This window comes from Caulobacter sp. Root1455, assembly GCF_001426905.1.
In the GTDB taxonomy this organism is placed as follows: Bacteria; Pseudomonadota; Alphaproteobacteria; order Caulobacterales; family Caulobacteraceae; genus Caulobacter.
Map to the genome: position 1 here is coordinate 1 of NZ_LMFQ01000004.1, position 57,671 is coordinate 57,671.

The window sequence follows — 57,671 nt, forward strand, 5'->3', positions numbered from 1 at the left end:
GGATCGCGGATTTTTAACCCGCTCCGATGGAGGCCCCCGACGGGCGGAGAGTTGGCGCTCTCCGGACCGCCTGGGCGATTTCAGCCCAGGCCTGCCGCTCTCGCCGATCCTTCGCCGCCAGGGCTTCGTCCCGTGTTGCAGGGAACCTGCCGTGGACGCCCGAAGCGTCACTGAAGACCACCGACGAGCGCTTCCCGCTCGACCACCCCCGAAAGCCGCAGCGGTCGCCGTACGTGCGCCCTCCCCATGCCTTCAGGTGGGAGCATTATGCGGGTGGCCGAAAGGGGTGAGGACCAAATCGGGTCGAGAAAGTTCAGGACGTTGAAATCGCTTAACTTCGTCCGCTATCCGCCGGGCGTAGACGCCCGCCGACGGGGACGCGCACTCACGGCAAGCCCTTTGCAACCCGGTCGACGCAGCGGTGTGAGAGCACGTCCCCGTCGGGGCCCTGCGATTGATCCGCCAGCCAGGCACGAAAACGCCCGCTCCTCCGATCCGGAAGGGCGGGCGCAATCTTGAGCGGTGGCTTGACGCCTAGTCTTCGCTGTCGCTGGCCGGGGCCAGGCGCGGCGGGGCGCGCATCAGGAAGGCCGGGGTTTCGTTGCCGAAGCCCACGACGCGGCGGTCGTCGTCGTCCTCGCGGCCGCGGACCGGCTGGACGCCGCGCACGGGCAGCGGCGCGCCCCGGACGGGACGTTCTTGTTCAGCGCGGGCAGGCTCGGCGCGAGACGCGGGGGCGCGCTCGGCCTCGACGCGGGGCTGTTCGCCGCGCTCGGGACGACGATCGCGATCGCGGCCACGCTCGCGGCGGGCCGGGCGGTCGCCTTCGGCGCGTTCCGGACGCGGGGCGCGCTCGGCGATCGGGGCGGCTTCGACGGCCGGTTGCTCGGCGACGGCGTCCTGCTCGACGCGCGGCTGGCGCCCACGATCACGCGACGAGCCGCCACGGTCGCGACGACCGCGCTCGGCGGCGGGGGGCGCTTCGGCGACGACCGGCGCTTCGGCTTCGACCGTCGCGGTCACGGCCTGCTCGCCGCGCGGCTTGCGGACGCGGGCAGGGCGCTTGGAAGGCGCTTCGCCCGGAGCCGCCCCAGGGATCGAGGGGATCGGCTCGCCGGCGATGGCGGCTTCGAGATTGGCGGCGGCGACGGCCGAAGGCTCGGTCGGCGCGCGGTTGCGGTCGCGGTCACGGCCGCGTTCGCCGCCACGGGGGGAGCGGTCGCGGTCACGCCCGCCGCCGCGCTTGCTGTCGCCTTCGCGGCGCACGGTCACGGCGTTGGAATAGTCGAGGTCCAGCTTCTCTTCGGTCGGGGTCGAGCCGATCAGCTTGACGACCTTGTCGAAGCCCTTGTCGTCGCCCGGGGTCACCAGCATGTAGGTGATGCCCGAACGCCCGGCCCGGCCGGTGCGGCCGATGCGGTGAACGTAGTCGTCGGCGTGGTGCGGGACGTCGTAGTTGAACACGTGGCTGACGGCCGGGATGTCCAGGCCGCGCGCGGCGACGTCGGAGGCCACCAGGATCTTCAGCGAACCGTCGCGGAAGGCCGCCAGGGTCTTCATGCGCTGGCTCTGGTCCAGGTCGCCGTGGATGGCGGCGGCGTCGAAGCCATGGCTCTTCAGCGACTTGGCGACGACATCGACTTCGGTCTTGCGATTGCAGAACACGATGCCGGTCTCGATCTGGGCCTTCTCGATCAGGGCCCGCAGCGCCAGACGCTTGGCCTTCGGATCGGACGACGGCACCTTGATCATCAGCTGGGTGATGTTCTCGTTGGTGGTGGCCGGACGCGCCGCCTCGATCCGCACCGGATCCTTGAGGAACTGTTTGGTCAGGCGGGTGATTTCCGGCGGCATGGTCGCCGAGAAGAACAGCGTCTGCTTCTTGGGCGGCGTCATCTTGAAGATGCGCTCGATGTCCGGAATGAAGCCCATATCCAGCATGCGGTCGGCTTCGTCGACGACCAGGAACTGCACGCCGGTCATCAGCAGCTTGCCGCGCTCGAAGTGGTCGAGCAGGCGGCCCGGGGTGGCGATCAGCACGTCGACGCCGCGATCCAGCTTCTTCTCCTGGTCGCCGAACGACACGCCGCCGATCAGCAGCGCCCAGGACAGCTTGGTGCCCTTGGCGTACTTCTCGAAGCTGGAGGCGACCTGGTCGGCCAACTCGCGGGTCGGGGCGATGACCAGGGCGCGCGGCATGCGCGCCTTGGCGCGGCCGTTCATCAGCTTGTCGATCAGGGGCAGGGTGAAGGCGGCGGTCTTGCCGGTGCCGGTCTGGGCGATGCCCAGCACGTCCTGGCCGGCCAGGGCCACGGGAATGGCGGCGGCCTGGATGGGGGTGGCTGTCGTATAGCCGGTGTCGGCGACCGCTTGGAGGGTCGTGGGCGAAAGCCCGAGTTCGGAAAATTCTGTCATATCACGCTGGTCTGAAGTCCGGAGCCGCCCGTGTTTGGGCGAACGGGCGGCGCGGATTCGCCAAGCCTGCTCCGAAGGTGGCGATAAATAGGCTTTGGCGGGCCAAAGTCAATGTCCGCCGATTTCCGCCGCCAGGGCGGAGCTCAAGTCGCCGCTGGCCGCGACCGCGACGCCGGCGAGGCCCAGCCACGCGGCCATGAGCCGAAGCTCGGCGGCCAGCGCCGAAGGCGTGGCGGCGTCGGCCGTCGGCTCGCGATGGGCCGAGAGGACCCGCAGCAGGCCCGCCTTGCGGTCCGCCTTGAGATCGACGCGCGCGGTGATCGCCTCGCCTTGCAGAAAGGGCAGCACGTAATAGCCGTGGGTGCGCTTGTGGGCGGGGGTGTAGATTTCCAACCGTATGCGGACATCGAACAATTGCTCGGCCCGGTCGCGGAACCAGATCAGATTGTCGAACGGGGAGAGCAGGGCGTTGGCGGTGATCTTGCGCGGCCTGCGGGCGTCGGGCGCCAGATAGGCCGGCTGGCTCCAGCCCTCCACCTCGACCGGGACGAGATCACCGCTCTGGACCAGTTGCGCGACGCCGCGCCGGGCGTCGGCGACCCCCATGCGGAAATAGTCGCGCAGGTCGCGCTCGGTGGCGACGCCGAGGGCGCGGGCCGCGCGCCGCAGCAGGACCCGGTGCGCCTCCTCGCGAGAGGGCGTCGGCGCCGACCAGATCGCCTTGGGCAGCACGTTTTCAGGAAGATCGTAGACGCGCTCGAACGTCCCGCGCCGGGTGGCGGTGGTCAGCTCCCCGGCCCAGAACAGGCATTCGGTCGCGCGCTTGGCCTCGCTCCAGCCCCACCAGCCGCTTTGACCGCGCTCGCCCAGGCCCAGTTCGCCGGCCGACAGGGGGCCGCGCTCGTGGATCGCCGCCAGGGCCTTGTCGATGAACGGCCGGTGTCCGGCCAGGAACCCGGCGACGCCCTTCCAGACCCCGACCCCGTTGCGGGCGTCCTCCATCCGCCAGCGCAGCAGAGGCTGCAGGTCCAACGGCATCAGCGAGGCCTCGTGACCCCAATACTCGAACAGCGTCGGCTTCTTGCCCCAGGCCAGGTCTTCCAGCAGGGCGCGTGGATAGGCGCCCAGACGCGAGAACAGCGGCAGGTAGTGTGAACGCGAAACGACGTTGACGCTGTCGATCTGCAACAGGGCCAGCCGCTCGATGACGGCGGTCAGGTGGCGGCGGGTCGGCTGGGCGGGGCGGCCGTCGGCGAACCCCTGGGCGGCCAGGGCGATGCGGCGGGCTTGCTTGTGCGACAGGGTCTCGACCATGGCTCCGAGTGAGCATGGCCGGACGCCCGATGACAAGCTAGCGGGCCGCGCACTGCTGACGGATGAAGTCACCATGGGCGGGCAGGGCGGCCGCGCCGTCGGCGGTGATCTTGCGCAGGTCGGCCAGGAAGCCCAGCAGTTGGTCGTCGGTGAGCTGGCCGGTCATCGGGTGACAGCCGTCCGGCATTATGCCTTGGCCCACCAGCACCTGCAGCCAGCTGGCCTCGAGGAAAAGGTCGTCGGGCTCCTTGAACAGCCGGCCATGGGCGCGGAAGAGCTCGACCTTGCGGATCAGATCCGCGGGGACCGCCGTCTCGCGACAGGCTTTCCAGAACGGCTCCTGGCGCTGGTTGGCCCAGTAGTGCAGCACCAGGAAGTCGCGGATGCGCTCGTACTCCAGTCCGGCCTGGCGGTTGTACTCGTCGATGTCGCGCTGGGCGAAACCCTTGTCCGGGAACAGGTTGAGCAGGCGTGACAGGCCCGACTGGATCAGGTGGATGCTGGTCGACTCCAGCGGCTCCATGAAACCGCTGGCCAGGCCCAGGGCCAGGACGTTCTTGTTCCAGAACTTGTTGCGGCGGCCGGTGACGAATTTCAGCGTCCGAGGCTCGGCCAGCATTTCGCCTTCGAGATTGGCCGTCAGTTGGGCGACGGCTTCGTCCTCGCTGATGAACCGGCTGCAGAACACGTGGCCGTTGCCCGTGCGGTGCTGCAGCGGAATGCGCCACTGCCAGCCGGCGGGGCGGGCGATGGCCTGGGTGTAGGGGCGCGGCGGCTCGACATTGGCCGTGGGGACGGCGATGGCGCGGTCGCAGGGCAGCAGGTCGGACCAGTCTTCGTAGCCGGTCTTCAGAGCCTGCTCGATCAGCACGCCGCGAAAGCCCGAGCAGTCGATGAAGAAGTCGCCCTCGACGACCTCGCCGCTCTCCAGCGTCACCGAGCGCACGAAGCCGTCGGGCTCGCGCAGCGCCGTGCTCAGGATCTTGCCCTCGGTGCGGACCACGCCCAGGCGCTCGGCGTGGGCGCGCAGGAAGCGGGCATAGAGGGCGGCGTCGAATTGGAAGGCGTGGGTCAGCGGTTCGGCCGCGCCGCCGGCCTTGCGGACCGTCCGGTCGAAGCGCCCGGCGAAGGCGGCCCGCGCATTGAGCGAATAGTCCCAGAGCGAATGGTCGTCGCCCTTCGGTCGGCCCGCCAGCCAGTAGTGGTGGAACGGCACGGCGCCCAGCGGACGTCCGATGTCGCCGAAGGCGTGGAGGTAGCTTTGGCCGGGCGAGCGCCAGTCGACGAATTCGATGCCCAGCTTGATCGTGCCCTGGGTGGCCGCCAGGAAGGTGTTCTCGTCCAGGCCCAGGAAGGCGTTGAAGTGGCGGATCTGCGGGATCGTGGCCTCGCCGACCCCGACGGCTCCGATCTCCTCGGACTCCACCAGGCGGATGCGGACCGTGTCGCCCAGGGCCCGGGCCAACAACGCCGCGCTCATCCAGCCCGCCGTACCGCCGCCGACCACGACCACCGACCCGATCCTGTTGTCGGTCATTCCCGCGCCTCTTCCCTTTGAGCTCTTCTCTTTGGAAGAGTCCTGACGCACCCACCCCTAAAAGAAAATCCCCGCCGGACGGAGCCGGCGGGGAGGTCGCAGGGGAGATGTCTGCTTAGAACCGGTACGAAACGCCGACCATGTAGGTGGTGCCGTACTTCTGGTAGTCGATGGTCCGGCGAGGATCGCCGTTCTCGTAGGTCTTGAACGGCTCGTCGGTGATGTTGTTGGCCTGCAGCAGCAGCGACAGACCATCCAGCGGGCCTTGGCGGAACTCGTAGCCGATCTGGGCGTCGAGCACGGACTCGCTGTCGACGGTCCGGTAGATCCGCGCGGCGCTGAGGCCGGCCACTTCGCCCAGGAACTTGCTGCGATAGCGGTTGCTGATCCGGGCGTTGAAGCCGTTATTCTCGTAATAGAAGGTGGTGTTGACCACCTTTTCCGAGAGGCCGGGCATCGAGATCGGAGCCGAGTTCTCGTCCAGCTTGACCTCGCTGTCGGTGTACGAGCCGCTGACGATCAGGCCGAAGTTGCGCAGGGGTTCATAGAAGATGTCGCCCTGGATCGAGGCCGACAGTTCGATCCCGCGGATGAAGCCGCCCTTGCCGTTCTCGGGACCCTTGGCCAGGCCCTGGGTCGTGCCCAAAGCCGCTTGTTGCGCCGGGCTGAGCAGCGGCACGAAGGCCGAGAAGTCCTCGATGTGCGACGAGCTGGAATTCACGAAATTCGACAGGTGCTTATAGAAGCCGGCGGCCGAGATGTAGGCCGAGCGGCCGAAGTACTTCTCGAGCGCGATGTCGACGCCGTCGGCGATGTAGGGCCGCAGCTCGGGATTGCCGCCGTCGGTGCTGAAGAACGAGTTGTTCGGGTCGGTCGACGTGAGGTTGCCGTTGTTCATGTTGAACGACTGGCTGGCGCGCATCTCGTCCATGCGGGCTCGGGCCAGGGTGCGGGCCGCGCCGAACCGCAGGAAGGTCTCGTTGCTCAGGTCGAACGTCAGGTTCAGGCTGGGCAGCACATAGGTGTACTTGTCGCCGCCATCGTTGCTGGTCGGGTGGGCGGTGTCGGCCGGATTGACCTTCGTGCCGGTCGAGAACTGGTCGGTATAGACCACCTGCAGGCCGGTGTTGCCGGTGACCGGGATCGAACCGACCGTGCTGTCGATGTTGAACTTGGCGTAGGCGACCTGGACGTCTTCCTTCACCGCCCAGTTGCGGGTCTGGACGGCCGGGTTCTGGTCGGCGATCAGCGTGTAGTAGCCGTGGTCGAGCAGATAGGTCGGATCATAGGCCAGCATGGCCTTGATGCCGATCAGCTCCAGGCTGACCGTGCCCAGCAGCGCTTCCTTGGGGATCGGACGGCTGAGCGGCGCGCCGTCGGCGATGCGGCCGCCGAAGGTCAGGAAGCTTTCGTGCACTTCCTTGGACTTCTCGCGGCGGCTGGCGTTGTAGCCGAACTCGACCTTGTTGATCGGGCCCCAGGTCAGGTCGCGCTTGGCGCTCAGGCGGATGGCGTTGAGCTCGTCGTTGATCGAGGGGGTGTTGTAGAAGCCCGCCTGGGTCAAGGCCCCGCCGGCCGCCCCGCCGCCCCAGCCTTGGGGGTCGGTCAGCACGAACAGGGTCGAGTCGGTGTAGTCCAGCGTCGAGCCGAAGGTGGTGCCCGCGCCCGGCGTGGTGTTGAAGGTCATGGTGTCGGTGGCGCCGACGCCGGCGGGACCCGTGCCCGAATAGGACTCGAAGATCACGTCGGTGCGCTTGGCTTCCGAGTGGCTGAGGTCCGCCATCAGCGTCCAGCCGTTGTCGGTGTCGTAGGCGGTGTTCCAGCCGACCGACTTCAGGGTGGTGTCGCGGGTGTTGAGGTCGTTGCGCATGACCCCCTTCACGCCGGTGTAGGTCCCTTGGGTGATCAGGCCGCCCTCGGCGGTGTAGCCGGGCTGGAGCATGGCGGAGCTCCAGAACAGCGGCAGCTCGATGCCGCGCAGGATCTGCTTCTCGCGGAACTCCGAATAGTAGAGGTCGAGCGAGGTGCGGAACTTGTCGGTCGGAGCGTATTCCAGCACGCCGATCACGCCGGTGCGCTTGAGATTGTTGGATTGCACGTACGGCTTGGCGCCGCCGATAACCAGATCGCCGGAGGCGGTGGTCGGATAGCCCCAGGCGTTGAAGCGGCGGCTCTGGGTCGGGGTCGAGATGTCCGAGACCGCGACGGCGACGCCCAGCGTGTCGTTCAGGAACTGGTCGACGAAGGTGGCGCTGAGGCGGTGGCCGCTGTCCTTGGCGTCCGGGTTCAGCTTGTCTTCGCTGTTGAACTCGTAGCGGGCGTTGGCCGACAGGACGCGCTTGCCGTACTTCAGCGGGCGGATGGTCTGCAGGTCGGCGGTGCCGGCCAGGCCTTGGCCGATCAGGGCCGCGTCAGGGGTCTTGTAGACCAGCACGCCGCTGAGGATTTCCGACGGATACTGGTCGAACTCCACGCCGCGGTTGTCGCCGGTCGAGACCTGCTCGCGGCCGTTCAGCAGCACGGTGTTGTAGTCGGGGCCCAGGCCGCGGATCGAGATCGACTGGGCGCGTCCGTCCAGGCGTTGGGCGGTCAGGCCGGGCAGGCGGGCCAGGGATTCGGCGATCGAGATGTCGGGCAGCTTGCCGATGTCTTCGGCCGACACGGCCTCGACGATCGAGCTGGAGGACTTTTTCAGCGCGATGGCGTTTTCGATGCCGGCGCGGATCCCGGTGACGGTGATCTCCTCGACGGTGTCGGTGCTCGGCGTGGATGCTTGTTGAGCGTGCGCGGCGCCGGTGGCCGTCAAAAGCAGCGCGAGGCCGGTGGCGGCTCCGCTCATCAGCCGCGTTCGGCGCGGCATGGAATTGGTCGTCATCTGATGCTCCCTCCCAATCGGTTCTCGCGGTTCCGCCGCGATGATCCAAGCTTCGTTGTGAAAATTACTGCAAATAAACACATTCGATTGCAACTGGAAAAATGGACAAAATGTCATGTGTGGCTTTTTGGTCGAGGTCGTCGCGCCGCATTTGCCGAAATACGGGAGAAATTCTCGCTTTTGGAGTGATGAGAGGTCGATTGACAGGGTTGCGTGGTTTCTGCAAAAGATTGCAAACAATGGATCGGCGCTTTACCGACCGATCCGCGTGAAGAGGGAAGGGGGCTAGAGGCGTGGGAATCCCGGGGGCATGGGTGAGTCGATCGGCGCTCTTCGCGTTCGCCGCCGCCGCGATCACGACCGTCAGTTTCGCGCAGGCCGCGACGCCCGTTCGCCAGGCCTATCTGGATCGCGCGCCGCAGGACGAGGTGATCTATTTCGTCTTGCCCGACCGCTTCGCCAACGGCGACGCGACCAATGATCGCGGCGGCCCCGCTGGAGATCTGGTCGGCGATCGGCTGAAGACGGGCTTCGATCCCGCCGACAAGGGCTTCTATCACGGCGGCGACATCGCCGGCCTGACCGCCAGGCTCGACTATATCCAGGGCCTTGGCGCGACGACGATCTGGCTGGGGCCGATCTTCAGGAACAAGGTGGTGCAGGGGCCGCCCGGCCAGGAGTCCGCCGGCTATCATGGCTACTGGATCACCGACTTCACGGACGTGGATCCTCACCTCGGCACGCGGGCCGAGCTGAAGACCTTCGTCGACGCCGCCCATGCGCGCGGCCTCAAGGTCTATCTGGACATCGTCGCCAACCACACCGCCGACGTGATCCAGTACCGCGACTGCCCGGCCACCGGTTGCGACTACCGGTCCAAGGCCGACTATCCGTTCGTGCGGAAGGGCGGGCCGCGAGGCCCCGCGATCAACGACGGCTTCCTGGGCGACGCCTTCTTGGGCGATGGGCGGCGGACGGCCGAGAACTTCGCGCGGCTGACCCGGCCCGATTTCGCCTACCAGCCCTACGTCCCGAAGGGCGAGGCGACGGTCAAGGCGCCGGCCTGGCTGAACGACCCGATCTGGTACCACAACCGCGGCAACAGCCGGTTCGTGGGCGAGAGCTCGACCTATGGCGACTTCTCGGGCCTGGACGACCTGGCCACCGAGAACCCGCGCGTCGTGCAGGGCTTCATCGACATCTACGGCCAGTGGATCGACGATTTCGGGATCGACGGCTACCGGATCGACACCGCCCGCCACGTGAACCCGGAATTCTGGCAGGCCTTCGTGCCGGCCATGCTGGCTCGGGCCAGGGCGCGAGGCATCCCGAACTTCCACATCTTCGGCGAGGTCGCTGAAACCGAGCCGGGAATGCTGGCCAGGTTCACGCGGGTGGACGGCTATCCCGCCGTGCTCGACTTCGCCTTCCAGGGCGCGGTGGCCGACGTCGTCAACGGCAAGACCGGGACCGACGTCCTGGCGCACCTGTTCGCGCAGGACGCGCTCTACGAGGGCGGCGCCCAGGCGGCGCTGCAGCTGCCGACCTTCCTGGGCAATCACGACATGGGCCGGATCGGCCACTTCGTGCGCGCCGCCCATCCCGAGGCCTCGGACGCGGAGATCGCCCGGCGGGTGGTCCTGGCCCACGCCTTCCTGATGTTCACCCGCGGCGCGCCGGTCCTCTATTATGGCGACGAGCAGGGGCTGGTCGGGACGGGCGGCGACAAGGACGCCCGCCAGGACATGTTCGCGACCCGGGTCGACGAATACGCCTCCGCCCGGCTGGTCGACGGCGCTTCGGCGGCGGGCGATCACTTCAAGACCGACGGGGCGCTCTACAAGACGATCTCGGCCATGGCGCGGCTGCGCGCCGCCGAGCCGGCCCTGCGCGGCGGCCGCCAGGTCGTGCGGGCCGCCGGCGACAAGCCGGGCCTGTTCGCGGTGTCGCGGATGACGCCGGCCGGCGAGACCCTGGTGGCGTTCAATACCGGGCTGACGCCGATCACCGTCCAGGTCGAGGTCGACGCGACCTCGCGGACCTGGCGTTCGGCCCACGGTTCCTGCGCGGCCGCCGTCACGGCGCCGGGCAGCTATCGGGTCGAGATCGGCCCGCTCGATTACATGATTTGCGTTTCGGAGGTTGGCCAGTGACGGTCGAGACCCTTTCAAAGCCGTCTACCGATCTGGCCCACGACCGCGACTGGTGGCGCGGCGCGGTGATCTACCAAGTCTATCCGCGCAGCTTCGCCGACACCAACGGCGACGGCGTGGGCGACCTGCCGGGCGTCACCGCGCACCTGGAGCACGTCGCCTCGCTGGGCGTGGACGCCATCTGGCTGTCGCCGTTCTTCACCTCGCCGATGAAGGACTTCGGCTACGACGTTTCGAACTACGAGGACGTGGATCCCATCTTCGGGACCCTGGCCGACTTCGACCGGCTGATCGAGAAGGCCCACGCCCTGGGCCTGAAGGTGATCATCGACCAGGTGTTCTCGCACACCTCCGACGAGCACCCCTGGTTCAAGGCCAGCCGCCAGGACCGCACCAACCCCAAGGCCGACTGGTACGTCTGGGCCGACGCCAAGCCGGACGGCTCGCCGCCCAGCAACTGGCAGTCGGTGTTCGGCGGTCCGTCCTGGACCTGGGACGCGCGCCGTCGTCAGTACTATCTGCACAACTTCCTGTCGGCCCAGCCCGACCTCAACGTCCACAGCCCGCAGGTGCAGGACGCCCTGGTCGCCACGGCGCGATTCTGGCTGGACCGCGGGGTCGACGGCTTCCGCTTCGACGCGATCAATTTCGCGATGCACGACAAGGCCCTGACCGACAATCCGCCGATCCTGAACGGCGAGGGCAAGCGCACCCGGCCGTTCGACTTCCAGCACCACCTGTACAACCAGTCGCACGACGACATCCCGGCCTTCCTGACGCGGCTGCGCCAGCTGGGCGAGTCGTACGGCGGCCGGTTCATGGTCGCCGAGGTCGGGGGCGAGCGGGCCGACAGCGAGATGAAGCTGTACACCCAGGGCCCCGACCGCCTGCACAGCGCCTACGGCTTCCTCTACCTCTATGCCGACACCCTGGCTGCGGACCTGATCCGGCAGGGCGCGGCCATGTGGCCGGGCGGGGAAGGGCAGGGCTGGCCGTCCTGGACGTTCTCGAACCATGACGCGCCGAGGGCGGTGTCGCGCTGGGCCCGGGGACGCGATCCCAAGGCCTTCGCCGAAATGTCGCTGCTGCTGCTGGTGTCCTTGCGCGGCAATGTCTTCATCTACCAGGGCGAGGAACTGGGCCTGCCCCAGGCCGAGGTGCCCTACGACCGGCTGCGCGATCCCGAGGCGATCGCCAACTGGCCCGAGACCCTGGGCCGCGACGGCGCCCGCACGCCGATGCCCTGGGTGGCCGTGGCCGCCCACACCGGCTTCTCCAAGGTCGAGCCCTGGCTGCCGATCGACCCTTCGCACATCGACCTGGCCGTCGACCGCCAGGAGCGCGACGGCGATTCGACCCTGAACGTGACCCGCCGCGTCGTCGCCCTGCGCCGCCAGCTGCCGGGCCTGCGGACGGGCGGCATGACCCTGGTCGACGCCCCCGAGCCGCTGCTGGTCTTCCTGCGCGGCGAGGGCGCGGATCAGGTGCTGTGCGCCTTCAACCTGGGTTTCGAAACGACCGCCTGGGACCTGCCGGCCGGCTGGCGGATCGTCGACAGCGTCAACCTGGCCGGCGAGGGCGCTCTGCCGCCGATGGCCGGGCTGGTGGCGCGGAAGGCCTGAAGCGCGGACGGGGACAGGCCCATGGGCCTGTCCCCAGCCTCTGGACACGACTTGGCCGCCTCACGCGGAAAGCCGCTGAAGTTCGGGGAGGGACGCGGAGCGCCGGGCCGAGCCCGGAAGCTGTTTGAAGAAATACCGTTTTTCGACCAGGACCGACGCTCCGCGCGATCGTTATCCGGGAGCGTCCGGCGATCGGCCCTGTTCAGGCCTCGCCGGTCTTGGCCCCCGACGGGCGGGCCGGGCTCGCGTCGCCCGGTCCCGGAACGCCTGCGTCACCGCAGGCCTGTCGCGCCGCCAGCCCTCAATCCAACGCCGTTTTAGTGTTCCATGCCCGGCCGGCCCCAGATGGATGAAGTTGGCGACCGCCGCCCCCGAAGAGACGCCGACCGCCGCCGACGAGCGCGCCCGCTCGACCGCACCCCAAGGCCGCGAAGGTCGCAGGCCTTAGCGCCCTCCCCATCGCCTTGAGATGAGCTGATTATGCGGCGGCGGGAGAGCGGGAGGATAAGTGGATTTTAGGCGTTGAATTCGTTGGAGAAACACGCCGGGAGCGATGGGGATAAGTTTCTTCAAGCCCGCGGCCAGGCGGCGGACGCGGCCGATCACTCCAAGCCGCCTCTTCGAAGGTCCGAGAAGGGTGGTGGGCTCAACCGGTGAACGCAACACGCTAACTTTTCTTCGGACAGGGAGCGTGCGCGTCTCATCTCAGGCCGGCGTGAAGCCGCGCCGCTCAATCCCATAGAAGAGATGTTTCTCGGATCCGGGCTCCACGGGAGCGGGGCGTTCCGCCAGCAGCGTCGCGCCGATTTTTTCCGCGGCGCGGCGAGACCTCAGGTTTGATTCCGCGATGCGAAACAGCACCCGGTCCACGACGCCGAATGCGTGTTGGAGCATCAGCTGCTTCATCTCCGCGTTGAACACCCCGCCCCACCATTCCCGCCCCAGGAAGGTCCAGCCGATCTCGACTTCGTTCGGCTCGACGAATTGGGGGGAATAGCGCGACCAGCCCATGATCCTTCCCGACGCCGCCTCGACCGCGACCAAGGCGCCGCCGGAGCTCAGGCCATCTTCGAAATAGGCCCGAAACTTGTCGAGCAAGTACCGGTCGCGATCCGGATGGCCCGCCCACACCTGCGGATCGGAGCCCACTGAAAACAGGCCTTCCCAGTCGCTTGCCACCACCGGACGCAAGTTGAGGAGCCTGCCGCTCAGTTTTGGCTGCCAATCCATTCCAGTTCACTCACCTAGCGAGATCAAAGCGGGTCCGACGCGCAGCGCGCAAACCGTTGGCGGCAACCCGAGCTGCTTAGTAGCGGACCTCTTAGGCGTCGCCTATGGGTGGGAAGCGGACGTTCGCTAAGGTAGCGTTTTCGGGTCGAGTCGGGAGTGTTGCGCGCTATGAGGTTGTGGCCAGCTTTAGCTGGGAAGCTCTCCGACGCCGAACAGGCTGAGTTGGCATTGAGGTGGATTGGCGGGACGCTGATGGGTCTCGCTGTGGCCATACTCGCAATTGGCTATCTTCTGTTCCACCAGCTGTGGCTATCCGTACCAACCTTGCTTTTAGGCCTCGCCGGCTTCGAGCTTTACCGAGGTGAAATCCGCCGTTCTGGTATCCGAGCGATTATTCTTGTGTCTTGCCTCGGCTTTCTCGTAGCGGCTTTCGTATTCGTCTCGACATGGTCACCAGAGAGCAAATCCTCGGCCGTTCGTTTCCCGGCATTGCTAGCAATGGTCCTAGTATCGGCCGTGCTAGTCGTCGGCCTCCGAGCACGTCACGCGGCGAGGATCATCGATCCCCCTCCATCTGCTCCTTGGTGGCTTCCCTAAGCGGCCTCACGACTAGGGCGCGAAGGCTGACCTCCCCGGGGTCCGCTCAGGGTCGGTTGCGGGCATCGACACCAGACCGGAAACCGGACCTTCGCCGCGTGCTATCGTCGGGTCTGGGGCGTCCGGTCCGGGCCGCGCCAACGGAGCGTCGATCCTTGGACAGCGGTCCATCCCCACTTCAAAAGGGACCCAGGGTTGCTAAGCTCAAGCCATGAGCGATCTCCTGACGCCCACCAAGGTCGATCCGCTGGAGGCCGAGCAAGCCGCCGCCCTGGACCGCGACGGCTATCTGCTGCTGCGGGGCGCCGTGCCCGAGGCCTGGCGTGACGCCCTGCGCGCCGCGTTCGACATCGGCGTGGGGACCCATGACCAACTGGCCGTCGCGCCGCGAGGCCCCGGCTGGCGTCACGCCCTGGTCGATCTGGACCCCACGGTGCAGCGGACCTGCCGACAGCCCTCCCTGCTGGCGGCGGCGGGGCGGATGCTGGGCGGTCCGTTCTTCCTCTCCCAGGTCGAAGGCCGCGAGCCGCTGCCGGACGGCGGCCATCAGCGCCTGCATCGCGACGGCGCGGGGCTGCACGCCGTCGGCGCCCTGGTCTTCCTGGACCCCTACGGGCCGGACAACGGCGCCACCCGCGTGGTGCCGCGCCATCTCGATCCCGGCGACTTGGGCGGCGATGGGGGCGGCGAGCCGGACGAGGCCCTGTCCCTGACCCTGGCGGGCGAGGCGGGGGACATCCTGGTGTTCGACGCCGACCTTCTGCATGGCGCGACCCGCAACCGCTCCGGCGCGCGGCGACGTTCGCTGCTGCTGAGCTTCAAGCCGGAGCGCGATCGGGCGGCCGAGGACGCCTGCCGCGCCGTCCGCAACGTGCGCATGGACACCCGCGAGGTGTTCGTCCCGTAAAGGGCAGGGAGCTCGCTAGCCCCCGCAGGACTCGCGGATGATCAGGTCGGTCGGCACGCGTTCCGAGCGGCTGGCGCCCTGGCCGCTGGCGTCCAGCAGCTTGGACACCATCAGCCGCCCGGCCTTGGCGGTGTCCTGCGAGATGGTGCTGAGCGCCGGGCGCGAATAGCGGGCGAACGGCACGTCGTCATAGCCGATCACCGAGACGTCGCGCGGTGTCGACAGGCCCGCGTGCTGCAGGGCGCGGATGGCCCCCAGGGCGATCAGGTCGGAGGCGGCGACCACGCCGTCGAACTTCACCCCGCGCTGGATCAGCGAGTCGACGCTGGCCTCGGCCGACTCGACCTCGAAATGGGCCGGCACGATCAGTTCCGGATCGACGCCCAGGCCGAACTGCTCGACGGCGTCCAGATAGCCGCGGTGGCGCTGCATGGCCTCGGGGGCCTCGGTGTCGCCCAGGAAGACGATGCGCTTGCGGCCCAGGCGGGCCAGATGCAGCGTCGCGCGCTTGGCGCCCAGCGGATTGTCCGAGCCCACCGAGCAATAGGCCTGGTCGGGCAGCTGCGCCCCCCAGACCACGAAGCGGCCCTCCGTCTCGGCCAGGCGGTTGAAGGCGGTGTGCAGCCAGCTCTGGCCCAGGAAGATCACCCCGTCCGCGCGGCTGGTGGTCATGGCCACCGACAGGTCCTCGAAGCTGGTCGGGGCCACGTGGCTGATCACCAGGTCGCATCCCCGTTCACGCGCCGCCTCGCCGACCCCGGCCAGGAGCTCGAGGAAGAACGGGTCCGACAGCCGGCCCTCGCGGCCCTGGGGCCGAGGCACGACGATGGCGATCGTGCCCTCGGCGCCGATCGGGCCGGCGGGCATGTAGCGGCGGAACGGATAGTCCATCTCGCGCGCCAGCTTCCAGATCAGCTGCTTGGTGCGCGTGTTGACCGCCGGACTGTCGTTCAGCGCCCGCGAGGCCGTGGAGATCGACACCCCGGCCAGCTTGGCTAGGTCTTCAAGCCGCGTCGCGCCCTTGGTCACTGTCCTGTCCGCCCCGTCCGTCGTCGTTGCTGCAAATTTTGCCGCAAATCTTTTCAGACCTTTGTTAAGGCGCCGTGGCCATGGTTTTCAAGCGCCGTCGACGCGGCGCCGCGGCGGTTGTGCGTTCGGTCTTGAAAATTTATGCAATTTCCTGACGTTTCAGCGATGACGCGCCCGCCGTAACTCGCATCGAGGCAAGGGCGTGGTTGGGAAATCCTCGCCATTTCGTCCTGATAATGCGCGGGAATATTGGAAAATCCCGTTGCCAGCGTGATCGCCGCGTGCACAAATGCCCCAACACAAAGCGCTGAAAAAATTTGCGCAAGCGCCTTGGTCAACGGGGCGTCACAGGGGGAGCGGATGGCGACCAAGGCCCGGCTGAATTTCTTCCAGATCTGGAACATGTGCTTCGGGTTCTTCGGGATCCAGATCGGCTTCGGCCTGCAGAACGCCAACACCTCGCGAATCTTCCAGAGCCTCGGCGTCGAGGTCAACCAGCTGGCCATCCTGTGGATCGCCGCGCCGGCCACCGGCCTGCTGGTGCAGCCGATCATCGGCTATCTCAGCGACAAGACCTGGGGGCGTCTGGGCCGGCGGCGTCCGTACTTCTTCTGGGGCGCGATCCTGACCAGCGCCGCCCTGCTGGTCATGCCCAACGCCCCCGTGCTGTGGATCGCAGCGGCCGCCCTGTGGGTGATGGACGCCTCGATCAACATCACCATGGAGCCGTTCCGCGCCTTCGTCGGCGACAACCTGCCCGATGAGCAACGCGCCTCGGGCTACGCCATGCAGAGCTTCTTCATCGGCACGGGCGCGGTCCTGGCCTCGGCCCTGCCGTGGATGCTGACCCGCTGGTTCGGCATCAGCAACGCGGTGGAGGGCGGCGGCGTGCCGCTGTCCGTGCACATCGCTTTCTACGTCGGCGCGGCGGGCGTGCTGTTGGCGGTGCTGTGGACGGTGTTCACCACCCGTGAATACAGCCCCGACCAGATGGCCGCTTTCGAGGCCGCCGAGCGGGCGCGGAAGGGCGAGGCGCCGTCCATGGCGGCCGACACGCCCACCCGCGCCGTGCGGGCCTACATGGTCGGCGGTGTCGTCTGGACCCTGGCGGGCGTCGTTCTGGCCGTCGCGATCTTCGCCACGCGGCTGGAGAAGGAGGTCTATGTCCTGGCCGCCATGCTCGGGGCGTTCGGCCTGGCCCAGATCGCCGCCGGCCTGCTGCGGCGGGGCGGGAAGACCGCCAATGGCTTCTCCGAGGTGGTCGAGGATCTGTTCCGCATGCCCGACACCATGAAACAGCTGGCGGTGGTGCAGTTCTTCTCGTGGTTCGGCCTGTTCGCCCTGTGGATCTACACCACCCCGGCCGTCACCGCCTTCCACTACCATGCCACGGACACCGCCTCGCGGGCCTATAACGACGGCGCCGACTGGGTGGGGGTGCTGTTCGCCCTCTATAACGGCGTGGCGGCGTTGGCGGCCCTGGTGATCCCGCTGATCGCCCGCGCCGTCGGCCGCAAGGCCAGCCACGCTCTGTGTCTGGGCCTGGGCGGTCTGGGCCTGGCGGCGTTCCCCCTGATCCGCGACCCGGTGCTGCTGTGGATCCCGATGATCGGCGTGGGCTTTGCCTGGTCGTCGATCCTGTCGGCCCCGTACTCGATCCTGTCGGGCGCGGTGCCGGGCCCGAAGATGGGCGTCTATATGGGCATCTTCAATTTCTTCATCGTCATCCCGCAGCTGCTGGCCGCGACCATCCTGGGCGTGCTGCTCAAGACGTTCTTCGACGGTCAGGCGATCTGGGCCTTGATCCTGGGCGGCGGTTCGATGCTGGCCGCGGCCGCCTGCGTGTTCCTGGTCCGCGACGTGGGCGAGCCCAGGGCGCTGGCCGCCGCGGCTCCGTCTCCCGAAGCACTCTCAAAAGCTTGATCCGCGTCCTTGTCGACGTCGCCATTTCACGAGGTAGTTCCATGCGTTGCCTGAAGATACTCGCCTTGGCCTCGACGGCCGCGACCGCTCTGGGAAGCGCCGCCTGCGCCGAGACCCCGACCACCTGGGCCTATGCCGCCAAGACCGGAGTCGGCGCGTCCTACGAGGCCTATGTCGACGGCGCCTACAAGGACGGCGGCCCGACCGGCGCGGTGTCGAAGGTGTGGTTCTCGATCGCCGACGGGACCCTGACCGAGACCATGTACGGCCTGATCCACGAGGCCCAGATCAAGCAGCTTCGGGTGGCGGTGAAGACCTCGACCGGCCTGGCCGTCGAGGGCGCCGACACCACCTCCAAGACCGAATACCTGCACGTCGACGCCGCCGGCCGGCCGCTGTCGCCGGCCTACAAGGTGACGACCACCGACAAGCAGGGCCGGTTCGAGATCGAGAAGCGGATCTTCACCGACCCGGACCGCAACGCCCTGGTCGTGCGGGTCACGGTCCGCGCGCTGAAGGGGCCGGTGACGCCGTTCCTGGTGCTGGAGCCGCACATGGCCAACACCGGCGGCGGCGACACGGGCGCGGCGACCGCCGCCGCCCTGACCGCTTCGGAGGGCAAGGCGTTCCTGAGCCTGAAGGGCGGCAAGCCGTTCGTGAAGGCCGTCGCCGCGCCGCTCGGCGCCGACGCCCTCGCGGCCGTGAAGCCGGCGGCCCTGACCGGCGGCGCCTCGGCCACGGGCGCGATCGTGCTGACCGCCCAGCTGCCGGAGCAGGCCTCGGGCGAGGCGACCTACGACTTCGCCATCGGCTTCGGCGGCGACGCCCAGGCCGCCGACCAGGCCGCGTCCGCCACACTGAAGACCGGTTATGACGAGGTGCTGGCCCGCTACAACGGCGAGGGCGACCGCGTCGGCTGGGAGGACTATCTGGCCTCGCTGACCGAGCTGCCGCGCCTGCGCGAGGTCTCGGAGGACGGCGGCAAGCTGGTCCAGGCCAGCGCCCTGATGCTGAAGGTCCAGGAGGACCGCACCTATGCCGGCGCCCTGATCGCCTCGCTGTCCAATCCGTGGGGCGACACCGTCGACGCCTCCAAGCCCTCGACCGGCTACAAGGCCGTCTGGCCGCGCGACTTCTACCAGTGCGCCATGGCCCTGGCCGCCCTGGGCGACAAGCAGACGCCGCTGGCGGCGTTCCACTACCTGCCCCAGGTGCAGGTCAAGGCCGGCATGGCGGGCAACACCGGCGTCGGCGGCTGGTTCCTGCAGAAGACCTGGGTGGACGGCACCACCGAATGGGTCGGCGTCCAGCTGGACCAGACCGCCATGCCGATCATGCTGGGCTGGAAGCTGTGGAAGCTGGGCTGGCTGCCCGAGGCGGACCTGAAGGCCTATTACGGCAAGATGATCAAGCCGGCGGCCGACTTCCTGGTCGACGGCGGCAAGGTCGGGGTCGGCTGGAACCACGAGACCATCAAGCCGCCGTTCACCCAGCAGGAGCGCTGGGAAGAGCAGGGCGGCTATTCGCCCTCGACCACCGCGGCGACCATCACCGGCCTGGTGGTGGCGGGCGACATCGCCGAACTGGCCGGCGACACGGCCGGCGCGGCCCGCTATCGCGCCACGGCCGACGCCTATTCGGCCAAGGTCGAGGCGCGGATGGTCACCACCAAGGGGCCGTTCGGCGACGGGACCTATTATGTGCGCCTGAACCAGAACGAAGACCCCAACGACCACGCCCCGATCGGCGCCGCCAACGGCCAGATCGCCCCGCCCAAGGACCAGGTGGTCGACGGCGGCTTCCTGGAGCTGGTCCGCTACGGCGTGCGGCGGGCCGACGATCCGGCCATCGTCGGCAGCCTGCCCGAGCTGGACGACACCAGCCGGGCCGACCTCTACCGCGTGCGCTACGACTTCACCTTCCCGGGCGTGACGGGCGAGTTTCCGGGCTGGCGGCGCTATGACGTCGACGGCTATGGCGAGGACGCCAAGACCGGCGCCAACTACGGCGTGGGCGGCCAGATGAGCCCGGGCCAGCGCGGCCGGGTCTGGCCGATCTTCACCGGCGAGCGCGGCCACTACGCGCTGGCGGCGGCCAGCCAGCACGGCAAGCCCGACGCCGCCGCGATCCAGGAGATCCGCGACCGCTACGTCAAGGCCATGGAGCTGTTCGCCAATGAGGGCCTGCTGATCTCCGAGCAGGTCTGGGACGGCGTCGGGGCGAACCCGCGCGGCTATCCGCGCGGCGAGGGCACGGATTCGGCCACGCCCCTGGCCTGGTCGCACGCCGAATACGTCAAGCTGCTGCGCTCGGTCAGCGACGGCCAGGTGTGGGATCGCTACGCGCCGGTGGCGGCGCGCTACGCGAAGTAGAACAGCCAAGCTCCGCCCGCGCCGGTGAAAATCGGCGCGGGCGAAAGCTTCACCTTAGGGGCAGGTCTAGAACCTGGCCCGTACGCCGGCGAAGGCGCCGCGACCCGGGGTCCCATAGCGGTAGAGGGTCTCGTACCGCTGGTCGAACAGGTTCTCGACCCGACCGTACAGCTCGAACGTGTCGTTGATCGGATAGGCGATCCGCGCGTCGGTCAGCACATAGCTCTTCAGCCGCCGGGTGTTGGCGGGGTTGTCGAAGCTGTGACCGACATACTGCATCGTCAGTCCGCCGGTCAGGCCGTTGGCCAGACTCAGCTGCGCGTCGGCCGCGGCGGTCTCGCCGGCCCGGCGCGCCAGGTCCTTGCCGTGGTTGGCGTCGGGCGACTTATTGACCGCGTCCATGTTGGTGTAGTTGCCCGACAGGGTCAGCAGCGCATTGACCTCGAAGCTGCCCTCCACCTCCACGCCGTGGGCCTGGCTCTTGGCCGTGTTGGCGTAGCCGCCGAAGTTGGGCGGGGTGTTGTTGGACAGGAAGTCGATCTGGTTCCTGGTGTCGCGGCTGAAATAGGTGATCGACCCGCGCAGGCGATCCTCCATGACGCCGTGCTCGACGCCGATGTCCCAGCTCTTGGCCTCTTCCGGCTTCAGGTCGGTGTTCCCGTAGTCGCTGTACAGCTGGTACAGCGACGGCGCCTTGAAGCCCTCGCCGTAGTTGGCGCGGAAGATCGTGGCCCCGCCGTTGGGGGACCAGGCCGCGCCGGCCTGGACGGTGGTGGCCCCGCCGAAGGTGTCGTGGTCGTCGTGGCGGACGCCGCCGGTCAGGGTCAGACCCGCGGCCGGCTTGGCCTGAAGCTGGCCGTAGACGCTGTCCATGCCGGCGGCGTGGCGATCGACGTCTGGGCTGAACGACGGCGAGGCGGACCGGAACCAGGTGCGCTCGGTCTCGGCCCCGAACACCGCGCGCCAGACCGGGTTGATTGTCCAGGCGCCTTGGTATTCCAGGCTGTTGTCGGTCCCGCGCGAGTCGAAGGTCTTGGGCGCGCTCAGGGCGGGATCGTAGTTGTCGCGATCGGTCTGGGTGTAGCCGTAGCCGACGCGGCTTTGCAGGGCGCCGTCGAAATTGGACAGCCGCGCGCCCAGATAGCCGACCAGTTCCTTGGTCGTGCCGTACTCGGCGGTGTCGGCGAAGGCGAAGGCCGGGGCGGGGAAGCCGTCGAACTCGCCGCGTCCGGCGGCGTAGGAGACGCGCGCGTCGAGGCTGGCCCCGTCGGTGACGTTCACGTCCAGGCGGCCGCTGACCGCGTTGTTGTGGTAGCCGTCCTTCTCCTTGCCGCCCAGGGCCTCGTCGAAGGTGGAGACGCCGGCGGTGGTGTAAGACCCGGCCGAAAGCCGCCATCCGCCCCACGCGCCGCCGGCCCCGACGCCGACGCGGGCATAGGCCGTGGCGCGCGAGCCGCCCTCGACCAAGGCGTCGCCCGACAGCGGACCGTCCGGGGTCTTGGTGAGCATGCTGACCACGCCGCCGATGGCCTGGCTGCCCCACAGGGTCGATTGCGGGCCGCGCAGCACCTCGATGCGGTCGACGTCGCCGGCCAGCAGGGTGGCGAAATTGTAGCCGCCGCCGGTCGACGACGGGTCGTTCAGCTTGACGCCGTCGATCAACACGGCGGTCTGGTCGGTCTCGGCGCCGCGGATGCGCACCTGGGTCGCGCCGCCCACGCCGCCGTTGCGGGTGACGGAGACGCCGGGGGTGCGCGACAGCAGATCGGAGACCACGACGGCCTGACGCTGGCGCAGGGTTTCGGCGGTGATCACCGTCATGCTGACCGGGGTTTCGGACAGCTTGTCGGCGGCGCGGCCGGCGGTGACGACCACCTGATCGACCGCGTTGGCGTCGTCGAGGAGCTCGGCGGCCAGCCCTTGGCCGGGCAGGGCGAGAACGGGAAGGGCGGCCACCAGGGCCAGGACGGAAATCGAGCGCATTTTCAAATCCTCCGTGCGCAGCAACGAAGGCTGGCCCGAGGATTCGGACCGGCCTGACGATGTCGCCTCGGGGGAAAGAACCCCATCGTACGGCGCACCCCGGCCGGACGAAGGACGACCGCGACGGGCAGGTCTCCTGGCTCGCGGGTCAAGGCCGGTGCGTGTCGCCTTCCCAGCCGCTCTCCGAAGAGAAAGGCCAGTGGCTTAGTGACACGCGGGCTCGCCGCTTACAGTTGCGGGGGCAGCCCGGGTTTCGCACCCGAGTTCCCTTTTCATCCTCTTTCGAGGAACCTGTCGCGAGAGCTGCACTATAGGCTGCGCCGCACCCGGTCAATCTGGAGCGCGTCTTGCCGGGTCGCGCCAGGCCTTGGCCCGCCTTGAGCCTGAAGCGAGAAAAACTCCATTGAGCGCTGATATCCCGAGTCTAAGGTGTGGATAGACAGCGCCTGCTCGCGGAGATGGGCGGCGCTCCGGGAGGACGCCATGAACGCCTTTACCCCCATCACCGCTTCGGAAACGCCTGACTATGCCGGCCTGACGGTGACCCCGGCCGGAACGGTCCTCGGCGCCGAGATCTCGGGTCTGGACCTGACCCGGCCCCTGTCGCCGGAGATCGTGGCGGCGATCCGCACGGCGTTGCTGCGTCACAAGGTGGTGTTCTTCCGCGACCAGGACATCAGCCATGAGGATCATGTCCGTTTCGGCCGTTATTTCGGGGACTTGGAGGGGCATCCTGTCACGGCCCACGTGCCGGGATTTCCCGAAATCCTGCACATCGAGGCCGCCGACGGCATGAAGCTGCGCGAGGAGATCGTGCCGATGGTCCGCGCCGCCAACAAGTGGCACACCGACGTCACCTTCCGACCCGCGCCGTCGATGGGCGGGGTGCTGCGCATGCGCCACATGCCGCCTCTGGGCGGCGACACCCTGTTCGCCGACACCGCCGCCATCTATCGCGACCTGCCCGACAAGCTGAAGGAACAGCTGGCCCCCCTGAAGGCCGAGCACGACATCCTGCAGAGCTACGGCTACCGAGTCGACGAGGCCAAGCGCCAGGAGCTTCGCGCGGCCCATCCGGTCCAGGCCCACCCGGTGGTCCGCACCCATCCCGAGACCGGCGAGAAGCACCTGTTCGTCAACAAGGTCTTCACGACCCGGATCCTGGGCCTGCCCGAGGACGAGGCCGCCAGGCTGTTGGCCGACCTGCTGGACCGGGTGAAGACGCCCGAATACCAAGTCCGCTTCCGCTGGACGCCCAACGCCATCGTCTTCTGGGACAACCGCGCCACCCAGCACTACGCCATCCTCGACTACTGGCCGCAGGAGCGCATCGTCGAGCGGGTGACGATCCAGGGCGACGTCCCGTTCTGACGCGACCTTAGCTTGACCATGAAATGACCAGCGAGGTCATCGGGTTATCGCGACCTCTGGTCGTGATCAGGAGCGCGAGGCGCGGGCGTCGATGCGACGTTCCATCAGCAGCAGGCTGAGCATCACCAGGAAGGCGAAGACCAGCAGGGCGCCGGCCAACTGGTGGGCCTTGTCCCACTCCAGGGCCTCGACCAGCCGATAGATCTCGATCGACAGCACCTCGGTCTGGCCGGGAATGCCGCCGCCCAGCATCATCACCACCCCGAACTCGCCGACGGTGTGGGCGAAGACCAGAAGCGCGGCGACGGCGTAGCCCGGCAGGGCCAGCGGCAGGGCCACCTTGCGAAAAGCGCTCCAGGGCGAGGCGCCCAGGCTGGCGGCGGCCTCCAGCGGCTCGTCGCCCACGGCGATGAAGGCGTTGCGCAGCGGCTGGACCGCGAACGGCAGCGAGTAGATCAGCGAGCCGATCACCAGGCCCTGGAAGGTGAAGGCCAGGGTGCGCACCCCGAACGGATGCAGCAGGGCGATCAGCGGGCTCTGCGGGCCCAGGGCGATCAGCAGGTAGAAGCCCAGGGCGGTCGGCGGCAGGACGATTGGCAGGGCCACCAGCGCCCCGATCGGCGTCTTCCAGCGCGAACGCCCCCGCGCCAGCCACCAGGCCAGGGGCGTGGCCAGGATCAGCAGCAGGATCGTGGTGATCCCCGCCAGCTTGATCGTCAGCCAAATGATCCCGAGCATGGTCAGCGGACCTCGAGCTTGGTCGACGACGGGCGGGGCGGCATGGCTTTGGTCCGGGCGGGGTTCAGTTATGTAGCTTGCCTACATAACGAGCTTTCGCGTCCAGGTCACGCGCGGCCGGCCGCGCTCTGGAGCCGCCTAGTGGACGGTCGCCCACCGGGGCGCCGGCTCGTCCGGTCCGGCGCCTTGCGGCTCCCGCAGGCGGACGGGCAGGGGATAGCCGTCGACCCGCAGGGCCGCGTTCAGGGCGCGCGCCAGCGCCATGGTCGGCCGGGAGTCGATCAGCAGCGGCTCCAGCAGCGCCGCGCCGGCCGCCGTCGCGGTTCCCGCCAGTCCGCAGGACGCCATCAGCCGCTGCTCGTCGGTCGAAACGCCGCCGCAGGTCGGGCGCTCCACCTGGATCGGCCGACGCAGGCTGGCCTCCACCGACTGCATCCAGGCGACGAACAGCCCACCGGACCGGTGCGACGCTCGAAAGGCCAGGGCCTGGGCGACCAGCCGGGGCCGGGGCTCGCCCGCGGCCTTCAGCGCCGCCCACTGGCGCATGGCGCCCAGGAGCAGCCGTTCGCCGACCGTGGGGTCGGCGGTCCAGCGGAAGGTCGTGGAGTCGGGAGTCATGGCGGCCTCCGCCGAGAGGGTGTCGCGTTCTTTGTTGCGACTGGTTCGCAATATCTAGACCGCGAGCTTATTGCGAGTCAATCGCAACAAGCTCGCGCCCGGTGCGCTGGACCGCCGACCGCCGGCGGCCTAGGTTAAGCCGCCGTCGCAACCCGTTCGCCGTTCTGAGTCTTTGGAGCCCGCGCTGTCCGCCCCACCTTCGACCCTCACGCCGATGGCCCGGCTGTACGGCGAGAAGCGGGCCAATCTGGTGCGCGTCTTCGCCGCGAAGCTGCGCTCGGTCAGCGAGGCCGAGGACCTGATCCAGGATCTGTTCCTCAAGGTGCAGGCCCTGGGCGATCTGGAGGTCGAGGGCGACGGCTCGGCCCTGCTGTTCCGGATGGCCAACAACCTGATGCTCGATCGGCTGCGCGGCCAGACCCGCGCCAGCGCGCGCGACGGCGGATGGCGCAACCTGCAGGGCGAGGTGCTGGGCGATCAGCAGGTGGCCGACATTCCATCGGCCGAGGCGGTGGTGGCCGGTCGGCAACGCCTGCGGGCGATGATGGCGGCGCTCGACAGTCTGCCGCCCCAGGTCGCGCGCGCCTTCAAGCTTCACAAGCTGGAAGGTCTAAGTCACGCCGAGACCGCCGCGGTCATGGGGGTCAGCCGCAGCTCGGTCGAAAAGCACATAAGCGCCGCCTTGAAGGCGTTGACGGCCAGACTGCCATGAGGGTGTTTATGGTTTCCGGAACGAGCTTTGGAGGTTCCGCCGTCTTGGTGACGTCTTATCCTTGCGAGGACGCCGCGTGGCGTCAGGACGGAGCGAAATGACGCGCCCCCAAACAGACTCCGACGCCGAGAAGGCCGACGCCGCGATCGCCGGCGCGGCGATCGACTGGCTGGTCCGGCTGCAGGGCGAGACGGTCACCGAGCGCGACTGGCTGGATTTCGACGCCTGGCTGACGGCCTCGCCCGCCCATGCCCGGGCCTATGACGCCGCGCTCGCCTTCGATCACGGCCTGGATCTCGACGCGCGGTTCGCGGAAGGCCAGCCGGTCGAGGCGCCGTCCTTGACGGCCAAGGTGGTTCCGTTGCGGCCGGCGCGGCGCGTCTGGCTCTGGTCGGCGGGCGCGGCGATCGCCGCGGCCTTCGTCGCCGGCGCGGTCCTGCTGCCCGACGGCGGCCTGATGGGCGCGCGCGAAACGACCTATGTGACGGGCGTCGGCCAGCGCAGGACCATCGCCCTGGAAGACGGCTCCCGGATCGAGATGAACGCCGCCTCGCGCATGACGGTGCGCTTCGAGCGCCATGCCCGCCGCGTCCGGCTGGATGACGCCCAGGCGTTTTTCGACGTGGCCAAGGACACCTCGCGGCCGTTCCTGATCTCGGCGGGCGACACCGAGGTGCGCGTGGTCGGCACCCGGTTCGATGTTCGACGCCGTGACGGACAGGTGGCGGTCAACGTCCAGCGCGGACTGGTCGAGGTGCGTCCCGGCCTGTCGGGCGACGCCACGTCGTTCCGGCTGCGGCCGGGGCAGGGCCTTGCCCACCGCGAGGGGCTGGCGGCCGACGCGAAACTCCAGGCGGTCGCCGTCGAGGAGGTCGCGGGCTGGCGTCAGGGCCGGCTGATCTATCGCGACCAGCCGCTTTCCCAGATCGCCGGCGACATGAACCGGCTTTTCCCGCGCCCGGTGAAGCTGGGCGACGCGGCGACCGCCGATATGCGACTTTCCGGCGTGTTGATCGTCGATGAGCAGGATGCGATGGTCGATCGACTGTCACACCTGCTTCCCGTCCGAACGACGACGACCGAAGACGCTATCGTGATCCGGACGCGCTAGAGCCTTGCTGACGGGCCTGGAATCGTTCGAAGCGCGAAGCTTGAGCTCTAGGGGGATAGAGCTGGAGCCCGATGATTTCGGACACGGAATCCCAGCTTCGACTTCGACCTGACGCGCCGGATCGCTCCGGAACGATCGCCGTCGTCTGCCCGCGCCATCGCGGTCCCGTCTTCGCCCTGACCATGGCGTCGAGCCTGGCCCTGGCCGGAGCCGCCGAGGCGGCCCCCGCGCGCTTCGGCTTCAACATTCCCGCCAAGCTCCGATCGGAGGCGCTGATCGATGTCGGCGTCCAGGCGCGCGTCACCCTCGGGGGGGTCTCGTCCTGTCCTGGACGCAGCGCGGCCGTCGTCGGCCTCCTGACGCTGCGCCAGGCCCTCGACGCGGTGACGGCCGGCGCGCCTTGCCGGTTCGAGATCCTCGACAACGCCACGGTCAGCATCCGGCCCGTCCCGATCCCATCGGCCCGGTTCTCGGTCCGCGCCAGGCCGCCGGTCGTCGTCCAGACGTCGCCGATGATCGCCCCGGCGCTCGACAGCGTGATCGTCACCGCCACCAAGCGCCCGACCCGGCTGGGCGCCGCGGCCGGCGGCGTCAGCGTGATCAGCGCGGCGCGGCTGCGCGACACCGGCGCGATCGACACGACCAGCATCTCCCAGCAGACCGCCGGCTTCATCACCACCAACCTCGGCGCGGCGCGCAACAAGATCATGCTGCGCGGCCTTTCGGACGGAACCTTCACCGGCCGCACCCAGCAGACCGTCGGCACCTATCTCGACAACATCCCCCTGACCTACAACGCGCCCGATCCGGACCTGCGCCTGATCGACGTCGACCGCGTGGAGGTCCTGCGCGGACCCCAGGGCGCGCTCTATGGCGGCGGGTCGCTCAGCGGGGTGTATCGGATCGTCTCCAGCAAGCCGGTGCTGAACCAATGGTCGGGATCGGTCCTGGCCGGCGCGGCCGCCACCGAGTCCGGATCGCCCAGCAGCCGCCTGGAGGGCGTGTTCAACCTGCCGCTGGCCGCCGACCGGGCGGCGGTTCGAGTGGCGGCCTACAACGACGTCGACGGCGGCTATGTCGACGACGTCAATCTGCGCCTTTCGAACGTCGATCGCACCACGCGCGTCGGCGGCCGCGCGGCCCTGTCGGTGGCGATCGATCCGGACTGGTCGATCCTGGTGTCCGGCGCGCGCCAGGACCTGCACGCCACCGACAGCCAGTACACCACCCCCAGTCTCGGCGGTCAGAAGCGCGCCAACCAGGTGCGCGAGACCCATGACAACGTCCTGCAGCAAGGCGCGGTGACCCTAACCGGGGCAGGGGGCTGGGGGCGGTTCGTGTCGTCGACCGGCTATGTCCGTCACCGGTTCGCCAGCCGGTTCGACGCCACCGCCGCGCTGAACGGCGCCGGCTCGGCCTCGGTCGATGTCGGCCTGTTCGACGAGGCCAGCAAGGTGCGGCTGCTGGTGGAGGACGCGGTGCTGTCGTCCCCCGACACCGATCGCTTCCGCTGGCTGTTCGGCCTGTATGGCCTGGCCAGCCTTGAGGACAGCGAGGGCGAACTGCGGGCGCGCACCTATCGCGACCCTTCACGTCTGATCTATCTCGAGGCGCGTCGTGATCGACGGCGCGAATTGGCCCTCTATGGCGAGACCGCCTACGACCTCGGCGACGGCTGGACCGCCAGCCTGGGCGGGCGGGCCTTCCGCAGCGAGGTGCAGACGACCTCGATGGTCGAGGCGCCGGCGCCGGGCCAGTCGCGCGAGCTGGACCGGCAGGCGCGCTTCACGGGCCTTTCGCCGAAATTCTCGCTGCAGCGGACATGGAGCGGGGGCGGGCTCTTCTATCTGTTGACGTCGGAAGGCTATCGCTCGGGCGGGTTCAACTCGGGCGGTCTGGTCGCGCCCTCGACCCTGCGCGCCTCGTTCAAGCCCGATCATCTTCGCAACTACGAGATCGGCGCCGGCATTCGGCCGTGGGGCGGACGCATGATCCTGCGCACGGCCCTGTTCCACGATGTCTGGACCGACATCCAGACCGACCAGTATCTGACCCCCTCGGGCCTGTCCTACACCGCCAATGTCGGCGACGGCCGCAACACCGGGCTGGAGATCGAGGCGGCCGTGACGGCGGCCCGGGGTCTGACCCTGGAGGCCAATGCGCTGTTCAACCGTCCTCGCCTGAGCAAGGTGGATCCCAATTTCGCCTCGGCGGCCCAGAGCGAGCTGCCCGGGGTTCCGGACGTCTCCGCCGGGGCCATGATGCGGTATCAAACGGATCTGGCCGCGGACCGGCGCTTGGTGCTGACGACCGAGATCGAGTATGTGGGCCAGTCGCGCCTGACCTTCGATCGCCGGCTTTCCCCGTCGATGGGCGGCTATGTCACGGGCCGCCTGTCGGCCGAGATGACGATCCGGGACTGGAGCTGGACCTTCGCGGTCACCAACCCCGCCAACGCCTCGAGCGACACGTTCGCCTATGGAAATCCTTTCAGCTTCGGCCAGGTGCGGCAGGTCACGCCGCTGCGCCCCCGCACCTGGAGCCTTCTGGTTTCGCGCGCCTTCTAGGCGGAGGCCAGGACCGGCCGACCCGCGCGAACGCGAAAATAGTTCTGAGGTTCCCTGACCTTCGCGACGTCTTCCTTTCGACGGGGCGGCGCTCGCATGGCCGCCCCAAGTCGGGGAAACTAGATGTCCGTCCTGTCGGGACTTGTCTGCGTCCACAACGAAGAGGCGCGCCTGGCCGAATGCCTCAAGCGCCTGGCGTTCTGCGACGAGATCGTCGTGGTCGCGGACCGCTGCACGGATCGCAGTGAAGCCATCGCTCGCAAGATGGGCGCGCGGGTCGTTTCGGGCATCTTTCCCGTCGAAGGCCTGCGCAAGGCGGCCGGCGTCGCGGCCTGCCGCGGCGACTGGATCCTCGAGCTGGACGCCGACGAGACGGTGACGCCGGCCCTGGCCCGTGAAATCCGCGAGACGGTCCGCCGGGCCGACGCCGGCGACTGGTATCAGGTGCCTGTGGATAACTTCGTGGGCGCGCAGCTGGTGCGCCATGGCTGGGGCGGCTCGTTCGGCGCCTCCTCGGTGGCCCGGCTGTTCCGCAAGGGCGCGAAGCGCTGGAAGAGCGAGCGGGTCCATCCCGGCACCACCTTCACCGGCGTCTATGGCGGCCGGCTGAACAACGCCATCCTGCACAAGGTCGACGACGACATCGCCGACATGATCCAGCGGCTGAACCGCTACACCGCCCTGCGCGGCCAGGACCTGGCCGACAGCGGCGAGATCAAGAGCCTGTGGGACGACCTGTTCCGGGGCGTGCGCCGGTTCTACAAGTGCTACGTCTCGCGCAAGGGCTACAAGGAAGGCGACATGGGCTTCCTGATCGCCGTCATGGCGGGCCTTTATCCGCTGCTCTCGAACCTCAAGGCGCGCGAAATCCAGTCGCTGAACGGCGTACGGACGGCGCGTCCGGCGGGCACGGCGGTGATCGACCTGGACATTGAGGAAGCCAGGCTGGGCCATTCAGCCTAGGCTGTGGTCATGTCGCTCCATCGTCTTCTGATCGCGGTCATGATCGGGCCGGAACTGGCCCGCTGGAAGGCTGGCGGCCATGCGCCGGTGTTCTGGTGGCGTGACGACGACGCGCGCCGGCCCACGCCGGCCCTGGACCGCCTGCTGGCCCTGTCGCTCCGCTTCGAGGCGCCGATCACCCTGGCGGCCGTACCGGACGGCGACATCGCGGCCTTGGCCAAGGCTTGCCGCGCGGTCCCCGGCGCGGAGCTGGCCGTCCATGGCTTCCGGCATGAGAACCGCGCGCCGCCGGGCTGGCCGTCCGGCGAGGTCAACGACCTGGACCGCCTGGCCGACGTGATGTCGGAGCTGAGCACGGCGATCGAGGTGTTCCGCCGCGCCCGCGTGACGCCGCGCCTGTTCGTGCCGCCCTGGAACAACGCCCACCCGACCTTGAAACAGGCGCTCGGCCTGCGAGGCTTGAGCCTGTCCTGCTACGGCGACATGCGCGACCAGGCCGAGCCCGATCGCCTGGACGCCCATCTGGACGTCATGCGCTGGAAGCCCGAGCCGCGCTTCCGGGGCGCGGTCCGGTTCCTGCTGCGAACCCGTCGGTTGCTGGCGGAGCGTCGGTCTAAGCGCGCGTGGGACGAGCCGCTAGGCCTGCTGACCCACCACCTCGACCACGACGAGGAGGCCTGGCGCTTCCTCGAGGCGTTCCTGCCCGTCGCCAGGCCCGTCGCGCGCACGGCCATCGGCAAGCCCGCGGTCAAGACGGCCGCCACGAGTCGCCCCGTCGCGGCGCGGGCGGGCTAGGGCGAACAGGGCGTTCGCCGGGCGAGGGGCGACCCGCGTCGTCGTTTCAAAACAACCTCTTCGGACCCCGTGGGGCGTTGGGCGACCGCTGATTTCCTAACTTCACCACAACATTCACGCACGTGATAGTGAGTGTTGACAGGGGGCGGTCTCAGGTGCAGCTTTGCTGGGCAGCGTCGGCGCCCACGATCGACGCACGGGGAGATAAGCGCATGAAGGTAGTTCTTCTCGCGTCGGCTTGCGCCGCCGCGTTGGTGTCGACGTCCATGACCGCCCAGGCGCAGACCGCGTCCCCGGACGCCAAGGACAAGGGTCAATCCGAAGGCACCCTGCTCAACGAGGTCGTGGTCACGGCCACCCGCCGCAACGAGCGGCTGCAGGACGTGCCGCTCAGCATCACCGCCTTTTCGCAAAAGGATCTGACGGCCAAGGGCATCGTCGGCTACGAGGGCCTGGCGCGCGAGACGCCCGGCGTGGTCCTCAACAAGCCCACCGCCAACTTCAACAACTTCACCGCCCGGGGCATCGCCACCAACGGCTACGGCGCCAATCTGCAAAGCACCGTCGCGATCTATATCGACGAACTGCCGATCTCGACGATCGGCAATACCACGGTGCTGGATCCCAATCTGTATGACCTGGAGCGGGTCGAATTCCTCCGCGGTCCTCAGGGCACGCTGTTCGGATCGGGCTCGCTGTCGGGCGCGCTGCGCATCCTGACCAAGAGCCCCGATCTCGACGAGGTCGACGCCTCGGCCCTGGTCGATTTCGGTCTGACCGGCTCGGATTCCCTGCGCCAGCGCTACAACGGCATGGTCAACCTGCCGATCATCAAGGACCAGTTGGCCCTGCGCGTCGTCGGCTTCTATCGCCACGAGGAAGGCTATGTCGACAACCTGGGGACCGGAGTCCACAACTCCAACACCCTGGTCGACGGGGGCGGGCGCGCGACCCTGCTGTGGAAGCCGACCGACCGCCTGTCGGTCAAGCTGCTGGGCTCCTACGAGAAGAGCAACCCCAAGGATTCGTCCCTGATCATCCCCTCGCTGGGCCGCAACAAGCGGGTCTCCGATCGGCCGGACCTGTTCGTGGGCAAGCTGGCCAGCGTCAACGCCACGGTCGACTATCAGTTCGACGGCGCGCACTTCACCAGCTCGTCGACCTATTCCAAGTTCGACCAGAAGTTTTTCGTGGATCTGGCCGGCACCTTCGGCGCCGCTGGCATCGCCTTCGGGCTCGACGCCTACGGCTATCAGAAGACCTTCGTCGAGGAAGCGCGCCTGGCGTCGGATCCCGGCGGCAAGTTCGACTGGGTGGTCGGCGGCTTCTATCTCGATCGCCGGCTGGACGTGGACTACTTCTACCGCTCCTCGCCCGAATACCTGGCGGCCCACCACATCACCGGCCTGCCGGATGAGTACTATCAACGCCAGTACACCCACATCAATTCGCACGAACTGGCCGGTTTCGGCGAGCTGACCTACCACATCAACGACAAGCTCTGGCTGACCACCGGCATGCGCTATGGCGGCACCGACGCCCAGGGCTTCACCGAGGGCGGCTACAACAGCGCCTACCTGACCTACGCGATCTTCGGCATCCAGGGCCCGCTGACCATGGTTCCGATCCCGGCGGCCACCGGCGTCAAGGCCGAGGCCAAGAAGCCGTCCTACAAGGTCAGCCTGTCGTACAAGCCGTCGTCGAGCCTGACCTCCTACGCCACCGTGTCGACCGGCTTCCGCACTCCGGTGGTCAACGCCTTCGCCGGCCGGGCCAGCGTGGTCGATCCCACCGACCTGATCATTCCCTACGGCGCCTCGTCGGACGATCTGGTCAACTACGAGCTGGGCGTGAAGGGCCGCTGGTTCGACGGCACGCTCAGCGCCAACCTGGCGACCTATCTGATCGACTGGAGCAACATCCAGGTCCAGGCCAACCGCGTCTCGGACTCGGTCCAGTTCGCCACCAATATCGGCGGCGCGATCAGCAAGGGCGTGGAGTTCGAGGTGGTGGTCGCCCCGGCGACCGGCCTGAGCGTGGGCCTGAACGGATCGTTCAACGACGCCAAGGTCAACAAGCTGACACCGGCCGAGGCGGCGATCTCCGGCGCGGTGGAGAACGCCCGCCTGGCGGCCCCGCACTTCCAGGGCTCGATGTACATCAACTACGGCTTCGACCTGTCGCCCCAGGCCAGGGCCAACGCCTCGGTGGTGTTCCAGCACGTCGGATCCTATCCGGGATCGTTCCCCAACGTGCCTGGCAAGCCCACCCAGGTCAGCCCGACCTACGGCTTCACCGACGCCTATGAGAACGTCAACGCGACGTTCGCGGTGGCGATGGACCGGCTGACGGTCGGCGCCTATGTCGAAAACCTGTTCGACAACCACTCGATCACCTACGTCCACCCCGAGGCGTTCCTGGCCGCCCGTTACGCGACCCTGCGGCCGCGCACGGTCGGCGTGCGCCTGGGTTACGACTTCTAGATGACGAGCGCGGACGCCATGGCTTCGCCCCCGGCCGCGCGCCACGCGCGGTCGGGGAGGGGCGTCTGGGCCGGCTTGGCCCTGGTGGTCGCCCTTTTCGCGGCGGCCCCCGCGCTCGCCCAAGCCGGACCTGGGGCCGCCGGGCCCGTGGTTCACGCGCCGGCCGGCGCCGCCCAGGGCGAGGCGGTCGGCGCGCTGGACGTCTACAAGGGGCTGCCCTACGCCCTGCCGCCCACCGGCTGGCGTCGGTGGCGCCCGCCGGCCGAAGCGCCCGCCTGGAAGGGCGTGCGCGACGCGACCAAGTTCGGCCCGGCCTGCTACCAGCCCAGGTCGAAACCGGGCAGCAGCATCTATGCCGGCGAACTGGGGGCGATGAGCGAGGACTGCCTGACGCTGAACGTCTGGGCCCCGGCCAAGGCCCAGAAGGCCCCGGTCCTGGTCTGGATTCACGGCGGCGCGCTGGCGACCGGCGCGAGCAGCGAGGCGGTCTATGACGGCGCCAAGCTGGCCGGGCAGGGCGTGGTCGTGGTGTCGATCAACTACCGGCTCGGCGTGCTGGGCTATCTGGCCCATCCGGGCCTCAGCGCGGAATCGCGCGAGGGCGTCTCGGGCAATTACGGCCTGCTCGACCAGATCGCCGCCCTGCGCTGGGTGAAGACCAATATCGCCGCGTTCGGCGGCGATCCGTCGAACGTCACCATCGCCGGCGAGTCCGCGGGCGGGCTCAGCGTCATGTACCTGATGGCCGCGCCCCAGGCGCGCGGGCTGTTCGCCAAGGCGATCGCCCAGAGCGCCTACATGATCTCCACGCCGCAGCTGCGGGCCAGCGCCTTCGGCGACATCCCCGCCGAGACGGTCGGGACCTATGTCGCCTTCAAGCTGGGCGCCAAGGACGTCGCCGCCTTGCGGGCGATGAACCCCGGCGAGCTCACCGACGCGGCCGCCAAGGCCGGCTACGCCCCGTTCGGAACGGTCGACGGCCGCGTGCTGCCCCGTCAGTTGGTCGACGTGCTCGACCTGGGCGAACAGGCCCGCGTGCCGATCCTGGCCGGCTTCAACAGCGGCGAGATCCGCTCGCTGCGCTTCCTGGCCCCGCCGCCGCCCGCCGACGCGCCGACCTATACGGCCCTGATCCGCGAGAAGTACGGCGACCTGGCCGACGCCTATCTCAAGCTCCATCCCGCCGCCGACCTGGCCGAGAGCATGCTGACGGCGCCGCGCGACGCGCTCTACGGCTGGACCGCCGAGCGTCTGGTCGCCAAGCAGACGGCCGTGGGCGCGCCGGGCTTCCTCTATCTGTTCGACCACGGCTATCCGGCGGCCGACGCGGCGGGGCTGCACGGCTTCCACGCCAGCGAGATTCCCTACGTCTTCGGCACGGCCGACCGCACGCCGCCGTCCTGGCCCAAGATTCCCGCGACTCCGGGAGAGACCGAGCTGTCGGACGCCATGGTCGGCTACTGGACCGCCTTCGCCCGCGACGGGGTTCCCAGCGCGGCCGGCCAGCCGGCGTGGCGTTCCTATGGCGAGGGCCGCGCCTACATGGCCTTCGCCGACGCACCCAGGCCCGGCGCGCACCTGATGCCCGGCATGTACGAACTGAACGAGCAGGTCGTCTGCCGACGCCGCGCCAAGGGCGGCATGCCCTGGAACTGGAACTTCGGGGTCATTTCGCCGCCGCTTCCGGCCGGAGATCCTCGATGCTGATGGCGGACGGAGACGTGCAATCCTTCGCCCTGACGCTCGACAAGTTCCTGGATCACGCGGCCAAATGGAGCCCTCGGGCCCAGGTCGTGACGGCGGGCGAGGGCGGGCGCATCGATCGGATCGGCTATGCCGAGCTTCGCGCGCGGGCCCTGCGGGTCTCGGCCGTGCTGGCCGGTTTCGGCGTCGAGCGGGGCCAGCGGGTCGCCACCCTGGCCTGGAACACCCAGGCCCATGTCGAGGTCTGGTACGCGGTCATGGGCATGGGGGCGGTTTGCCACACGCTCAATCCGCGCCTGACCGCCGCCCAGCTGGGCCTGATGGTCGCGCAGTCGCAGGCCCGCATCCTGGTGGTCAGCGCCGATCTGGCGCCCCTGGCCCGGCGGATCGCCGAGCACGCGCCCTGCGTCGAGCGGCTGGTGGTCATCGATGGTCCCGCCGACGCGCCGAGCCCGCAGGCGCTGGAGCCGATGATCGGCCAGGCGCGGGGCGAGGTGACGGGAGGCGAGATCGTCTGGGGCGGCTTCGACGAGACCACGCCGTGCGGGCTGTGCTTCACCTCCGGCACCACCGGCGCCCCCAAGGGCGTCACCTATACGCACCGCTCCAGCTACCTGCACACGCTGCGTCTCCTGCAGGTCGACGGGATGGCGATCTCGGGGGCCGACAGCGTGCTGGTGGTCGTGCCGATGTTCCATGCCAACGCCTGGGGCCTGCCGTTCGCGGTTCCCGCGGCCGGGGCCAAGTTGGTCCTGCCCGGCCGACACGCGGACGGCGCCAGCTTGGCCCGCCTGATCGCCGCCGAAGCGGTGACCGTCGCCGTGGGGGTGCCCACCGTCTGGCTCGGGCTGGTCGAACACCTGGAAGCCACGGGCGTCCGGCTGCCGTCGCTCAAGCGCATCATCGTCGGCGGCGCGCCGATGGCTCCGGCCCTGATGGAACGGATCGAGAGCCTGCTGGGCGTGACGGTGCAGACCAGCTGGGGCATGACCGAACTGTCGCCGTCCGGCACGGTGTCGCCGCCCCATGATCCTTCACGCTCGGCCGGGGCCTCGGGCCGTCCGGCGATCGGAGTCGACCTGCTGCTGACCGACGCCGACGGCCGGGCCTTGTCCGAGCAGCGGGAGGTCGAGGGCCATCTGCGGGTGCGCGGCGCGGCGGTGATCGAGCGCTATTTCGGTCACCCGCATCCGGCCACCGACGCCGATGGCTGGTTCGCGACCGGCGACCTGGCGCGGATCGACCCGGACGGCAACCTGTTCATCACCGGTCGGGCCAAGGACCTGATCAAGTCCGGCGGCGAATGGATCAATCCCGCCGAGATCGAGGCGGTGGTCGGGGCGCTGCCCGAGGTCTCCCAGGCCGCCGTCATCGGGCGCGCCGACGCCAAATGGGGCGAGCGTCCGATCCTGCTGGTCGAGATGCGCGAGGGCGAGCCGGTCAGCGACGAAGCGCTGCTGGCGGGTCTGCACGGACGCGTGGCGCCCTGGTGGATCCCCGACGCCGTCTACCGGCTGCCGCACATGCCTCTGGCGTCCACCGGCAAGATCGACAAGATGAGACTGAGATCCGAATTCGGGGGCGGGTGAGTGTCTCGTCCCCATTCGATGTCGCCCAAGCTCGAGACGGAAAGAAGCCTAGTGTCCGAAGACGTGAAACCCCGGCAGCGCTCCACCAAGGCGGAGCAGCGCGCCGAGACGATGGAGCAGATCCTCGACGCGGCCGAATACCTGTTCTCCAAGCACGGGCTCTACGGCGTGACGCTGAAGGACGTGGCCAAGCGGGTCGGCGTCCATCACACGCTGCTGAACTACTATTTCGAGGACAAGCGGAAGCTGTTCGACGCGGTCTTCGCCCGCCGCGCGGTGATCACCAGCGAACGGCGGATGAAGGCGCTGGCCGAGTACGAGGCCGCGACGGGCGACAACCCCACCGTCGAAGGGGCCTTGCGCGCGTTCCTCGACACCGACCTGGACCTCTATACCGACGGCGGTGAAGGCTGGAAGAACTACGCCGCCCTGGGCGCCCAGGTCGCCAACGCCCCCGAATGGGGCGCGGAGTTGATGGACGAGCACTTCGACCCCGTCGTGCTGCGCCTGATCGCCATCCTCCGGAAGGCGCTGCCCGGCTGCAGCGAAGCCGACATCTTCTGGGGCTATCACTTCGTGACCGGGGCGCTGATGCTGACCCTGGCGCGCACGGGCCGCATCGACAAGCTGTCCGGCGGCGTGTGCCGGTCCGACGACTTCATGGCCGTGAAGGAGCGCATGGCGTCGTTCATGGCGGCGGGCTTCCTGCAGGTGTGCGGACGGGGCGCGACCCAAGCCAAGAGGTGATTTCCACATCGCGGACCGTGGCGGAAGATGTGGGTCTAAGATATTAACTCGCTACATAGTGAAGATTGATTCACGTTGGCGTCGGCCGAGAGGAAGAGGGGAAACCAGATGTCGCTCAAGGAACGCGTTGCGATCGTCACCGGCGCGGGAGGCGGCCTGGGCCGCGCCCACGCCCTGTTTCTCGCGCGGCGCGGCGCTCGGGTCGTCGTCAACGACATGGCCCAGGAGGCCGCCGACCGGGTCGCGGCCGAGATCGTCCAGGCCGGCTTCGAGGCCATGGCCGTCGTCGGGTCGGTCACCGACGAGGCGGCTGTCGACGCCATGGTCCGCCGCACGATGGAGCGGTGGGGCCGCGTCGACATCCTGGTCAACAACGCCGGGATCCTGCGCGACAAGAGCTTCGTCAAGATGGACCTGGAGGACTTCCGGCGCGTGATCGACGTCCACCTGATGGGCGCGGCGATCTGCACCAAGGCTGTCTGGGAGATCATGCGCGAGCAGCGTCACGGACGGGTGGTGATGACCACGTCCTCGTCCGGCCTCTACGGCAATTTCGGCCAGGCCAACTACGGCGCCGCCAAGATGGCCCTGGTCGGCCTGATGCAGACCCTGGCGATCGAGGGCGAGAAATACGGGATCCGGGTCAACTGCTTGGCCCCGACCGCGGCGACGGGGATGACCGAGGGCGTGCTGTCCGACGACAGCCTCGATCGCCTGGATCCGGCCCTGGTCAGCCCCGGCCTGCTGGCCCTGGTCGGCGACGAGGCCCCGACGCGGGCGATCCTCTGCGCCGGCGCGGGCCACTTCGCCGTGGCCAACGTCACGCTCACCGAAGGCCGCTATGTCGGCGCGGGCGACGAGGCTGCGGACGGCGTCGTGCGCCGGTGGGAAGAGATCGCCGATCGGTCCGGCGAGATCGTGCCGGCCTACGGCTTCACCCAGGCCGAGCGCGAGCTGGCCAGCGCCGGAATGGTCTCGCCGATCGCGGCGGTGCGGTCATGACGCGCGAGGCGGTTATCGTCTCGACGGCGCGCACGCCGATCGGACGCGCCTATCGCGGCGCCTTCAACGACACGCCGTCGCCGACCCTGGCGGCCCACGCGCTGAACGCCGCCGTCGAGCGGGCGGGGGTGGCCGGCGAGGAGATCGAGGACTGCCTGCTGGGCTGCTCCCTGCCGCAAGGCGTGCAGCACACCATCGGCCGCATGGCGGCGCTTCGGGCCGGCTTTCCGGTCACCGTTCCCGGCATGACCCTGGACCGGCAATGCTCGTCGGGCCTGATGACCATCGCGACCGCGGCCAAGCAGGTGATCGTCGACCGCATGGACATCGTCGTGGCCGGCGGCGTCGAGTCGATCTCGATGGTCCAGACGGGCGACCTGCGCGTCGACCGCGATCCGGCGCTCGCCGCCCGTTATCCCGACGCCTACATGCCGATGCTGGAGACCGCCGAGGTGGTCGCCGCGCGGTACGGCGTTTCGCGCGAGGACTGCGACGCCTACGGGTTGCGGTCCCAGCAACTGACGGCCGCCGCCCAGGCCGCCGGACGGTTCGACGCCGAGATCGTGCCGATGGCGGCGACCATGCGGGTCGTCGACAAGGCCACTCAGCAGGTCTGCTTCCAGGACGTCACCCTGACCCACGACGAGGGCATGCGCCCCGAGACGACCCTGGCGGGGCTGGCCTCGCTGAAGCCCGCCCTGCCGAACGGCACGGTCACGGCCGGCAACGCCAGCCAGCTGTCCGACGGAGCTTCGGCCTGCGTGGTGATGGAGGCGGGGGTGGCGGCGCGACGCGGCCTGGCGCCGCTGGGCCGCTATGTCGGCATGGCCGTGGCCGGGACTCGGCCCGACGAGATGGGCATCGGCCCGGTCTTCGCCGTGCCCCGCCTGCTGGAGCGCTTCGGCCTGGGCATGGACGACATCGGGCTGTGGGAGCTGAACGAGGCCTTCGCCGTCCAGGTGCTCTACTGCCGCGACCGGCTGGGCATTCCCGACGAACGCCTGAACGTCAACGGCGGCGCGATCTCGATCGGACACCCCTACGGCATGTCCGGGGCCAGGATGGTCGGGCACGCCCTGATCGAGGGCAAGCGTCGCGGCGCGCGCCACGTGGTCGTCACCATGTGCGTCGGCGGCGGCATGGGGGCGGCGGGCCTGTTCGAGGTGCTCTAGTTAGGGCGTGATCCTGACCATGACCACGCCGTGCGACGGCGTCGTCGCGGCGAACCGACCCTTCATCCTGCCCAGCCCCTTCTTGGCCCACAGGTCGCGGACCTCGGCCTTGAGGCCGGCGGGATAGCCGAGCTCGGTCCAGTCGACGGACACCGTCCGCGCCTCGGCGCCGCGGTTGAACAGGATCACCGCGCGACCGCCGTCCGCGAGTTGTTTGGACCAGACCTCCAGGTCGCCGTCGTCGCGGATGCGGCGGCCTTGGACGCCGAGCGCGTCCTGGTTCACCGCGATGACCTCGGTGTTCAGGAGGATGGCGCGCGTCGCTTCATCCATGTCGGCGATGTCGTTGCCGGCGATCAGCGGGGCGGCCATCAGCGCCCACAGGCTGAAGTGCGACTGGTACTCGGTGTTGGTCAGGCCGCCGTTGCCGACCTCCAGCATGTCCGGATCGTTCCAGTGGCCCGGGCCGGCGAAGGGGTAGAGCGGCTCGTTGAGGTCGACGATGCGCAGGACGCCCAGGGCGTAGTCGTACTTGCCGTCCCACTTGTCGGTGATGTCGCCGGTCGTGCGCCACAGGTTGCCGACGGCGCCGGCCCACAGCCACGGCTTGGCCGTGCCCCACTCGCACATCGAAAAGACGATGTCGCGGCCGGCTTCCCGCAGGGCGTCGGCCATCAGGGTGTAGGCCTCCTCGGCGTTGCGCGTGCCGGTCGAGCACCAGTCGTACTTGAGATAGTCCACGCCCCAGTCAGCATAGGTCTTGGCGTCCTGGAACTCGTGCCCCTGGCTGCCCGGCCGGCCGCCGCAGGTCAGCCGGCCAGCGTCCGAATAGATGCCGAACTTCAGGCCCTTGGCATGGACGTAGTCCGACAGCGCCTTGATGCCGCTGGGAAAGCGCTTGGCGTCATAGGTGATGAAGCCGCCGGCGTCGCGCGGGCCGTGCCAGCAGTCGTCGATCACGATGTACTCGTAGCCGGCCGCCTTCATGCCGTTCGAAGCCATGGCGTCGGCCATGCGGCGCACGGTCTGTTCGTCGATGTTGCAGGCGAATTTGTTCCAGCTGTTCCAGCCCATCGGCGGCTTCTGCGCCAGGCCGTTGGCGACCCGCGGCGGCGGGTCCTTGTCGGCGGCGACGGCGACCTGGGCGCCGGTCAGGGCCAGAGCCAGCGCGCCGACGATCAGGCAGGCGGCGGGACGCTTGAACAGGGTGGGCATGGAGGTTTCCTCTCGGGGGCGTGGCGGCGGCGGGTGGGTCACGCCGTGACGGGCTTGTCGGCGTAGCGCTCGAGCACGCGCCCGTGGCGCGGCATCTGGTCGACGACCCGGCGGCAGACCGCGCGCATATGTTCCAGGGTCGCGTACAGGGCGCGCTCGTCCATCAGGTCGGCCAGCGGGTCGTAGCCTTCCGGCTCCTGGCCCTGACCCATCATGATCGCCAGCCAGTTCGGCTCCTGGAAGATGGTCTGGTCCGGGAAGATGGTCAGGCCCCGGGTGCGGAACAGTTCGATCTTTTCCCGCAGCGAGTCCGGGATGGGCATGTGGCGCAGGCGGTCCCAGAACGGCTCTCCGACGCGTCCGTTGGCGTGGTAGTGATAGACGAGGAAATCGCGGATCTGCTCCATCTCCTGGCCCATGATCCGGTTGTAGAGATCCGCGGCCGCCGGATCGTTCCTGGCCTGGGGGAAGCTGGCCGCCAGCTTGATCAGGCCGTGCTGGATCAGGTGGATGGAGGTGGATTCCAGGGGCTCCAGGAAGCCGCTCGCCAGGCCGATGGCCGCGCAGTTCTTCACGCGCGACTGCTTGCGCCGTCCGGTCTTGAACCTCAGGAAGCGCGGCTCGGCCTCGGGCCTGTTGTCGGGATGCTCCCGCGCCAGGTTGGCCAGCAGGACGTCGGCGGCCTCGTCGTCGCCGATGTGGTCGCTGCAATAGACGTAGCCGTTGCCCGTGCGGTGTCGCAGCGGGATGCGCCACTGCCAGCCGGCGGTCAGGGCGGTGGCGCGGGTGTAGGGGACGGGGTCCTCGTACCGGGTCGAGGGCGCGGCCACCGCGCGGTCGGCCGGCAGCAGCGCCGACCAGTCGTCATGCCCGACCCCCAGCGCGCCCTCGATCAGCAGCGCCCTGAAGCCCGAGCAGTCGATGAAGAAATCGCCCTCCAGCGCCTGGCCGTCGTCGAGCAGCAGCGAGGCGATCGTGCCGTCCAGAGGGTCGAGATTGACCGCGCGAATGGTCCGCTCCAGCCGCCTGACCCCGCGCCCCTCGGCGATGCGCCGCAAGAGCTTGGCGTAGAGCGAGGCGTCGAAATGGTAGGCGTGGGCCATGGTCGTGCGCGGATCGCGCGGATCGTCCACGCGCCAATCGAAGCGCCCGCCCTTGGCGGCCAGGGCGCTCAGCGAGAACTCGGACAGATCGGGCCGGTAGCCGAGCTTGCGCGCGCGAAGCCAATAGGCGTGGAACGACACGCCGTTGATCGGTCCGCCATAGGACCCGAACGGGTGGAGGTAGCGGTGGTCGGGGTCGCGCCAGCCGACGAACTCGATGCCCAGCTTGAAGCTGCCTTGGGTGGCCGACAGCATCTCGGCCTCGTCGACGCCCGCCAGTTCGTTGAAGAAGGTGATCGGCGGGATCGTCGCTTCGCCGACGCCGATCGTGCCGATCTCGGCGGACTCCACCAGGGTGATCCGCATCTGATGCGGCGCGAACAGCTTGGAGAAGAAGGCCGCGGCCATCCATCCGGCGGTGCCGCCGCCGGCGATCACCAGATGCGAGATTTTCCCAGGGTTTCCCATGCCGCCTTCGCGTGTCGTTTGCGTCGAACCCCGCCGGCGGCGCGCCGGCGGGGTCTTCGGTCAAGAAGATCAGCTTGGACCTAGAATGTCCCGCGGACGATGAACGAGAAGCGGCGGTCGCTCACCGTCCAGCTGTGCTTGCGGACCAGGGCTTCGGAGAAGTTCCCCTGCGTGCCGAGGAACCAGGAGTCCCGCTGATCCATCTCCAGCACGGTCTTGGAGTTGAGCAGGTTGACCGCCTGGAAGCCCACCTTCACCTGGGGGGTGAGCGAATACAGAACCGAGCCGTCCAACTGGCCGTAGTCCTCGGCATAGACCGGCACCATCAGGTTCGAGGCCGAGGCGCTCATCAGGTAACGCGACCGCCAATTGTAGGCCAGGCGGGCGTCGACGCCGTATTTGCTGTACAGAAGCATCGCGTTGTAAGTGTAGCGAGACAACAGCTCCAGCGGCAGGTCCAGCTTCGAAGCATTGATCTGGGCGGCGTCGGTGGTGCTGCTGGTGGCGTTCTGGGTTCCCTTGCTGTCCAGTATGGTCGCATTGAATTCCGTGCCCAGACCGCTGAAGGCACCCGGCAGGAAGTCGTAGAATTGCTGGTACTGGAATTCCAAGCCGTAGATTTCGCCGTGACCCATGTTCTGGGGCACGGTTCCGACCGCCTGGACGGACTCGCCGTTGTCCTTGGTGATGGTCATCAAGGTCTGGCTGGACTGGATGTAGTCGTAGACATCCTTCTTGAAGACGCCCGTCGCCAGCATGCCGCCATGGAAGTACCACTCGCCCGACAGGTCGAACGAATTGGCGCGCATCGGCTTGAGGTTCGGATTGCCTGAGTAGAAACCAAAGGCGACGTCGGTGTGGTACTGCACGGCCTGGCCGCCGGCCGCCGCCGTGTCCAGTTGGGCCTGGGTATAGGGCTGGTTCGTTGTCGGGTTGATGATGTTGTCGGCCGTGGTGGCGTTGCGCGACTGCAAGGTGGCCGACATCGAAACCGATGGGTCCAGCTGGAAGAAGTCGGGCCGGACGATGTTCTTCGACGCGGCGAACCGGAAGAAGAGGTTGGGCCGGGCCTTCAGGCGCAGGTTCAGGCTGGGCAGGACGTCGGTGTAGTCGCTGCCGCCGACCGAGGCGAAGGGTTGGCCGTCGGCGAAGTCGATCTTGGCCTGGGCGGCGGGCGAGGCGAAGCGCTTCTGGCCCGGGTCGATGAAGCCGACCGTTCCGTAGCCCTGGCCGTCCACCTTGGACTTGACGACCCGCAGGCCGAAATTACCGTCCCAGCTCATCGCCTCGCCGCCCCAGGTCATGGGCAGGTTGTCGCCGCCGAAACGGACCTTGGCGTAGATCGCGCCGGTCTTTTCCCATTGGCGATTGACGCCGCGGCCGCCGGAATTGGCGAAGCTGGTGTTCACGTCGCCCAGGGGCCGCCAGTAGTTGATGCTGCCGGTCGGCGCGGCCCAGATTGGCATGTAGCTCATCATGGTGCCTTGCTTGAACGGGCTGTAGGTCCCGCCGGCGGGTGACCAGGACGGGATCGCGCCGTTCGGGCCGCCCGGCGGATAATAGCCGTACTCGCCGTCGTTATAGGCCGGCCCGCCGCCGGGGACCGGGCCGTTCCACACCACCTGGTCCAGATAGGTCGCCAGCGCCGCGGGGCTGCGCGCCAGGTCGAACGCCGGCATGATCAGCCCGGGGACGGAGGCGTCGCCCTTGAAGAAGTCGTCGAAGGCCACCGTGTCCTGGTGCTGGGTGTATTTGTCGGCCGTGGCGGTGACCCGCGTGGCCCACGGCGCCGAGATGAGCGCCCAGTTGTACCCGGCGTCGCGCGAGGTGGCGTCGCGCGAGGTGGCGCGGACGCCCAGCTTGATGTCCTTGATCAGCGAGTCGTCGTCGAAGTCGTAAGTCACGTCGAACTTGCCCGCATATTCCCGGGCGTCGTTGTCGTCGATGTGGTCCATCGCGGCGTAGAGGTTGAAGATCGACGGGTTGCCGGTGGCGTTCGTCATGGTGATCTTCGGCAGGTCGCCGGTCAGGTCCAGGCCGAACCCGCCGGGCTGGGTGACGGTGTTGTAGACCGTCACGTCGGTGCCCTCGCGATGCGAATAGACGTACTGCAGGTCGCCGGTCACGACGAACCGGTCGTTCCTCCAGTTGAAGCCCGCCGAAATGTCGTTGGTGTTGTCCTCGACCGTTCCGTAGCGGGTGCCCAGGTTCAGCAGGAACGAGTTGGCCACGCCGTTGCCGCCGCCGCCGCCGTCGACGAGCTGGCCGCTCAGGAAGTTGCCGTCCGCGTCGTACTTGAACGTCGTGCCGGCCGCCGGCCCCACCACGAACGACTGGTTGTTGGTCGACGAGCAGCAGGCCGAGGTCTGGGCGAAGCGGTCCTGGAAGGTCTGCTTGGCTTCGGTGCGGAAGAAGGTGGTGTAGAATTCGAGGTTGTCGTTGGGCCGGTACTGGAAGGCGGCGTAATAGCCCTCGCGCTTCCGGTCCTGGAGGTTGTTGCGGTACTGGATGCCGACCGGCACGAAGACGCGGCTCAGGGGCTGGCCCGCGATCGAATTGTCGCCGTTGAAGTTGAACGTGGCCCCGCCGTCATAGGACGATTGGACCCCGACCCCGTGGGCGTCGTACGGGTCGACGGCGATGGTGTTCACCGCGGTGTTCAGCTTCGAGCTCGACAGGCTGAGCAGCACCCCGAATTCGCCGCCGTCGGGGGTGTCGAAGCGGTCGCTGTAGAGAACGCTGCCTGACGGCGTGCCGTCCTTGCGCAGGTCGCCCCACGTGTAGTCGGCCGAGAAGGCCAGTTGGCGGTTCTTCTGGTCGAACGGCATGCGCGTGCGCAGGTTCACCGTGCCGCCCAGCCCGCCTTCGATGATGTCCGCCGACGGGTTCTTGTAGACGTCCACGCCGGCGAACAGCTCGGGCGTCACGTCTTCCCACGAGATGGCCCGGCCGCCGCGCGCCGAGAAGATGTCCCGGCCGTTGAGTTCGGAGCGAACCCAGGTCAGGCCGCGCACCTGGATGCCGGAACCCTCGGCGTTGAGGCGATCGACGTCCCGGGGCTGGGTGGTCCGACCGATGGTCACGCCGGGGACGCGCTGCAGCGCCTCGGTGATCGAGCGATCGGGCAGGCCGCCGATGTCCACGGCGGTGATCGAATCGACGATCTGTTCGGAATTCTTCTTCAGCTCCTGCGCCGTCTGGATGGCCTTGCGCTGGCCCACGACGACGACTTCGGAGACTTCCCCGCCGGAGGAGCCGCTCTTCCCCACCTCGCTCGACTGGGCGTGCGCCGTCGTGACAAGGATGCCCGAGGCCCAGGCCGCCGCGGCCGTGGACGCCAGCAACATATTCTTTTTATTGAGTAATTTCATGTTTCCTCTCCCAAAGTTCAGCACGCCTTGGCCCATTCGGGCTCTCTGCGTTCACCTAGCGCGCTGAAGTCGACCTTCAGGTCGTGGCCCCGACGTCACCGGCATTTTTTAATTAAGTTGTTTTTATTTAACTGGGTCACATTTATCGTACAAGAGGCAATCCGTACCGATGGTTTGCGAATTTGGCCCTGGTCCCGGGCTCGAACGGATTCTGGCCGCCGCGGCGTCGCGAGGGGGCGGAAGCGCGCCCAGCCAGCCAGCCGGATCGGCCGAGCCGATCTTCAACCCGCTTCTCCGGGTTGCGCCGGATATCCCCCGCGAACGCCCCCATGAATGATGACCGTCGACGAGGCGTCCTTGGGCGTCGCGAGGAGATCCGCCGTGACCATCGCTCCCGCGCGAACCTATAATCAGAACCACGTGGCGCGTGCGCCTACGCCGGGGAAGCGGCGGCTGAGCATCTATTGGACGTGGAGCTATCCCTGGGAGGCCCAGCGCGACCCGGCGGCCATGGAGAACCGCTTCTCCACCCTGACCGAGGTCCGCAACGTGCTATGGCCGCACTACGAGACCCCCGAGTGGAGCGCCGCGCGGTTCCTGCAGGGCATCGCCGGGACCCTGGAGCTGTTCCACAGATCCACCCTCAGCTTCCAGCGCATCGCCGAGGCGGCGACCGGCCACCCGGTGGCGGTGTTCCAGCGCGTGGACCAGGCGGGATTTCCCCAGCCGATCGACGAGCGGATCCTGGACGACACCGACACGCTGATGGTGTTCGGCCTGGACCACCTGCTGGCCGACCAGGAGGCCGACGTCGCCGAGGTGGAGGCGATCCGCCAATGGCTGAGGCGTGAAGGCACGTGCCTGCTGCTGGCGCCGCACCACGATGTCGGCTTCACCGACGACCTGGCCCAGCGGCAGATGGAGTATCTGCATCACGGCGACGCCCTGGTGCCCCGGCAGCAGCGGTTCGGGCGCTACACGCGCTCGCTAATCAAGGCGCTCGGCGTTCCGGTGCACAATATCTGGGGCCTGAGGCCGGCCCTGGTGAAGGGGACCAAGGACATCGCCCCGCTGACGGCCGCGCGCGACCTGGACCGGCTGGGGTTGCTCGCCAACGTCCCGACGCTGAATTTCCACCCGCATCTGCCGCACTACGAGGTGACCGGCGCCGACGCCGCGTCGATCCACGTGCTGGCCCGCCAGCCCGTCGACCTGGACCGGCCGCACCCGTTCACCGCCGCCGGCGCCACCGAGTTCAATTCGCTGCTGTGGATGCCGCCCCAGGGCGATCGGGCCGGCGACATCCTGGTCGTGGATTCCACCCACTTCACCACGCTGTTCGGCGGCACCGACAGCCTGGAGAGCTTCTGGCGAAACCTGGCCCTGATGGACAGCCGGAAGGCGACGGTCAGGCCGCACGTCTAGCGCGTATCGACATTCACGCTCGGTGCGTGGTCCTCGTCCTTCGACAGGCTCGGGATGAGGACCATTTACAGGCCTGAGCTGTAGAAAAACCTCATCCTGAGCTTGTCGAAGGACGAGGTTTTCGTCCCAGACGCTGAATGTCGATAGGCCTTAATGTCAGAACGGCAGGACCAGGGCCGCGCGGAAGAACCCGCCGTCCGGGCCGTCGTCGTCGCGCTCGATCACCTGCTGATAGGTCAGGATCAGGGTCGCGCGCGGGTCCAGCACCCAGCCGACCGAGCCGCCGGCCGACCAGCCGTGCGTGGCGTCGCCGGCCGCGACGCCGTCCGTCGTGGTCTCGCCGCCCCGGCGATAGAGCAGGTCGGCCGACAGCCATGTGGTTGGGTCGAGGTTGTGCGTCAGGTGCCCCTCGACGCTGAACAGCGTGTCCTTCGAACTGCGGTCCGCGCCGTAGGGGTCGTCGTTGTCCGCGTAGACGGTGAGGGTGGGGAAGACCTCCAGGGTCGTCAGCCTCGGGTCGCGATAGGACGTCCCCCAGGCGAAACCGGTCGGCAGCCCGATCTGGAAGGCGTGGCGGTTCGAGCCCAGGTTCACCGGCTTGGCGGCGCTGTAGGCGCCGGTCGGGAAGTAGACCTTAGCGAACAGGCCGGCGCTGAAGCCGGGCTTGAACCGGGCGTAGTCGGCGGGCGACAGGGCCGGGGAGCCGATCAGCCCCAGGACGCCGCCGACCTGCAGGTCGCCGAAGCCGGAACTGGAGGCCGGCGGGGTGACGCCGTCATTGATCGAGAACTTCGTCCGGCCGGCGGGCAGGATGACGAACGGGGCGAACTGCCGCCCGCCCAGGCTCAGGGTCGTCACGTAGCGCAGGATCACCAGGTCGGTGTCGATGTCGGAGCCGGGAATGACCGTCCCGACCTCCGGCTCCTCGTTGCCGCGCTTGACCACCGCGAAGCCGGTCCAGGCCTGGGCGCCTTTCGGCGCCAGCTGGTAGACGCGGGGGCCGTCGTCCTGGGCCCGCGCGGTCGGCGCCGCCAGGATCGCCGCGGCCAGCAGAGCCGCGCCGCCGCGCGCTCGAACGGAAAGCGGCGCGCCCATTCACGTGAAGGCGGCGGCCGGAGGAAGCTCGGCGTCCCCGGTGGCGGTTCGGTTCAACTGATAGGTCGCGCTGGCGGCGACCCGGCCCAGGACGCCGGCATAGGTGGGGAACGAGAACGGCACCTGGGCCAGCCCGTCGACGCCCAGGCCCGCGGCCATCGCCACCGCCGCCAGCTGCACGATGTCGACGGCCCGCTCCCCGACCACGTGGCAGCCGAGAATGCGGCGGGTCGGCCGGTCGATGACCAGCTTGCAGAACCCCTCGGTCCGGCCGTCGATGATCGGCCGGGTGGCGGCGGCGAAGTCCACGCTGACCGCCAGGACCTCGTGTCTGGCGCGGGCGGCGGCCTCGGTCAGCCCGACCTGGGCGTATTCGGGCTGGGTGAAGCTGCCGACGGGCGCGACCTGGTCCGCCGCCGGGGAGGCGGCGCCGGTGACGGCGTTGGCGGCGGCCAGCAGGCCGGCTCGCATCGCCTGCGGGACCAGCATCAGGCGGCCGGTCACGTCACCGGCCGCGAAGACATGGGGCGCGGTCGTGCGCAGGGCTTCGTCCACCTGGATGAAGCCGCGGGCGGTGGTCTCGACGCCGGCGGCCGCCAGGTTCATCGCCCCGGTGTCGGCCGACCAGCCGACGGCGGCGACCACCAGTTCGGCCTCGGCGGCGCGGCTCTGGCCATCCTTCGAATAGTTCATCCGCACGCCCGACGCCGTGCGCTCGAACGAGTCGATCGCGCCGAAGCCCTCGTGCACCACGACGCCCGAGGCGCGAAAGCCGGCGGCGACGGCGGCCGACACGGCCTCGTCCTCGGTGGGCAGGATGCGCTCGCCCGCCTGGAACAGCTGGACCTTCGTGCCGAGGGCGTTGAACACCGAGGCCACCTGGGCGCCGGTGGCCCCCGCGCCCACCACCAGCATGGACCCGGGCGCGGCCGACAGGCTCCAGGCGTCGCTGTGGGTGCAGGTCAGGTCGAAGCCGGGCAGGTCGAGGCGTCGGCTGACGCCGCCCGTGCAGATGACGACCCGGTCGGCGCGGAGCCGCAGGCCGTCGGCGGTTTCGAGGGTGTGGGCGTCGATGAAGCGCACGTCGCCGACGTGCTCGCGGACGGTCACGCCCAGGGCGTCGATCTGGGGGCGCAGGGCCGAATGACGGTTCACGTCCTCGACCACCTCGGCGACCCGGGCCAGCAGGCGCGGATAGTCCAGCGACGCCGCGCCGGCCAGGACGCCGTAGCGTTCCAGCTGCCGGGCCTCGCGCACCAGGCGCGCGGCGTGGGCCAGGGTCCGGACCGGCACGGGCCCGTCGTTGGCCGCCATGCCGCCGAACGCGCCGCGGGTGACCAGGGTCGTCCGCGCCCCCAGGTCCGCCGCGCGCAGCGCCGCCAGCACGCCGGCCGGACCGGCGCCGATGACGACGACGTCCATCTCCTTGAGAGGCATGGATTCGGCGCTCATGGGGTCGGCGCCGGGGTTTGCAGATCGGCCAGCCAGCGCAACGCGCTGAGGCTGGGCATGAAGCAATACTCGCCCCCCCGCGTGACGACGAACTGGGGCAGGCCTTTCAGGCGCCGGGGGATCGGGCGCCTGGGAATGGAGAAGACCTCGTCGCCGTCGACCGTCGCCGCCACCGGGTCCCGCGCCCCGGCCAGGCCCGCGAAGACGCCGTCATTGATCCATTCGGACTGGACGAACTCGAACTGCCGCTTGGGGTGCGCGCCGACGAAGGTGAACATCAGCCCGCGATCGGCGCCGTCGTCCTCGGTGACGCCCTTGGGCAGCAGGGGGCCGTAGGCGGCGCCGCGCCGGATCATCCGGTGCAGCCGGACCTCGCCGGCGATATTCGCGTCGCGCGGATTGGCGCGCCGGACGTGCGAGCCCAACGGCGTCAAGTATCCCGCGGGGTCGTCGGCGTAGAGGAAGTCGTTGTTGCGCTTGGGGTCGGCGCCGATCGCCGGGTCGTCGTGGAGCGGGCACAGGGCCAGGGGCGCGCCGCTGCGCCAGCGCCCCATCATCTTGGCGGCGACCAACTCCTCGTCCTGCGGCCCCGAGGCCTGGTCCTGGATGTATCGGCGAAACCGCGCGACCCGCTGGTGCAGCTTGCGGAACACGACATAGGTCCCGTTTCGGCCGAGGACCTCGGGTTGCGGAACCGAGGCGAAGCCGCCCATCTCGTCCCGGTAGCCGAGGACGAACTCGCCCGCCTTGAGGGGCGTCTCGTGGGGATCGGTCCCAGGGATGCCGCTGCCCTCGATCGCCGGATGGTTGATGCCGTCCCGGAAGCCGAACGGTTCGGTCTCGTCGGGCAGGGCGTGGCAGTCCTGCCGCCAGATGGCGGTGACCCCGCCCAGCGCCTCGTACGCCGCGCGGGCCCGATCCAGCGCCGCCGCCAGGGTCTGGCTGTTCGGAGCCACGGCCACCATGACGACATGGACCTCCGGCCCGCCCAGGGGCGCTTCCCAGTGTTCGGGGCTGCTTTCGCCGGTGTCTCTCAGGGCGCCCGCCCGCGCCTTCATCCCCTGCTGGAACTCCCAGGCGAAACCCTCGAGCGACGCCTGGGGCACGCCCAGCGCCTTCAGGCCCTGGAAGGTGAGGGCGACGCTGACCCAGGCGGCGCCCGCCGGGCTCTGGGGATCGGCGGCCGAGCCGACGACCCGGCTGAACCGCTCCATCAGCTCTCGGCCGGCCGCGGCCTGGTCGATCCGGAACAGGATATAGGTCGCCGCATAGGGGCTGGGGCGCGGGCGAAGCACGCCGCTCTGGATGTCTGCCAGCTCCAGCGGGCTGTCCATGGGCGGGCTCATGGCGATCTCCCGAGGCCGTCAGGCTACTGCATCTGGTCGAGCATCTCGGTGAAGGCCGCCTTCAGGGCCAGCGCCTTCTTGATCTCGTCGGCGCTGACGTACGGGTACTCGCCATACTCCATGAAGCTGGGGCACTGATGCGCCCGGACGAACTTGATGAACGCCTCCGGGTTGGTCTTCCAGTCCTCGGGAAAGCCTTCGAGGTTCTCGAAAATGGTGTTGAGCCCGGACTTCTTGAACAGCTCGATCGCGTCCTCGGTGTACTTGTCGAAATCGGTGTCGAAGATGCCCTGGTACATGAACCGGGTGTCGTCATCGAACAGCACCCAGCGCAGATAGTGCAGCTTGAGCGGGGCCAGGAAGTTGGGGTCGCCCTCCAGGGCCGCGACGATCTTGTTTCCATAGCCGCGGATCGCCTCGGCCGTGCCGGGCTTGACCCTGGCGATGATGGTGAAGCCGTAGCAGGCCGGCGTCCTGGGCCAGACGGGTCCGTGCTTGCCCATCTCCCAGCTTGGATCGTGCTTGGGGATCACCGCGGCGGCTGGATGCATTGGGACACCTGAGCGCTAGACGCCGATCCAGGAGGGCCTCGGCGTTCGGCTAATGGCGCGACGCTAGGGCTCTGGCCCCAAGGGCGTCGATTAGGTGTAACCCTGAGCGGACGCCGTCGGCGGCTTTAGACGCGCGCTCGCCAGCGCAGACGCCTGGCCGACCGAGATGCCGATCCCGGCGCGCTGATCTGGGGCCGGACGGCGCCCGAGGGGCCGATCGACACCGGCGGGCGCACTGGCGCGTCCCCCAACGTTTCAGATCGTTGGAGGGCGCCGCGATAGTCGATACGGCGTAGTGCCCAGCCGACTGGGAACAAGGCGGTGGGCAAGCAATCGACTGACAGGCGGCCGATCATCCATTCCGATTTATGGCCTTGTGTTTCAAATCTGCATTTGTAATACCAATACCATGGGGCGGGTCGGCGATTTGCGCGCGGGTCGGGAGGGGTTTGTGGCCAGCGGCAAGAGCGTACGGACCTTCGGCGTGGACCGGGGGAGTCGTTGGGCGACCCTGACGGATTCGCCCGTGTCGGGCGGTAGGAACGCCAAGGCGTCGGGACCGTTCGCCCAGGTCTTCCACGCCACCCATCCGGACATGATGGCCAGCGCAAGCTCGCAGGACCTGCGAGATCGCTACCTTGTCGAACGCCTTTTCGCGCCCGAAGCGGTGACCCTGAACTATCTGCACCAGGAACGCCTGGTGATCGGCGGCGCGGCCCCGCTGCTTCAGGAGATCGCCCTGCCGGTCCAGACCGAGCCGCCCTCCCACAGCGGAGCGCCCTTCCTGGCGTCGCGCGAAATGGGGCTCGTCAATGTCGGCGAGGGGACAGGGCGGGTCACGGTGGACGGCGCTGTCCATGTGCTCGAACCCCTGGACGCCCTCTATATCGGTCGCGGAGCGGCCGACGTGCGGTTCGCGAGCCGGGATCCCGCCGCGCCCGCGCGGTTCTACCTCGCCTCGACGCCGGCCCATGCCGCCTTCGAGACCCGCGCCGTCTCGACCCGCGCGGCGATCCCGCTGGAACGCGGCGCGTCTGAGACCTCGAACCACCGCATCATCTACCAACTGGTCGTGCCGGGGGTGTGCGCCTCGGCACAGCTTCTTCTGGGCCTGACGATCCTCAAGCCCGGCAGTGTCTGGAACACCATGCCGCCCCACCTGCATGATCGCCGGTCCGAGGCCTATTTCTACTTCCGGCTCGGGCCCGAGGATCGCGTCTTCCACTTCATGGGCGCGCCCGACGAGACACGCCACCTGGTCGTGGAAAACGAACAGGCGGTGATTTGTCCGCCCTGGTCGGTGCACTGCGGCGCGGCGACCTCGAACTATGCCTTCATCTGGGCGATGGGCGGCGAGAACCTCGACTATCACGACATGGACCAGCTCGACATCTGTCAGCTGCGCTAGGCCCGATCCCGGCGCGAACCGCCGTCACTCCGCGAAAGAGATTTCCAGCATGAAGCCCGTGGTCCTTCCCGCTCTTGCCCTGGCGATGCTGATCGCGCCCATGGCGTCGTCGCCCGCGCTGGCCGCGCCGGCCAAGGCCCCCGCCGCCGCGAGCGCCGCCGTTCCCTATGCGCGCGCCGATGTGATGCGTCTGGCCGAGAAGGTCGCCGACTATCAGCTGGCGACCATGGCGGCCGGCTACATTCCGCCCAACACCTCGCGCGACACGGCCGACCCGAAGGGGTGGGTGCAGGGCGCCTTGTTCGTGGGCCTGCGCGACCTGGCCGACCGGTCGGACAACCCGGCCTATCGCCAGGCGATCCTGGCGCGGGGCCTGGCCAACCAGTGGGAGCTGGGCAAGCGCTTCTATCACGCCGACGACCATGTGATCGGCCAGGCCTACCTCTGGGCCTCGCGCCACGGCGGCGGGCCCGAGGCGATCGCGCCGCTGCGCCAGCGGTTCGACGCCATCCTGACCTACCCGCCCAAGGTGGGGCTGGAGCACGCCGAATACACCGATCCGCGCGGCGTCGACTGCGACCAGCGCTGGTGCTGGAGCGACGCGCTGTTCATGGCGCCGGCCACCTGGTTCGAGCTGAGCGCGGTCACGGGCGATCCGCGCTACGGGGCCTATGCGCGCAAGGAATTCGCCGCGGTCACCGACTTTCTCTACGACAAGGACGAGGGGCTCTATTACCGCGACTCGCGGTTCTTCACGCGGCGCGGACCCAACGGCGAGAAGGTGTTCTGGAGCCGCGGCGACGGCTGGGTGTTCGCGGGCCTGGCCCGCGTCATCCCGCTGCTGCCGCCGGGCGATCCGGACCGCGTCCGGATGGAGGCGGTCTTCAAGCAGATGGCCGCTAAGTTGAAGGCGATCCAGAAGCCGGACGGCTACTGGTCGCCCTCCCTGCTGTCCGACCCCGCCAAGTCGCCGCCGGAATCGAGCGGCACGGCCTTCTTCACCTACGGACTGGCCTGGGGCGTGAAGGCGGGCCTGCTCGATCGCGACGCCTACGAGCCCGCCGTCCGCAAGGGCTGGAGCGCCCTGACGCGCGCGGTGCATCCGGACGGCAAGTTCGGCTACGTCCAGCCGGTGTCCGATCGTCCGGAGAGCGTCAGCTACGACGACACCCAGTTCTACGGCGTCGGCGCGTTCCTGCTGGCGGCGACGGCGATGGCGGATCTCGATCTCAAGCCGGTTCGATAGGGGCGACCATGCACAAGCGCGATTTCATGAAGGCCGCCCTCGTCGGCGCCGCGTCCCTCGGAGCCGGAGCCTCGGCCAATGCCGCCAAGCGGGCTGGCGCCCCGCTCGACGACCGCGCCTATATGGCCGGCCTGCTGGAGAAGATGGCCAGTCCGGTGCTGTCGGCGATGTCGCAGGGGCGGCTCAAGGCGACCTTTCCCCTGGAGCTCAGCCCGACCTGGGACGGTCGCGACAAGAACGTGGCCTATCTGGAGTGTTTCGGCCGCCTGATTTCGGGGCTGTCGCCGTGGCTGGGCCTGCCCGAGGACGCCACGCCCGAGGGCCGGACGCGCAAGCGCCTCACCGACCAGGCGCTGCAAAGCTATGTCCACGCCGTGGATCCTTCCAGTCCCGACTACCTGGCCTGGCGCGATCACGGCCAGGCCCTGGTCGATTCCGCCTACTTCACCCAGGCCCTGCTGCGCGCGCCCAAGGCGCTGTGGGATCCCCTCGACGCGACCACCAAGAAGCGCATCGTCGAGGAGATCAAGGGCCTGCGCCGGGTCAATCCGCCCTTCATTAACTGGCTGCTGTTCGCGGCGATGAACGAGGCCTTCCTGCTGTCGATCGGCGAGGAGTCGGATCCGATGCGGCTCAACACGGCGGTCCGCAAGATCGACGAGTGGTACATCGGCGACGGCTGGATCAAGGATGGGGCGACCTTCCACTTCGACTACTACGGCTCGTTCGTGATGCACCCGATGATGATCCAGGTGCTGGAGGTCATGGAGGCCCACAAGGCGCCGTTCTGGAAGGACGACCTGACCAAATGGCGCGAACTGGCCGTCAAGCGCGCCCAGCGCTACAGCGAGCACCTGGAGCGCTTCGTTTCGCCCGAGGGGACCTTCCCGCCGTTCGGCCGGTCGCTGACCTATCGCACGGCGGTGTTCCAGCCCCTGGCGCTGCTGGCCTGGCGCAAGCAGCTGCCGGCCAAGCTGTCGGAGGGGCAGGTGCGTTCGGCGCTGGTCGCCGCCCACAAGGCCGTCTTCACCGAGCCGAGCAACTTCACGCCGGACGGCTTCCTGACGATCGGCTTCGTCGGGCATCACCCGACCCTGGGCGACTGGTATTCGAACAACGGCAGCATGTATGTCACGACCGAGGGCCTCCTGGCGCTGGGCCTGCCGGCCGCCGACAGCTTCTGGACAGCGCCGGCCCAGCCCTGGACGCAGAAACTGGCGTTCGCCGGCAAGCCCTTTCCCAAGGACTACGCCGTCGATTTCTGACCGTCGAAGGCGGGCCGGGGTTTTCAAAATTGACGCTGGGGCGTATCAACTACCGGAACGCTCTCGCACCAAAACGCAGAATCCTGATCCATGGCCCAGCCCGCCGATACCGTTGTCCACGACGGTGAGGACGATCAAACCGCCTCTCCGCGGGCCAGCGCCGGCGCGCTGACGCTGTTCAAGGGGTTGGAAGTGCTCAGCCGCGTGGCGAAGGGCGACGCGACCCTGGGGCAGATGTCCAAGGCGCTGCAGCTGAACAAGACCACCGTCCACCGCCTGGCCTCGACCCTGGTGGAGGCCGGCTTCCTGTCGTTCAATTCCCGCGACGGATACGCGCTGGGCACCAAGCTGCTCGAGCTCGGCTACGCCGCCTCCCAGCAGATCACCCTGACGCGGGTCAGCCGCGAGCACTTACGCCAGTTGTCGATCGACACCGGCGACACGGTGAACCTGGGCGTCCTCGAACGCGATCAGGTGCACTACATCGACAAGATTCCCGGCTCGCGCCGCATCGAGGTGCGCTGCGTGGTCGGCGAGCGCCAACCCCTGCGCCACACCGGGCTTGGCAAGGCCCTGCTGCTCGATGAGAGCGAGGAGGTCTGGCGCGAGGTCTTCCTGCGCGAGGCCGCCGTCTATCCCCGCTATCGTTACGACCTTCGGCAATGGCTGGAGGTCATGCGGGCCTATCGCGCGAAGGGCTCGGCCCTGGATCTGGACGAAAACGAAGACCACATCCGATGCGTGGCCGCCCCGATCCGGGACATGAGCGGCAAGATCGTCGCGGCCGTCTCCGTTTCCTCCATCGCCCAGTACATGGACGACGCGCGCATCGAGACGGTGACCGCCTACGTCAAGGAAGCCACCGCCAAGATCAGCGCCGAGTTCGGCTACCGCTAGAGGTCGTCGTCCGGCCGCCTGGTTCCCGGCGGCGCCTCGGCCTGTTCCGCATTTCACGGTTGGAGCGAAGCAAAGGTGTTGCATGTCCGCAACGCTCAGGCGCCCCTGCGACCGTTTAAATGAAAAATACTACAAATGCCGTTCCCATAGCTGCGCGCTTGTGTCGATATGCGTGACAGAAGTTCAGAGGCGCCCAGCGCCCGGGGTGAGGAAATACGTCCGCGCACGTCGTGCGCCGCCTGACGCCGGCCGACCGCTTTTGGATCGTTGACCGCCGCCTTGCTCCGTTCGAGGGCAGGCGCCCGAGTTGCCATGCGGCAAGGCCGCGAAGGGGAGGGGAAAGCCCATGAAGAAGAAGCTTCTGCTATCGACGGTGCTGGCCGTGGGGGTCGGCGGCGCCGGTTCGGTTTGGGCTCAGGCGACCCAGGCGCCGCCGTCCCAAGCGGGCGACACCGAGCAAGTGAGCGAGGTGGTCGTCACCGGGTTTCGCTCATCGCTGGAGAAGGCCCTGAACCTCAAGAAGGACGCCATCGCCGTCCGAGACTCGATCGTCGCCGAAGACATCGGCAAGTTCCCCGAGGCCAACGTCGCCGAGGCCCTGCAGCGCATCCCCGGGATCTACATGACCCGCGATGGCGCTTCCAACGAAGGGCAACGCATCGCCATCCGGGGCTTGGGTCCCGAATATACGGTGACCACCCTCAACGGCGCTCCGGTCCATACGACCTCGTCGACCAACGTCGGCGGATCTTCGCGCGACTTCAACTATGATGTCTTTGCTTCCGAGCTGTTCGGCCGCGTGGACTTTTACAAGACGCCCCTGGCTGAACTTGAAGAGGGCGGCGTCGGCGGCGTGGTCGATCTTCAAACGCCAAGGCCGTTCGACGGCGCCGGCGGCCAGATTTTGCGGTTCAACGCGGTGGCCTCCTACAACACGGCGTCCAAGAAGATGGACCCGAATGTGTTTGGGCTGTTCTCGAAGACCTGGAACAATTGGGGCTTCCTGATCGGTGTCGCGCACTCGACCAGCGTCAACATGAAGTCGGGTTTCGAGGCGACGGGCGGCTACAACAGCAATTATCTGGCTGGCCACCCTGTTCCCGTCGACACCAAGACGCCGCCGACCATGCGCAATGGCCCCTTCAACATGGCGTTCGACTGGGCCGATCCGCGAGCGGCGGGCATGCTCGGCAATCGGACGGCGATCGACAACGCCTATCTTTCGCGTTTCTACCGGTACTACGGCGCTGAAAATACGCGCGATCGCGACGGACTGGTGTCCTCACTCCAGTACAAGAAC

Annotated in this window: 38 protein-coding genes, 2 pseudogenes and 1 riboswitch (1 of these 41 running past the window's edge); of the genes and pseudogenes, 23 read left to right on the forward strand and 17 right to left on the reverse strand. The window is 68.5% G+C overall.

What is annotated here, in order from left to right; translation table 11 throughout:
* Positions 1 to 1,157: 1,157 nt before the first annotated feature.
* The 4 genes and pseudogenes from ASD21_RS24585 to ASD21_RS04040 form a co-directional block, all read right to left on the reverse strand.
* Positions 1,158 to 2,415: pseudogene (locus ASD21_RS24585) on the reverse strand (DEAD/DEAH box helicase); the annotation flags it as partial.
* Positions 2,416 to 2,523: 108 nt separating this feature from the next.
* Positions 2,524 to 3,729 carry a winged helix-turn-helix domain-containing protein gene (locus tag ASD21_RS04030; RefSeq protein WP_056437138.1) on the reverse strand — a complete coding sequence of 402 codons (1,206 nt, stop codon included), beginning with the start codon at positions 3,727 to 3,729 and terminating at the stop codon, positions 2,524 to 2,526.
* Positions 3,730 to 3,766: 37 nt separating this feature from the next.
* The gene (locus tag ASD21_RS04035; protein WP_056437141.1) at positions 3,767 to 5,266 is read right to left on the reverse strand and encodes a tryptophan halogenase family protein; all 1,500 of its coding nucleotides are present in this window, start codon (positions 5,264 to 5,266) and stop codon (positions 3,767 to 3,769) included.
* Positions 5,267 to 5,381: 115 nt separating this feature from the next.
* The gene (locus ASD21_RS04040; protein ID WP_056437143.1) at positions 5,382 to 8,141 is read right to left on the reverse strand and encodes a TonB-dependent receptor; all 2,760 of its coding nucleotides are present in this window, start codon (positions 8,139 to 8,141) and stop codon (positions 5,382 to 5,384) included.
* A gap of 314 nt (positions 8,142 to 8,455) precedes the next feature.
* Here ASD21_RS04040 and ASD21_RS04045 point away from each other — a divergent pair, with 314 nt between their 5' ends.
* Positions 8,456 to 10,294 carry an alpha-amylase family glycosyl hydrolase gene (locus ASD21_RS04045; RefSeq protein ID WP_056437144.1) on the forward strand — a complete coding sequence of 613 codons (1,839 nt, stop codon included), beginning with the start codon at positions 8,456 to 8,458 and terminating at the stop codon, positions 10,292 to 10,294.
* Positions 10,291 to 11,916, forward strand: a complete 1,626-nt coding sequence (locus ASD21_RS04050; RefSeq protein WP_200941390.1) for an alpha-glucosidase — start codon at positions 10,291 to 10,293, stop codon at positions 11,914 to 11,916. The genes ASD21_RS04045 and ASD21_RS04050 overlap by 4 nt, the downstream gene beginning before the upstream one ends.
* A 705-nt stretch (positions 11,917 to 12,621) precedes the next feature.
* Here the strand turns inward: ASD21_RS04050 and ASD21_RS04055 are convergent.
* The gene (locus tag ASD21_RS04055) at positions 12,622 to 13,146 is read right to left on the reverse strand and encodes a GNAT family N-acetyltransferase (protein WP_056437145.1); all 525 of its coding nucleotides are present in this window, start codon (positions 13,144 to 13,146) and stop codon (positions 12,622 to 12,624) included.
* Between the two features lie 808 nt (positions 13,147 to 13,954).
* Between ASD21_RS04055 and ASD21_RS04060 the strand changes: the two genes are divergently transcribed.
* Complete coding sequence (locus ASD21_RS04060; protein ID WP_056437147.1) at positions 13,955 to 14,650, forward strand: phytanoyl-CoA dioxygenase family protein; 696 nt, start codon at positions 13,955 to 13,957, stop codon at positions 14,648 to 14,650.
* 15 nt (positions 14,651 to 14,665) lie between these two features.
* On the opposite strand, the pseudogene ASD21_RS04065 reads toward ASD21_RS04060, so the two are convergent.
* A pseudogene (locus ASD21_RS04065) lies at positions 14,666 to 15,728 on the reverse strand (LacI family DNA-binding transcriptional regulator).
* 4 nt (positions 15,729 to 15,732) lie between these two features.
* Positions 15,733 to 16,083: a hypothetical protein gene (locus tag ASD21_RS23800; protein ID WP_156398286.1), complete on the reverse strand. Its 351-nt coding sequence runs from the start codon at positions 16,081 to 16,083 to the stop codon at positions 15,733 to 15,735.
* Here ASD21_RS23800 and ASD21_RS04070 point away from each other — a divergent pair.
* Positions 16,040 to 17,602: an MFS transporter gene (locus ASD21_RS04070; protein ID WP_056437152.1), complete on the forward strand. Its 1,563-nt coding sequence runs from the start codon at positions 16,040 to 16,042 to the stop codon at positions 17,600 to 17,602. The two genes, ASD21_RS23800 and ASD21_RS04070, sit on opposite strands and share 44 nt — an antisense overlap.
* Before the next feature lie 41 nt (positions 17,603 to 17,643).
* Complete coding sequence (locus tag ASD21_RS04075) at positions 17,644 to 19,974, forward strand: glucan 1,4-alpha-glucosidase (RefSeq protein WP_056437153.1); 2,331 nt, start codon at positions 17,644 to 17,646, stop codon at positions 19,972 to 19,974.
* A 66-nt stretch (positions 19,975 to 20,040) separates the two neighbouring features.
* Here ASD21_RS04075 and ASD21_RS04080 read toward each other — a convergent pair whose 3' ends face one another.
* On the reverse strand, positions 20,041 to 21,957 hold the full coding sequence (locus tag ASD21_RS04080; protein ID WP_056437155.1) for a TonB-dependent receptor plug domain-containing protein: 1,917 nt from the start codon (positions 21,955 to 21,957) through the stop codon (positions 20,041 to 20,043).
* Positions 21,958 to 22,066: 109 nt separating this feature from the next.
* A riboswitch (cobalamin riboswitch) is annotated at positions 22,067 to 22,267 on the reverse strand.
* Between the two features lie 173 nt (positions 22,268 to 22,440).
* Here ASD21_RS04080 and ASD21_RS04085 point away from each other — a divergent pair.
* Positions 22,441 to 23,328: a TauD/TfdA dioxygenase family protein gene (locus tag ASD21_RS04085; protein WP_056437158.1), complete on the forward strand. Its 888-nt coding sequence runs from the start codon at positions 22,441 to 22,443 to the stop codon at positions 23,326 to 23,328.
* A 66-nt stretch (positions 23,329 to 23,394) separates the two neighbouring features.
* Here the strand turns inward: ASD21_RS04085 and modB are convergent, their stop codons facing one another.
* Both modB and ASD21_RS04095 read right to left on the reverse strand, forming a co-directional pair.
* Entirely contained in the window at positions 23,395 to 24,066 is a 672-nt protein-coding gene (gene modB / locus ASD21_RS04090) for a molybdate ABC transporter permease subunit (RefSeq protein ID WP_056437161.1), read from the reverse strand.
* A gap of 138 nt (positions 24,067 to 24,204) precedes the next feature.
* Entirely contained in the window at positions 24,205 to 24,684 is a 480-nt protein-coding gene (locus ASD21_RS04095; protein ID WP_056437287.1) for a hypothetical protein, read from the reverse strand.
* 214 nt (positions 24,685 to 24,898) lie between these two features.
* Here ASD21_RS04095 and ASD21_RS04100 point away from each other — a divergent pair, with 214 nt between their 5' ends.
* From ASD21_RS04100 to ASD21_RS04150, 11 genes are all read left to right on the forward strand, one after another.
* Positions 24,899 to 25,396 carry an RNA polymerase sigma factor gene (locus tag ASD21_RS04100; RefSeq protein WP_056437164.1) on the forward strand — a complete coding sequence of 166 codons (498 nt, stop codon included), beginning with the start codon at positions 24,899 to 24,901 and terminating at the stop codon, positions 25,394 to 25,396.
* A gap of 97 nt (positions 25,397 to 25,493) precedes the next feature.
* Positions 25,494 to 26,507 carry a FecR family protein gene (locus ASD21_RS04105; protein WP_056437166.1) on the forward strand — a complete coding sequence of 338 codons (1,014 nt, stop codon included), beginning with the start codon at positions 25,494 to 25,496 and terminating at the stop codon, positions 26,505 to 26,507.
* A gap of 71 nt (positions 26,508 to 26,578) precedes the next feature.
* A complete protein-coding gene (locus ASD21_RS04110; RefSeq protein ID WP_056437168.1) occupies positions 26,579 to 29,074 on the forward strand; it encodes a TonB-dependent receptor in 2,496 nt (831 codons plus the stop codon).
* A 123-nt stretch (positions 29,075 to 29,197) separates the two neighbouring features.
* Positions 29,198 to 30,037, forward strand: a complete 840-nt coding sequence (locus ASD21_RS04115) for a glycosyltransferase family 2 protein (RefSeq protein ID WP_056437171.1) — start codon at positions 29,198 to 29,200, stop codon at positions 30,035 to 30,037.
* Between the two features lie 9 nt (positions 30,038 to 30,046).
* Positions 30,047 to 30,832: a polysaccharide deacetylase family protein gene (locus ASD21_RS04120; protein WP_056437174.1), complete on the forward strand. Its 786-nt coding sequence runs from the start codon at positions 30,047 to 30,049 to the stop codon at positions 30,830 to 30,832.
* Positions 30,833 to 31,044: 212 nt separating this feature from the next.
* Positions 31,045 to 33,315 (forward strand): TonB-dependent receptor, encoded by a 2,271-nt coding sequence (locus ASD21_RS04125; protein WP_056437176.1) that lies wholly within the window; start codon positions 31,045 to 31,047, stop codon positions 33,313 to 33,315.
* Between the two features lie 18 nt (positions 33,316 to 33,333).
* On the forward strand, positions 33,334 to 35,022 hold the full coding sequence (locus ASD21_RS04130) for a carboxylesterase/lipase family protein (protein ID WP_056437290.1): 1,689 nt from the start codon (positions 33,334 to 33,336) through the stop codon (positions 35,020 to 35,022).
* A complete protein-coding gene (locus ASD21_RS04135) occupies positions 35,016 to 36,608 on the forward strand; it encodes an AMP-binding protein (protein ID WP_235524831.1) in 1,593 nt (530 codons plus the stop codon). Before ASD21_RS04130 ends, ASD21_RS04135 begins: the two co-directional genes overlap by 7 nt.
* 51 nt (positions 36,609 to 36,659) lie before the next feature.
* A complete protein-coding gene (locus tag ASD21_RS04140; RefSeq protein WP_056437179.1) occupies positions 36,660 to 37,355 on the forward strand; it encodes a TetR/AcrR family transcriptional regulator in 696 nt (231 codons plus the stop codon).
* Positions 37,356 to 37,463: 108 nt separating this feature from the next.
* Positions 37,464 to 38,357: an SDR family NAD(P)-dependent oxidoreductase gene (locus ASD21_RS04145; protein ID WP_056437181.1), complete on the forward strand. Its 894-nt coding sequence runs from the start codon at positions 37,464 to 37,466 to the stop codon at positions 38,355 to 38,357.
* Complete coding sequence (locus ASD21_RS04150; protein WP_056437184.1) at positions 38,354 to 39,529, forward strand: acetyl-CoA C-acyltransferase; 1,176 nt, start codon at positions 38,354 to 38,356, stop codon at positions 39,527 to 39,529. Before ASD21_RS04145 ends, ASD21_RS04150 begins: the two co-directional genes overlap by 4 nt.
* Here the strand turns inward: ASD21_RS04150 and ASD21_RS04155 are convergent, their stop codons facing one another.
* The 3 genes from ASD21_RS04155 to ASD21_RS04165 form a co-directional block, all read right to left on the reverse strand.
* A complete protein-coding gene (locus ASD21_RS04155; protein ID WP_056437187.1) occupies positions 39,530 to 40,744 on the reverse strand; it encodes a glycoside hydrolase family 27 protein in 1,215 nt (404 codons plus the stop codon).
* A 38-nt stretch (positions 40,745 to 40,782) separates the two neighbouring features.
* Positions 40,783 to 42,315, reverse strand: a complete 1,533-nt coding sequence (locus ASD21_RS04160; RefSeq protein ID WP_082554617.1) for a tryptophan halogenase family protein — start codon at positions 42,313 to 42,315, stop codon at positions 40,783 to 40,785.
* A gap of 80 nt (positions 42,316 to 42,395) precedes the next feature.
* Entirely contained in the window at positions 42,396 to 45,662 is a 3,267-nt protein-coding gene (locus ASD21_RS04165; RefSeq protein ID WP_056437191.1) for a TonB-dependent receptor, read from the reverse strand.
* A 405-nt stretch (positions 45,663 to 46,067) separates the two neighbouring features.
* Here ASD21_RS04165 and ASD21_RS04170 point away from each other — a divergent pair, with 405 nt between their 5' ends.
* Complete coding sequence (locus tag ASD21_RS04170) at positions 46,068 to 47,111, forward strand: hypothetical protein (protein ID WP_156398287.1); 1,044 nt, start codon at positions 46,068 to 46,070, stop codon at positions 47,109 to 47,111.
* 156 nt (positions 47,112 to 47,267) lie between these two features.
* Here ASD21_RS04170 and ASD21_RS04175 read toward each other — a convergent pair whose 3' ends face one another.
* From ASD21_RS04175 to ASD21_RS04190, 4 genes are read right to left on the reverse strand one after another with little or no spacing between them, the layout of a single operon-like run.
* Entirely contained in the window at positions 47,268 to 48,206 is a 939-nt protein-coding gene (locus tag ASD21_RS04175) for a transporter (protein WP_056437194.1), read from the reverse strand.
* Complete coding sequence (locus ASD21_RS04180) at positions 48,207 to 49,658, reverse strand: dihydrolipoyl dehydrogenase family protein (RefSeq protein WP_056437196.1); 1,452 nt, start codon at positions 49,656 to 49,658, stop codon at positions 48,207 to 48,209.
* On the reverse strand, positions 49,655 to 51,004 hold the full coding sequence (locus ASD21_RS04185) for a Dyp-type peroxidase (RefSeq protein ID WP_056437198.1): 1,350 nt from the start codon (positions 51,002 to 51,004) through the stop codon (positions 49,655 to 49,657). The genes ASD21_RS04180 and ASD21_RS04185 overlap by 4 nt, the downstream gene beginning before the upstream one ends.
* Positions 51,005 to 51,027: 23 nt before the next feature.
* Positions 51,028 to 51,555, reverse strand: a complete 528-nt coding sequence (locus tag ASD21_RS04190) for a hypothetical protein (RefSeq protein ID WP_056437201.1) — start codon at positions 51,553 to 51,555, stop codon at positions 51,028 to 51,030.
* A 526-nt stretch (positions 51,556 to 52,081) separates the two neighbouring features.
* Here ASD21_RS04190 and kduI point away from each other — a divergent pair.
* From kduI to ASD21_RS04215, 5 genes are all read left to right on the forward strand, one after another.
* Positions 52,082 to 52,963, forward strand: a complete 882-nt coding sequence (gene kduI, locus ASD21_RS04195; protein ID WP_268761065.1) for a 5-dehydro-4-deoxy-D-glucuronate isomerase — start codon at positions 52,082 to 52,084, stop codon at positions 52,961 to 52,963.
* Between the two features lie 49 nt (positions 52,964 to 53,012).
* A complete protein-coding gene (locus tag ASD21_RS04200; RefSeq protein WP_082554620.1) occupies positions 53,013 to 54,209 on the forward strand; it encodes a glycoside hydrolase family 88/105 protein in 1,197 nt (398 codons plus the stop codon).
* A gap of 8 nt (positions 54,210 to 54,217) precedes the next feature.
* Positions 54,218 to 55,474: a DUF2264 domain-containing protein gene (locus ASD21_RS04205; protein ID WP_056437203.1), complete on the forward strand. Its 1,257-nt coding sequence runs from the start codon at positions 54,218 to 54,220 to the stop codon at positions 55,472 to 55,474.
* A gap of 90 nt (positions 55,475 to 55,564) precedes the next feature.
* Positions 55,565 to 56,371 carry an IclR family transcriptional regulator gene (locus ASD21_RS04210; RefSeq protein WP_056437206.1) on the forward strand — a complete coding sequence of 269 codons (807 nt, stop codon included), beginning with the start codon at positions 55,565 to 55,567 and terminating at the stop codon, positions 56,369 to 56,371.
* 346 nt (positions 56,372 to 56,717) lie between these two features.
* Positions 56,718 to 57,671, forward strand: the start of a protein-coding gene (locus ASD21_RS04215) for a TonB-dependent receptor (RefSeq protein WP_056437209.1). 1,917 nt of this gene lie beyond the right edge of the window; 954 of the gene's 2,871 nt are visible here — the first part of the coding sequence; it begins with the start codon at positions 56,718 to 56,720; its stop codon lies off the right edge, out of view.

Bases quoted from the DNA above. Each gene is read 5' to 3' on its own strand.
- ASD21_RS04030 (WP_056437138.1), bottom strand. From the start codon at position 3,729: ATGGTCGAGACCCTGTCGCACAAGCAAGCCCGCCGCATCGCCCTGGCC.
- ASD21_RS04035 (WP_056437141.1), bottom strand. From the start codon at position 5,266: ATGACCGACAACAGGATCGGGTCGGTGGTCGTGGTCGGCGGCGGTACG.
- ASD21_RS04040 (WP_056437143.1), bottom strand. From the start codon at position 8,141: ATGACGACCAATTCCATGCCGCGCCGAACGCGGCTGATGAGCGGAGCC.
- ASD21_RS04055 (WP_056437145.1), bottom strand. From the start codon at position 13,146: ATGGATTGGCAGCCAAAACTGAGCGGCAGGCTCCTCAACTTGCGTCCG.
- ASD21_RS04060 (WP_056437147.1), top strand. From the start codon at position 13,955: ATGAGCGATCTCCTGACGCCCACCAAGGTCGATCCGCTGGAGGCCGAG.
- ASD21_RS04070 (WP_056437152.1), top strand. From the start codon at position 16,040: ATGGCGACCAAGGCCCGGCTGAATTTCTTCCAGATCTGGAACATGTGC.
- ASD21_RS23800 (WP_156398286.1), bottom strand. From the start codon at position 16,083: ATGTTCCAGATCTGGAAGAAATTCAGCCGGGCCTTGGTCGCCATCCGC.
- ASD21_RS04075 (WP_056437153.1), top strand. From the start codon at position 17,644: ATGCGTTGCCTGAAGATACTCGCCTTGGCCTCGACGGCCGCGACCGCT.
- ASD21_RS04080 (WP_056437155.1), bottom strand. From the start codon at position 21,957: ATGCGCTCGATTTCCGTCCTGGCCCTGGTGGCCGCCCTTCCCGTTCTC.
- ASD21_RS04085 (WP_056437158.1), top strand. From the start codon at position 22,441: ATGAACGCCTTTACCCCCATCACCGCTTCGGAAACGCCTGACTATGCC.
- modB (WP_056437161.1), bottom strand. From the start codon at position 24,066: ATGCTCGGGATCATTTGGCTGACGATCAAGCTGGCGGGGATCACCACG.
- ASD21_RS04095 (WP_056437287.1), bottom strand. From the start codon at position 24,684: ATGACTCCCGACTCCACGACCTTCCGCTGGACCGCCGACCCCACGGTC.
- ASD21_RS04100 (WP_056437164.1), top strand. From the start codon at position 24,899: ATGGCCCGGCTGTACGGCGAGAAGCGGGCCAATCTGGTGCGCGTCTTC.
- ASD21_RS04105 (WP_056437166.1), top strand. From the start codon at position 25,494: ATGACGCGCCCCCAAACAGACTCCGACGCCGAGAAGGCCGACGCCGCG.
- ASD21_RS04110 (WP_056437168.1), top strand. From the start codon at position 26,579: ATGATTTCGGACACGGAATCCCAGCTTCGACTTCGACCTGACGCGCCG.
- ASD21_RS04115 (WP_056437171.1), top strand. From the start codon at position 29,198: ATGTCCGTCCTGTCGGGACTTGTCTGCGTCCACAACGAAGAGGCGCGC.
- ASD21_RS04120 (WP_056437174.1), top strand. From the start codon at position 30,047: ATGTCGCTCCATCGTCTTCTGATCGCGGTCATGATCGGGCCGGAACTG.
- ASD21_RS04125 (WP_056437176.1), top strand. From the start codon at position 31,045: ATGAAGGTAGTTCTTCTCGCGTCGGCTTGCGCCGCCGCGTTGGTGTCG.
- ASD21_RS04130 (WP_056437290.1), top strand. From the start codon at position 33,334: ATGGCTTCGCCCCCGGCCGCGCGCCACGCGCGGTCGGGGAGGGGCGTC.
- ASD21_RS04135 (WP_235524831.1), top strand. From the start codon at position 35,016: ATGCTGATGGCGGACGGAGACGTGCAATCCTTCGCCCTGACGCTCGAC.
- ASD21_RS04145 (WP_056437181.1), top strand. From the start codon at position 37,464: ATGTCGCTCAAGGAACGCGTTGCGATCGTCACCGGCGCGGGAGGCGGC.
- ASD21_RS04150 (WP_056437184.1), top strand. From the start codon at position 38,354: ATGACGCGCGAGGCGGTTATCGTCTCGACGGCGCGCACGCCGATCGGA.
- ASD21_RS04155 (WP_056437187.1), bottom strand. From the start codon at position 40,744: ATGCCCACCCTGTTCAAGCGTCCCGCCGCCTGCCTGATCGTCGGCGCG.
- ASD21_RS04160 (WP_082554617.1), bottom strand. From the start codon at position 42,315: ATGGGAAACCCTGGGAAAATCTCGCATCTGGTGATCGCCGGCGGCGGC.
- ASD21_RS04165 (WP_056437191.1), bottom strand. From the start codon at position 45,662: ATGTTGCTGGCGTCCACGGCCGCGGCGGCCTGGGCCTCGGGCATCCTT.
- ASD21_RS04175 (WP_056437194.1), bottom strand. From the start codon at position 48,206: ATGGGCGCGCCGCTTTCCGTTCGAGCGCGCGGCGGCGCGGCTCTGCTG.
- ASD21_RS04180 (WP_056437196.1), bottom strand. From the start codon at position 49,658: ATGAGCGCCGAATCCATGCCTCTCAAGGAGATGGACGTCGTCGTCATC.
- ASD21_RS04185 (WP_056437198.1), bottom strand. From the start codon at position 51,004: ATGAGCCCGCCCATGGACAGCCCGCTGGAGCTGGCAGACATCCAGAGC.
- ASD21_RS04190 (WP_056437201.1), bottom strand. From the start codon at position 51,555: ATGCATCCAGCCGCCGCGGTGATCCCCAAGCACGATCCAAGCTGGGAG.
- ASD21_RS04200 (WP_082554620.1), top strand. From the start codon at position 53,013: ATGAAGCCCGTGGTCCTTCCCGCTCTTGCCCTGGCGATGCTGATCGCG.
- ASD21_RS04205 (WP_056437203.1), top strand. From the start codon at position 54,218: ATGCACAAGCGCGATTTCATGAAGGCCGCCCTCGTCGGCGCCGCGTCC.
- ASD21_RS04210 (WP_056437206.1), top strand. From the start codon at position 55,565: ATGGCCCAGCCCGCCGATACCGTTGTCCACGACGGTGAGGACGATCAA.